The sequence below is a fragment of the Flavobacterium omnivorum genome (assembly GCF_900099915.1).
Taxonomy (GTDB): domain Bacteria; phylum Bacteroidota; class Bacteroidia; order Flavobacteriales; family Flavobacteriaceae; genus Flavobacterium; species Flavobacterium omnivorum.
This window is the reverse complement of the sequence record NZ_FNDB01000018.1, coordinates 1-57,671: the sequence shown is the minus strand read 5'-3', so window position 1 is coordinate 57,671 and position 57,671 is coordinate 1. Positions and strand designations below refer to the sequence as shown.

Sequence of the window (57,671 nt, the reverse complement as noted above, 5' to 3'; positions counted from 1 at the left end):
AATTCCTCTTTCAAAACGGAAAGAAGCATCTGTATTTAATTGATGTCTTTTTGCAGTTTTACGAATACTTACCGGATTGAAATAAGCACTTTCTAAAAATATAGAATTTGTACTTTCAGAAACTCCAGATTTTTTACCACCAAAAACACCGGCAATGCATAATGGACCTTTTTCGTCACAAATCATTAAATCTTCTTCGTGTAAAGTTCTTTCAACATCATCAAGGGTAATGAATTTTGTGCCTGCAGGAAGCGTTTGCACTATTATTTTACCATTAATTTTTGCTGCATCAAAAGCATGGAGTGGTTGTCCTAATTCATGTAAAACATAATTAGTAACATCTACAATATTATTTTTTGGATTTAATCCAATAGCTTTCAATCTGTTTTGCAACCAGGCAGGAGATGGTTTTACTTCGATTCCAGAAATAGTTACACCGCAATAACGAGGGGCAAGTTTAGGTTCTTTTACATCGATGTCAATTTTCAAAGTTCTTTTATCTACTCTAAAATTACTAACTGATGGGGTAATTAATTCTACGTTTACACCACTTTGTAAAAGTCCGGCTCTTAAATCTCTAGCTGTTCCTAAGTGGCTCATGGCATCAGCACGGTTAGGAGTAAGTCCGATTTCAAAAACTTCATCATCTTCAATTTTAAAGACGGTTGCAGCAGGTGTTCCTGGTACTAATGCATCGTCTAAAATCATAATGCCATCATGGCTTTCGCCAAGACCAATTTCATCTTCTGCACAAATCATTCCATGACTTTCCTGTCCGCGTATTTTTCCTTTTTTTATCGAAAAAGCAACTCCTGCTGCATCATATAATGTAGTTCCGATGGTAGCGACCGGTACTTTTTGACCAGCAGCAACATTATTGGCACCACATACAATTTGTACAGGAATACCATTGCCTAAATCTACGGTGGTTATTTTTAGTCTGTCAGCATCAGGATGTTGGATGCAGGTAAGTACATGCCCTACAACAATACCTTCTAATCCGCCTTTTACGGATTGGTATTTTTCTACTATTTCCACTTCCAAACCTAAGTCCGTAAGTAATGCAGCAGTTTCATCGGATTTCCAGTCTATTTTGATGAATTGTTTTAACCAGTTGTAAGATATTTTCATTTTATGTTTTTTTCAAGATTGCAAATATAAGGATTGCAGGTTGGAGAAAGAAACAATTTTTTTTGTTTTTTATAATTGATTTGCAGTAGTAAGCACGTGTAAGAAATGTTAATTTGGCATCATTAATTATAAATAAATGTGAAATAAATAATAAAATTAGGTTAAAAAAACAGATAGTAAAATTTAATGCTATTAGTTGGATGATTAATGCTATTCTAAAGATAAATAAGAAGCTAACTTTGAGTAAATCTAAAAATAAAACCAAATGGATAACGTAGTGCAAAGACCTGAATTTAAGGCAAAATATGATAATTATATCGGCGGGAAATTTGTAGCACCAATAAATGGTGACTATTTTGACGTCGTTTCTCCTATAGATGGAAAAGTTTTTACGCAAGCTGCTCACTCTAGTAAGGAAGATGTAGCTTTTGCTGTAGACAAAGCTTATGATGCTTTTCAAACTTGGGGAAAAACCTCTGCTACGGAACGCAGTAACTTATTGAATAAAATTGCTCAAGTTATCGAAGATAATTTGGAATACATTGCCACAGTTGAAACTATAGATAATGGAAAAGCGATACGGGAAACTTTAGCTGCAGATATTCCTTTAGCCATTGACCATTTTCGCTATTTTGCTGGTGTAATAAGAGCCGAGGACAGTTCAATTGCCGAATTGGATTCGCAAACTGTTTCTATAGCTTTAAGTGAGCCTCTAGGAGTAATTGCCCAAATTATTCCTTGGAATTTTCCAATTTTAATGGCAGTTTGGAAACTGGCTCCAGCTTTGGCGGCAGGAAATACGGTGGTACTAAAACCCGCAGAAAGTACTCCAATTTCTATTTTAGTATTAATGGAATTGATTGGGGATATTCTTCCTCCGGGAGTTATAAATATTGTGAATGGTTTTGGGGCCGAGTTAGGTAGGGCTTTGGTAACTAATAAAAAAGTGTCAAAAGCAGCATTTACTGGTTCGACTCCTACAGGTCGTCTAGTTATGCAATATGCTACTGAAAATATTATTCCAGTTACATTAGAATTAGGCGGAAAATCACCTAATATTTTCATGGAATCTGTTGGTGATGCTGATGATGATTTCTTTGACAAAGCAGTTGAAGGTGCTGTGATGTTTGCTCTAAACCAAGGTGAAATATGTACTTGTCCTTCCAGATTATTAGTACACGAAGCAATATATGATAAATTTATTGCCAAAGTTATCGAGAGAACTGCTGCTATTAAAATGGGAAATCCGTTGGATAGAACGACGATGATGGGTGCGCAAACCTCTTTGGTTCAAAAAGAAAAAATACTTTCCTATATTAAACTAGGAAAAGAAGAAGGAGCTGAATTATTAACAGGAGGGGAAGAAAATCGCATGGAAGGGGAATTAGCAGGAGGGTATTATATCAAGCCGACTCTTTTCAAAGGACACAGCAAAATGCGTATTTTTCAAGAAGAAATATTCGGACCTGTTTTAGCTGTTACCACTTTTAAAACCACCGAAGAAGCGATTGCTATTGCAAATGATTCAATGTACGGTTTGGGAGCTGGACTCTGGACACGAGATGCACACGAAATTTATCAGGTTCCAAGAGCCATTCAAGCGGGTCGTGTTTGGATAAACCAATACCACTCTTATCCTGCTGGAGCTCCTTTTGGAGGATATAAACAGTCTGGAATTGGCCGTGAGAATCATAAAATGATGCTAGCACATTATCAACAAACAAAAAACATGCTGATTTCTTACGATAAAAAGAAATTAGGTTTCTTTTAGAATGAATCATTAATTGAAAAAGGAAAGTGGAAGAGCTTTCCTTTTTTTTTAAAATCTGTAGATTATGTTACCAAAAACAATGAGAGCTGCAGTGATTAGGGAATTTGGGTCACTTTTAAAGATTGAAGAAGTAGAAGTTAATCGTCCTGGTCGAAATGAAATTTTGATTTGTCTATTTTTGATACGGTATTAAATAGAATTACAATTAGGGGTTCTATTGTAGGTACTCGAAAAGACTTAGAGGAAGCGATTCAATTTGCTGTAGAAGGAAAAGTCAAAGCAACCGTTACATCAGCAAAGTTAGAAGATGTAATTGATGTTTTTGAAAAAATGAAAAAAGGACAAATTGAAGGGCGTGTTGTACTTGAAATTGCCAAGCAATAATATAAATTAATAAAACAGAAAATTTGTGTTCGCATAAGTTTTCTGTTTTTATCAATACCTATAAAAAGATGATAAAGAGAATTGATGCCACCGAAAAGGCAATAGCATTAATAAAAATTTTGCAGGCAAAACATGGAGACTTAATGTTTTATCAAGCGGGCGGATGCTGTGAAGGAACACAACCACAATGTTTTGAAAAAGGAGGTTTTTATCAACGACTGGGCGATGTATGTATTGGTTTAGTCGAAAACACCGAGTTTTGGGTAGACAAAGATTTATTTGAATACTGGAAACATGCACATTTTACTTTAGATGTAATTGATGCTTTTGGAGTAGGAGGATTTTCACTAGAAACCCCGTTAAAAAAAACATTCCGAATTGAATATCGGATTTTTACTCCAGAGGAAGAACAATCGCTTGAACCTGTTACTTTTATTGAATAATTTAATTTACGCACAATAACTGGTATTGTTTGGGCGTAATACCTTCATGTTTCTTAAATAAGCGAATAAAGTAATTACAATCCTCAAAACCAGACATGTGACAGACTTCATTAATTTGTATTGTAGGATTTTGGAGTAATTGTTTAGCACATCTCATTTTTTCATTAATTACAAATTCAATTGGACTCATCCCTAATTCTTTTTTGAAAAAGCGATAAAAAGAAGTTGTGCTCATGCATGCTTTTTCACTCAAATGTTTCATGTTAAAGTTTTCTTTCAAATTCAAACGGATGAATGCTACAACATCGGTAATAGGATTCTTTGGATCTATAAAGAGTCCATCTTCAATTGCTTTGACAGTTTGAGTTTGAATAATGCGAATCAATAATTCCTGCAAAGTCAAGTCGGCCAAAACATCCTTGGTTATTGAGGTACTCATACATTCTTTTATCAGTTTAGTAATGGTTGTGGCTAATGCTGCATTGTTATAAAAGAAATAGTTTTGGTAATTCAATTGCCAGAATTGGTCATTTCCCTCTTTTGGATAGCGCTCATTCAAAAATTGTAATGTATCAGTTATTTTTTTTTGGTCTATCGCCAAAGCCAAACATTGGGTAGGATTGTTTTTAGAAGCCTCTGGAAAATCAATTTTCATTTCTACATTCGAAGGAATCACTACAGTTTCTCCTGGTAGATATACAAAGCTCGGATCGTCAAAAAGGTGCATTACTTTTTTGCCTCGCAACATGCTGGTTACTACTAAATCATTGAATTTTAAAGGAACTAATGTCGAAGATTCGTAGGTTTCAAAAAGATTGAGTTCACAATGGTTCAAGGAATAAACAGTTCTATTTTCTACTAATGTTTTTAACGATTTTTCGTTTGAGAGGTGCGGAGGTTGTATAAAAGCGCGGTTACTATTCATAGATTTAAACTTTAGAAAGTCAAAGTTTAAATTTAATGAAAATAATTAGAATGATAGGGGTGTTTAACAAAATTTAAATTAACTCCTCAATATGTTTTTTAATGTTTTCTGCCATTTTCCTAGTTGGTAAATCATTGGCATCAGTTCCAAACGGATCTTCGATTTCTTCAGCAATGAGCTCTAAACTCGCTAAAACATAAAAAATAAATACGACTACTGGAATTACATAATAACCAAGGCTAAAGACATATCCAAAAGGCAAAGTAAGAACATAAATAAAAATAAATTTTTTTATAAAAGCACTGTAAGAATAAGGTATAGGCGTGTTTTTTATTCGTTCACATGCCCCGCAAATATCTGTAAAAGATTGTATTTCAGTATTTAAAATAATCAATTGGTCTCCTGTAATTTTCTTGGAAACATATAAATCATTAATTTTTTGAAATAATATTTTGGCTACTTGATTGGGCTTGTGTTTGTGATGATCAATTTCTAAATCGACATCATCAAACAATTGTCTTCCCGTATCGCTATCATTTAGATGTTCATGTAAAATGGAGGCATAACTGGGAATCACTTTCCGAAAAAAATTACGATCTTTTTCATCCTGCAATATGATTGATAATTTGATCGCTAAATTCCGACTGTTGTTTACTAATCCGCCCCATAATTTCCGGCCTTCCCACCATCTGTCATAGGCAGTGTTAGTACGATAAGCTAATAATAAGGAGATTACGAAACCTAACATTCCGTGCATTATTGAAATATTTTTGACATGGCTACTATCTGGTAAATGCCAATATTCAATCTCTAAATAGCCAATTCCACCAGAATAAATTCCGATAATAACCATCATTGGTATTAGTTTTCGAAAGGTGTCCCCTTTGCTTAATTGGAAAATAAAACTGATCCAGTCTTTGGGATTATACGAAGTCATTCTAAATTTTTATTTACAAAAGTATATTAAAAAATTAAATTGCCAGCTAATTCACGAAGTGCAATTTCAGATAATTTACCTTGAAATTGAGCGTTGCTGTAGCGCACTTTGGCATTAACATAATTCAATTGTGCCGTTCTGAATTCTAACGTGGTAATGGTTCCAATTCGAAATTTATCTAAAGTAATATTTAAATTTTGTTTGGCAATTGACTCATTTTTTTCTTCTAAACCAATCAACTCTAAATTAGTCAAATACGTTTGGTAAGAGGTAGATAATTGTGAATTTAGTGCTAAATTTTGCTGATCTATGCTCATTTTAGAATTTTCAATAAGGATCTTGGCGATTTTTTCATTTCGATTTTGTGCAAAGCCATCGAATAGATTCAAAGAAGCACTAAAACCATAATTAAAACCTCTGGATTGGGATTGCGTTACAAAACCAAGACTAGATTGACTTTCTGAAAAATTGTAGGCAGTATTTACTCGAATTGTAGGATAACGAGCCGCTTTAATTTGCTTTAATTCTAATTCCGCCACTTTTTTATTAATAATCTGTGCTTCTAATTGAGGATTTTGGCTCTCCGCTAAAGCTTTGAGTTCTGGTAATAATAATAGGGAATCAACTTCTAGTACATCAATCACTTTAAAATCGGTGGAGACCTCTCTAGCCATTAACTGATTTAGTAAGATTTTGCTATTAGCATACAACTCTTTTTGTCTTAGCAAGGCTACCTGATCTGTATTCAAATCTACTTGTGCATTCAAAACTTCTAATTTAGATGCTTTTCCAATGGTAAATCTATTTTGAGCCAATGTCAAGCGCTGGTTGGAAATGACGATGGTTGTATCCAATGCCGCCAACTGTTGTTGTTGTTGTACTAAATCGTAATAGGCTGCGTTCACATCGCTAATTCTTGTTATTAAGGTCAGCTTTAATTGTGTTTCGCCTAACTTTTGTAATTCTTTCAGCTGATCCATTCTGGCAAACATTCTTAGTCCGTCAAAAATAGTCCAATTCAAGCCAACACCGTAGGTCAAATTATTATTTTTGGCATTATCTAACTCATTTTCAGTACCATCCTGACGTGTTTGAGAACTATTCTGAATACTGTTATTATCTAAAACATTTGCGGTAACAGTGGGTAGCATTCCAGCATTTCCTATGGCTACGTTTGTTTTTTGAATGGTCAAGTTGTTGGTAGCAATTTTTATTTCATAATTGTTTTCCAAGGCAATTTTTACCGCACTTTCTAGTGTTAAGACTTCTTGTGCATTGGTTTCACTTACACAAAAAAAGAATAAGATAAAGCTTTGCAATAGTATTTTATAGTGTGTCATATTTTTATTTTTTGACAGGGATTATTATTGTAAATGATTTATAATCCCATACATCAGGGTTCCATTCAAATTATTTAACTTCTTTCTCATATTCTTCAATATGGTCAAATTCAGGATAATGTTTACGAGCTTTCGACCACATTAAATACATGGCTGGTATGACAAATAAAGTTAAAACTAGCGAGAAAATAGTTCCCCCAACAATAACAACTCCCATTCCAATTCTACTAGTTGAGGCAGCTCCTAAGGATAAAGCAATAGGCAACGCCCCCAGCGAAATTGCTAAACTTGTCATTAAGATCGGTCTCAATCTCGCTTCTGAAGCTTCTAAAATGGCTTCTAATTTTGGTTTTCCTTGTTCTCGAAGTTGGTTTGCAAATTCGACTATTAGGATTCCATTTTTGGTTACCAATCCAATAAGCATTACAGTTCCAATTTGACTGAAAATATTCCACGTTTGGTCAAACAACCACAAGGAGAATAATGCTCCTGCAACTGCCATTGGTACTGTCAGAATAATAATGAAAGGGTCAATAAAACTCTCAAATTGTGCTGCCAAAATTAAAAATATTAGCAGTAAAGCCAATCCAAATGCAAAGGCAGTATTCGAACTACTTTCGACAAAATCCCTTGATTCTCCCCCTAAATCTGTTGTAAAAGTATCATCAAGAACTTTGGCTTTTATTTCGTTCATCGCATCAATTCCATCGCTGATACTTTTGCCTGGAGCAAGACCTGCAGAAACAGTTGCGGCCATATAACGGTTGTTGTGGTATAGTTGCGGCGGATTACTTTTTTCTTCGATGCTCACCACGTTATCCATTTGGATCAATTGTCCCATATTGTTTTTTACAAACATCGAGGTTAAATCCAGTGGTTTTGAACGGTCTTCTTGGTCAAATTGTCCAATGACCTGATACTGTTTTCCATTTCTCATAAAGTATCCAAAGCGTTGTCCACTCAAGGAAAGTTGTAAGGTTTGTGCAATGTCAATCACGGATATTCCCAGACTTTCGGCTTTTTCTCTATCAATGGTGACATTAACTTCAGGTTTGTTAAATTTTAAATTTACATCACTAACTGCAAAGGTTGGATTCTGAGCCACCTCATCCATAAAAAGAGGAATTTTTTCTTCTAGTTTTTTAAAGTTGGGTGCTTGTATAATGTACTGGATTGGTAACCCACCGCGTCGATTTACTGCGATGGTTGGTTGCTCAATAACAGAGGTTTTTGCATCGGGATATTGCTTAGTCCAATTGGTTAATTTCTCTGCAATTTCTTTTTGTGAATCGGTTCTTTCATTGGGTTGAACTAATGATACGCGTATAAAACCACTGTTTACAGAAGAGGATCCAAAACCAGGGGAGGTAATTACTAAAGCTACTTTTTTTCCGGGAATAGAGTCATCTACTAATTTTGATACCTCTTGCATGAAGCGATCCGTATATTCATAAGAAGATCCTTCTGGTGTGGTCATTCGCAATACAAAACCACTGCGATCATCATACGGTGCGGTTTCTTTTTGTAAAAGGTTAAAAAATAAATAGATTAACCCAAAACAAGCAATAAGAATAGGGAAACTCAACCATTTCTTTTTCATAAAACTGCTCAAGGAACTGGCATATCCGCTATTTAATTTTTGAAAATAAGGTTCTGTTCGAATGTAGAATTTGGATTTTTTTTGTTCGCCACCTTTCATGAGATAAGCATTTAACATTGGAGTTAAGGTCAACGATACAAAAGCCGAAATCAAAACGGCAGCACCAATGACGACTCCAAATTCCCTAAATAAGCGCCCGACAAATCCTTCCAGGAAAATCACAGGTAAAAATACCGCTGCTAAGGTGATTGAAATTGAAATTACGGCAAAAAATATTTCATTAGATCCTTTGATAGCTGCCTCGATGGGCGTCATACCTTCTTCCACTTTTTTGAAAATATTCTCGGTAACTACGATTCCATCATCAACCACTAATCCCGTTGCCAAAACAATAGCTAATAATGTCAATACATTGATGGAAAAACCAAAAAGCCACATGATGAAGAACGTAGCAATCAATGACACTGGAATATCAATTAAAGGTCTAAACGCAATAGCCCAATCCCTGAAGAATAAGTAGATAATCAAGATTACCAAAACAATAGAAATTCCTAATGTTTCCGCTACTTCAATTACTGATTTTTTTACAAAAATAGTATTATCAATAGCGATATTCAGCTTAATATCTTTTGGTAAATCCTTTTTTAATTTTTCAAATTCTTTATAAAAAGCGGTCGAAATATCTAAATAATTGGCTCCCGGAAGTGGCACAATGGCAACACCAACTAAAGGTGTTCCGGATTGCGTCATTTTAGTTTCTGTGTTTTCAGGTCCAAGGATTGCGGTTCCTACATCACTAAAACGCACCACTTTTTCATCTTCAGCACGAATTATAATATTATTAAATTCGGCAGCAGTAGAAAGATTCCCCACTGTTTTTACCGTTAATTCGGTATTATCACCAGTCAGTTTTCCGGACGGTAATTCAACATTTTGCTTGTTTAATGCATCTCGTACTTCAGAAACGGTACAACCATAAGAAGCCAGTTTTACTGGATCAATCCACAACCGCATTGCATATCTTTTTTGACCCCAAATTTGGACACCACTCACACCAGGTATGGTTTCAAGCCTTTGTGAAATGACATTTTCAGCATAATCACTAAGCTCTAATGCATTTCGTGTATCACTTTGAACAGTCATCGAAATAATGGCATCGCCATTGGCATCCGCTTTCGAAACTACTGGAGGAGAATCAATATCTTGAGGAAGGTTTCTAACGGCTTGTGATACTTTGTCGCGGACATCGTTGGCTGCATCCTCCAAATTTTTATCCAAATTAAATTCAATCGTAATGTTGCTGCTTCCTTGTGCGCTGGAAGAGGTCACATTTCTGATTCCGTCAATGGAATTGATCGCTTTCTCAAGAGGTTCTGTAATTTGGGATTCGATTATATCCGCATTTGCACCAGTATAATTGGTACGAATGGAAACCTGCGCAGGATCAATTGATGGAAACTCTCGAACGCCAAGAAAGGTGTATCCAATTAAACCAAACAAAACGATGGCTAAATTGATTACTATGGTAAATACAGGTCTTCTAATACTTGTTGTGGATAAACTCATTTAGATTTTAGATTTTTAATTGCTGATTATAGACTTTAAATTGCTTTGCAGGAACATAATATCTTAATCTATTTAATTGTAACAGTTACAGGAGTTTCGTTTTTTAACGACATGACACCACTGGTAATTACTGTATCTCCTGCCTTTAAACCAGAAAGAACCAAAATGGTAGCATCTGTTCTTGTTGCCGTTTCTATCATTATTTCTTTGGCTTGACCGTTAGAGGAAATGAAAACTTTTTTACCGTTTTGTATCGGGATAATGGCTTCAGTAGGAACTACAATAGCATCTTTTATAATGTCTAAAGGCAATTCGACATCTGCAAAAGTTCCTGGTAATAATTTACCTGTTTTATTATCTGCAATGGCACGAACTTGTAATGTTCTTGTTGCGATGGCTACTTCTGGTTCAATAGCGTACACTGTAGCGCTAAATTTTTCATCAGAACCTGCCACTTTAAAGGTGAGTGTCGTATTCGTTTTTACTTGGCTCGCATATTTTTCAGGTATCGAAAAAGTGATTTTTAGTTTTCCAGTATTTACTAATTTTGCTACCAATATCGCAGGTGTAATATAAGTTCCAGGTGAAATAGAACGCAATCCAATTCTACCAGAGAATGGTGCTCTAACAGATGTTTTTGCAATTTGCGCCTTTATCAATTGGCTTTGGGCTTGTGCCGATTTTAAGTCGGCTCTTGCTAAATCGTACTCTTCCTGACTGATGGCTTCTTTTTGCAAGAGCAGTTTGGCTCTTCTTGCGTTTTCCGAGGCTAGTCCCTCTCTGGTAGAAGTTTGTCTCAACTGCGCTCTTAACTCTAGGTCATTTACCTTAAAAAGTACTTGTCCTTTACTCACGTTACTTCCTTCCTTAAAATAAATACCTTCTACAATTCCAGAAACTTCACTTCGGATTTCAACTTGTTCATTCGCTTCAATAGAACCAGAAAGGGATAAATTATTATCAAAAGTTGCCGGTGTTGCCACAATTCCGTTTACGCTGATGGATTTGCCTTTTCCTTTGGAATCTTTAGCATCTCCTTCGCCACTTTTATTTTCTGTTATTCTGTAACCAATAAAGCCAATGATTCCAATAGTCAACAAGGCATAAACGAAGTATTTAATTTTCATAAGTGTAATATAAAGTAGGATTAGGTTTCAGTATATATAGTTAAAAACAAATTTAGGTTTTAGAAACGATATTTGTGATCATGTTGCTTTTTATTTAACGTTTGTACATACAAATATTTAATTTCGATAGGTGATTTGATGTAAAATAATAAAATCATTGACTATAGGACTCCAAAAAATAGCATTAGTTTAATCGACAATTGAAAAATAGTTTTTCCAAAAGGACTTATTGTAAAAATGAAACCAAATAAACGTATCAATTCATCTAAGCTAAACCTTATGTTTTTAAAAAATAGTTGCTAGACGAAAATTAACTAATGTAATTCCAAATGTTTTTCTTTTTAGTCATTTCGATAAAAATAGCTCTTAAAGCGGCATGTTCTGGTTTTTGCATTCCTGCATCTTCCTTAAGTAATTTTAGAGCATAGTTTCTGGCTAGAGCCAAAGTGTCTCTGTCTCGAACTAAATCTGCAATTTGAAGGTTTAGCACGCCGCTTTGTTGCGTTCCCATTAAATCACCTGGACCTCGAAGCTTCAAGTCGACTTCGGCAATTTCAAAACCATCATTGGTTTGTACCATGGTTTCCATTCGGGTTTTACTATCGGAACTCAATTTATGACTGGTCATTAAGATACAATAGCTTTGTTCTGCTCCACGACCCACGCGACCTCGAAGCTGATGCAGTTGCGATAATCCAAAACGTTCCGCACTTTCGATAATCATCACACTGGCGTTAGGAACATTCACACCAACTTCAATTACGGTTGTGGCTACCATAATATTGGTTTTTCCTTCCGAAAAGCGCTTCATTTCTGCATCTTTTTCTGCAGGTTTCATTTTTCCGTGAAGCATAGAAATCGAATAGTGTGGCAACGGAAAATCTCTGGAAACGCTTTCGTAACCGTCCATCAAATCTTTGAAATCCATTTTTTCCGATTCCTGAATTAAAGGATACACAATATAAATTTGGCGTCCCAAAGCGATTTCGTCCCGAAGGAATTTCCAAACCTTCAGTCGGTTGCTGTCAAAACGATGTACGGTCTGAATGGGTTTACGTCCCGGAGGCAATTCATCAATCACTGAAATATCTAAATCCCCGTACAAACTCATTGCTAATGTTCGGGGAATAGGCGTGGCGGTCATCACCAAAACATGTGGCGGAATCATATTTTTCTTCCATAATTTAGAGCGTTGTTCCACTCCAAAACGGTGTTGTTCATCAATTACGGCTAGCCCTAAATTCTTAAATTTTACTTTATCTTCCAATAAAGCATGTGTTCCAATGAGAATATGTAACGTACCGTTTTCCAGTTCTTCATGGATTATTCTGCGCTGTGCAATTTTAATAGAACCCGTTAGGATTCTGATATTTATATTTAGTGTTTGTGCTAATTCAGATAAGCCAATAAAATGTTGGTTTGCTAAGATCTCCGTAGGCGCCATCAAGCATGCTTGGAAACCATTATCAAGCGCCAAAAGCATACTCATAAAAGCTACAATAGTTTTTCCGGAACCTACGTCACCCTGCAGTAAACGGTTCATTTGGGCGTTGCTGCCCATGTCGGTTCGGATTTCTTTGATTACTCTTTTTTGAGCATTGGTCAACTGAAAAGGCAAATGATTTTGATAAAAGTCATTAAAATAGTTACCGACAATAGAAAATGGGTGTCCTTTTATTTTGTGTTTCCTAATGAGATTTTTTGTAATTAATTGCAATTGGATAAAAAACAATTCTTCAAATATTAATCTGAACTTAGCTTTCGCCAAAACTTCAGTGCTTTTTGGAAAATGAATACTGAATAAAGCAGCTTTTTTAGGAATCAGTTTCAATTCGTTGATTAAATAATCCGGTAATGTTTCCGCAAACAACGCTTGTGTTTCCAGAAACAATTGCTGCATCATTTTATTAATCACTCGATTTGAAATACCACGATTAGTCAAGGTTTCGGTCGAAGGATAAACGGGTTGCATGGCGGAACGCAAGCTTTTTTCATGCTCGCTCATCAACTCAATTTCCGGATGTGCCATATTGAATGTACTTCCAAAAGAAGTACATTTCCCAAAAATAACGCAGATTTCATTAAGCTTTAAGCTCTCCCGAATCCATTTGTGGCCTTGAAACCAAACAAGTTCCATTTGACCTGTATCATCCACAAAAGTTGCTACCAATCGTTTTTGGTTTCTGCCAAATTCTACGGTTTTAATATTAATAATTTTACCTATGATTTGAACCTCAGCGATATTATTTTGCAGTTCGTTAATCTTATAATACCGCGTTCGGTCAATGTATCGGTTGGGGAAAAAATTAACCAAATCCACATACTTATAAATTCCCAATTCTTTACGTAGCAATTCGCCCCGGTTGGGACCAACGCCTTTTAAATATTCTATAGGAGTAAGGAGGAGGTTGTTAACAGACATTTTAAATTATTTGGAAAACTGCACAAAGAACTACACTTTTAAGTCAAAATTATTCTTTCTTGCAAAATACGAAGATAGTTTTTTGTTTGCAAAATAGAAAATCACAATGGATCAAAAAATAAGGTATTGGCAGTAACAATAGAGTCAAAATAACGTAAATCAATTCAATTACCGTAAAGTACTTTTTTCTTAGTAGCAATTCTCGCTATCCGTTTCAAGCTTTGAAGTATCAAACCTTTTTTCTAGGTTAGGGCAGGAGCTTCCTACGGTCGCTCTACCACAACCAGAAAAAAATGGTTTTCACCTCGCAAAGGCTTTCCACTGCTATCAAGGCTAAAAAGGTGAAAAACTAGAAAGAACTTTTGGATCTAAGGAATCTATTTTTTAGGGTCTATACTACCAGCGATTCCCCCGGAATGTCAAACGTTGCTTCGTTTGTTCCCTCATAACTTATATGTACTGATATGCTTATCTATCTAAAAAACAGATTTATAAATCTTATTTCTATCTCTCTGAGACTTTCCGAAAGAAAAACTTAGATGTCTTATATGTTTAAAAGAAACCAAACTCAATTAGTAGCGATTCCTTTGGAAAGACAACCGTTGCTGTATTTGTCTGAGTTTAAAACTTAGATGCACTAATATGCCTTATATATTTAAAAAACAGCTTAGTGAATCTTATTTTTTCTCAGTGAATCTTTGTGAAAGAAAAGCTTGCATCTGTTATATCTTGAAAAAATAATAAACCTAATTAGTAGCGATTCCTTTGGAAAGACAATCGTTGCTGTATTTGTCTGAGTTTAAAACTTACACGCACTTACATGCCTTATATGTTTAAAAAACCAGCTTTAAGTATCTTCTTTTTTTTTCTCTTAGACTTTCCGAAAGAAAAAGTTACATATTTTATATCTTGAAAAAAGACCATGAGACAAAAACCACCACGAGTTAAATTTATATTAATTGTAATCAATTAAATTGCACACAATACAATTAAAACTATCTTTGTACCATAATAAACAAACCATGAAAGATCAACTACACATCAGCGAGCAAGTTTGTTTTCCTGTTTACGCCTTGGCAAAGGAAATCATCAATCAGTACCGTCCTTTGTTAGAGGCGCTAGAGTTGACTTATCCGCAGTATTTAGTCATGCTCGTTTTATGGGAACACGAAGCGCAAACTGTTAATCAGCTTGGTGATAAACTAAAATTAGACAGCGGAACGCTTACTCCATTATTAAAACGAATGGAAACGAAGGCATTTGTAACCCGAATCAGAAGCACGATTGATGAAAGAATCGTCAACATCTCGTTGACTGAAAAAGGGGTAGCACTAAAAGAAAAAGCAGCTTGCATTCCGAAACAGTTAATGGAAGCTATGAATGTTTCTGCGGAGGATTTATTAATCTTAAAAAACATAATTACTAAAATAACAAAAAAATAAAGATGAAAACATTGTATACCACACAAGCTACTGCAACAGGCGGTAGAAACGGAGAAGTAAAAAGCGAAAACGGAATTGTAGCACTAGAAGTACGATATCCAAAAGCGTTAGGCGGAGCCAATGATGATTATGCCAATCCAGAAATGCTTTTCGCCGCAGGTTATTCGGCTTGTTTTGATAGCGCCTTGAATTTGGTAATCAAAAAAGAAAACATTCAAACCGGTGAAACAACCGTAACCGCAAGTGTAAGCATTGGACAAAATGACGCAGGAGGTTTTGGTTTGGAAGCCACTTTGCACGCTACTATTCCCGGAGTAACACTAGCAGTAGCGCAAGAGTTAATAGAAAAAGCGCATCAAGTGTGTCCTTATTCTAATGCGACGAGAGGAAATATGTTAGTTACACTTACTGTTTCAAACGACTAATTTACTTATTAAAAAAATAAAAATACACAATGGCTTTACTAGAAGATTTAAACTGGAGACACGCTGTAAAAGCATATGATGCTACCAAAAAAGTAAGCAAAGAAGCTATTGATAAAATTGTAGAAGCGGCGCGTTTGGCACCTACTTCTTCAGGATTACAACCTTTTCAAGTGCTTGTTGTTGAAAACCAAGATCTAAAAGAAAAACTGGTTAAAGGAGCACTAAATCCAGAATGCATGAGAGATTGTTCTCATGTTTTGATTTTTGCAGGATGGGACCGTTACACGGCTGAGCGCATTGATAAAGTGTACGATTACACTACAGCAGAGCGCGGTTTACCACAAGGGCGTTTTAATAGCTATACGGATATGCTTAAGAAAATGTATCTCGCACAACCTGCCGAAGAAAACTTCGTGCACATTGCCAGACAAACTTACATTGCTCTTGGTCTTTCTTTGGCGCAAGCTGCTGAACTAAAAGTAGACAGCACCCCAGTGGAAGGATTTGATAACAGTGTGGTTGACGAAATCTTAGCACTAGATAAATTAGGTTTAAAAAGTGTTTCGCTAATGTATGTTGGCTACGCCGATACACCAAACGATTGGATTGCTCCAATGAAAAAAGTGAGAATACCTAAAGCGGAATTTGTAGTAGAGTTTAAATAATATTTGTAACTACTGCAGTTTGTTGCTAAGTTAAGTTGCATTTTAGTAGTTAAAGCCTCCACCAAAACAATGTTTTGGTGGAGGCTTTCTTTTTAACCGATTACAGGAAACTATAGAGATTAAGGTAATTTTTTTTTCTACAATTCAGATTCTAAATTTTTTTAGAATTTATTTTAATGTAAAGTGTTAATAAGACTAAAATTGCCTCAAAACGCAATACCTTCGCAAAAATAAAAAGCTTAAAAATGACAACTCATCTCGCATTACTTCGTGGCATCAACGTTTCTGGGCACAGTATGATAAAAATGGAAGCGCTTAAAACGATTTTGGAAGCCATTGGCTTTCAAAATGTGCAAACGTATATTCAATCCGGGAATGTTTTTGTGGATACCGAAGAAGAAAATGGAGCTGCCGTCGGATTCAAAATAAAACAGGAAATTTTTAAAGCTTTTGGCCATGAAGTACCTGTTGTGGTAATTGGTTCCGCAGATTTAGAAGCGTGTTTCAAGAACAATCCTTTCTTAAAGGAAAAAGATAGTGATACTAAGAAGTTGTATGTTGCTTTTATTTCAACCATGTTGCAAAGTACGAGTATGAATGATTTGAAAATTAGCCAATTCAAACCAGATGAAGCAAGTATTGACGGCAATAAAATCTTTATAAAATATGCTGTTGGCGCTGGAAAAACTCGATTTGATCAAAAATACATCGAGAAAAAACTGAATGTTATTGCAACAATCCGAAATTGGAATACAGTGACACAATTGCTGAAAATTTACGAGGAAAGATAATAAGACTTCTAGTCTGGTTCAACCGCTAATTCGCAAATTATAAATGGTATAATCCATCTTAAATTTGCGAATTAGCGGTATTTTTTTAGAGTCTAACAAAGATTTTTCAGACTCTATTTTAGCTTTAGAAAAAATATTTATAATTTGACGCAACCTTTTGCAAGAAGTAGCATCTATAATATATATATAATCGAAGTCAAATACTGTTTTACAATTTTAGTTAAAAAGTAAATTATAAGTGCTAGTTAAAACATTTTCATAAGGTTTAGTTTTGGTTAATTTTAGGATTATGAAGCACTTTTGCCAAAGAGTATTCAGAAGTTGTAAAAACTTCTGGTGCTCTTTTTCTATTTTTAATCGAATAGTAGAATCAGTCTTTCAATAAAAAAATAGTTAGTACGCACAAAAAAATTATATTTACGTACTAATTAATGCTATCAAAATCTTTTATTTATTTTGCAAAACCCTAAAATGTAGCGCCATGAATTTAAAACTTTCTTTTGTTTTTACCATCTTTTTTAGTTGTGTTTCCATAGCGCAAAACGGAAATCCAAACGATTATTTGTCTGCTCAATTCCATAAAGAACGCAGAGAAGCCTTGCGTGCCAAAATGCCTCAGAATAGTGTAGCGGTATTTTTTGGAAATCCTATTCGGAATCGAGCCAATGATGTGGATTTTATCTACCATCAAGATCCGGATTTTTATTATTTAACAGGATACAAAGAACCTAATTCAGTACTAATTGTTTTTTCGAACAATCAAACCAATAAAGGCGGAAAGTCATTCAATGAATTGCTCTATGTTCAGGAAAAAAATCCAAGGGCAGAGCAATGGACAGGAGTCCGCTTAGGAACGGAGGGCGCCATAAAAGAGTTGGGTTTTGATACTGCTTTGAATGGAGCAGCGTTTTTAAATTCGGGTATTGATTATGCAAATTTTGATACTGTTTTCTTTAAGGAATTTGAAGAAGACACTCGAAATTCGAAAAATGAAAAAGCCGATTTATATAAATTAATTAGTGCTTTTAAGTCACAAATTGGCTACAGCGAAAAAGAGAGACCACAAATGGATTCGAATGTTCAAAACGAAATGAATACAAAAAAAAGTGTCACTTCAAAAAAGGCTACACTAAATACCAAATCGATTTTGACCTTTATGGCGAGTTTGCGTGAGAAAAAATCTAAAGAAGAGTTGGTTTTATTGACTAAAGCGGTTCGGATTTCGGCAATGGGACAGCGTGAAATCATGAAAGCGATGCATCCCGGAATGTCGGAAACGGAAATACAGGGAATTCATGAATTTGTCTACAAAAAGTACGGCAGTGAGTTTGAGGGTTATCCATCAATTGTGGGCGCAGGAAATAATGGTTGCGTATTGCATTATATTGAAAACAGCAAAACGAAAGTCGGAAATGAGTTGGTTTTAATGGATTTAGGTGCTGAATATCATGGGTATACTGCTGATGTAACCCGAACCATTCCAGCTAACGGAAAATTTTCTACGGAGCAAAAACTAATTTATGATTTGGTTTATGAAGCGCAAGAAGCTGGTATTGCTGTTGCAAAAGTGGGGAATAGTTTTAATGCGCCGGATGTTGCTGCACGCAAAATAATCAGTGCTGGCTTAGTGAGACTAGGAATTGTTAAAACGGAACAAGAATCCAGAAAATATTTTCCTCACGGAACTTCGCATCACATTGGGTTAGATGTTCACGATCCCGGTTTGTATACTGTTTTTGAAGCAGATATGGTCGTGACCGTAGAGCCTGGAATTTACATTCCAATAGGTAGTGATTGTGATAAAAAATGGTGGGGAATTGCGGTGCGAATTGAAGATGATATTTTAATTACAACAAATGGACCGGTAAATTTATCATCGGAAGCACCAAGAAAATCAAATGAAATTGAAGCACTTATGAGTGAAAAAAGTGTTTTAGATACTTTTTCTGTGCCAAGTTTAGAATAGTATATTTTACTATTCCATACAAATAGAACTCCGTTGTCTTATTGATTTCGGAGTATTTTGTTTAAATTATTTACCAACCAAATCACAATACCAAAACCCAAAATTAAACACATCGGATGCACTTGTATCGCAAGCAGTATCGGATGAATCTTCTTTTTCTGGTTTTTCGTATTTTCGATAGACAACTTCTCCAATTTCAAATTTGATGGGTTTGGAAAAAATGGGACCGTCAAAAGTGAAGGTGTGGAATTCGCCATTTTCACCACAAACATCTACATCGTCTGGTAAATCATTTATGAAATCCTGATCAATGATGCGACCAACAAAGCTTTTATCTAAATGACGTTCGTTGACACAAACCACAATTGTTTTAAAACCTAAACTTAAAAATTCCTGAATGATTTCGTGAGTTGGGATTTTCCAAAGCGGGAAAATGCCTTCGAAACCTATTTCGGATAATTTATCTTCACGGTATTTACGCAAATCTTCCAGAAAAATATCTCCAAAAATAGAATGGGTGACACCATGATTTTTTAATTTTGCCAATGTTTTTCGCATTACATCTTCGTAGGCCTCCATAGTTGGCATTTCAGGAATTTGCATGATTTCAAGTGGTAATCCAATGCTTTGGGCTTGTTGTTGTAATAATTCAACTCTAACTCCATGCATAGAAACACGTTGATGCTGTTGGTTTACACTGGTTAATAAACAAGAAATTTCAATTTCTGGATTTTGTAGGCTTTTATATAAGGCTAGTGCAGAATCTTTTCCGCTGCTCCAATTAAATAGGGCTTTCTTTTTCAATGTAATTTACTTATAGTTTTCTGGAGGTAAACTTACAAAATTTGCCGGATTAGTTGGGAAAACCTTTGTAACTTTGGAAATCGCATTATTAAATATGCTACTAATGAAATACCTATTTCTTTTTATTTCCACATTCACATTTGCACAACAAACCCAATTTGTTGATTTTAAATCGGTTTTGGGTAGAATTGCTATAAATCCAATTGAAAAAACTGTTTCTGGAGTTGTCGATTATGATTTTAATATTTTGAAACCCATTGATACCATTAAAATTGATGCGCAAAATATGGAATTTTTTGCTGTTCAGCTGAACGGAAAACCAATTGATTTTTGCAACACACAAAAAGAACTACAAATCATATATCGTTTTAAAAAAGGAAAAAACAGCCTTACTTTTCAATATTTGGCAAAGCCAAAGCAAACAATGTATTTCATTGGTTCAGAAGCAAATGATAATGTACAAATTTGGTCACAAGGACAAGGGAAATATACGAGTCATTGGTTTCCAAGTTTTGATGATGTGAATGAAAAAGTAGTTTTCAATATGAACATCACATTTAATAAAGACTATCAAGTAATTTCAAATGGTAGGTTGCAATTTAAGTCGGAATTGAATGGACTGTCCGTTTGGAACTTCCGTATGCAAAAACCAATGAGTTCTTATTTGCTGATGGTTGCCATTGGAAAATTTGATAAACAAACTCAAGTATCAAATTCGGGGATTCCATTAGAGATGTATTATGAATATAAAGATAAAGCTAATTTTGAACCAACTTATCGTGATTCAAAAAGAATGTTTGATTTTTTAGAAGAGGAAATAGGAGTGAAGTATCCTTGGGAAATTTATAAACAAGCACCTGTTCGTGATTTTCTATATGCTGGAATGGAAAATACATCAGCAACGCTTTTCAACACACGTTTTGTAGTCGATTCTATAGGTGTTGAGGACAGAGGTTACACCAATGTCAATGCGCATGAATTAGCACATCAGTGGTTTGGGAATTTAGTCACTGCCGAAAGCGGAAAGCACCATTGGTTGCAGGAGGGCTTTGCAACATATTATGCACTGCTTGCTGAAAAAGAAATCTATGGTGAAGATTATTTTTATTCCAAATTATATGAGTCGGCACAACAATTAAAATTTGCCTCTCGTACGGATACGATTCCTGTTCTGAATGCAAAAGCAAGTTCATTGACATTTTATCAAAAAGGTGCTTGGGCTTTATTTATTTTGCACGAGGAAATAGGCGATAAGGCATTTAAAAAAGCGGTCAAAAACTATTTGAAAAAACAGGCGTTTCAGAGTGTGAATACAAATGATTTTTTTACTGAAATTAAGAAAGTATCAAATTATGATTTGGATAATTTTAGTAAAGTATGGCTTGAAACAACCACTTTTAATACCCAGCAAGCTAATGTTTTATTGCTGAGAAATAAATCAATTCAGGTCTTGTTTGAGGTAGAGAAATTAAAAAATAAATCGTTGTTAGACAAAATCGGTTTTTTTCAAAAAATAATGGAGTCTGACGTTCATTTTTCGGTGAAAGAAGCGATTCTAAATCAATTAATAAATGAAAAATGGGAGGATAAAGAGAGTCTTTTTATTTTAGCTTTAGAAACTAAAAATGTGCAATTACGTCAAATAATTGCGGGAACATTAAATGAAATTCCTGAAAGTTTCAGAGTGCATTATGAAACTTTATTAGAGGACAAATCGTATCAAACAAAAGAATTGGCGTTATATAATTTATGGAATAATTTTCCAGAAAAGCGTTTTAAATATTTAGATCAATCCAAAACTTGGATGGGTTTCAATGATTATAATTTAAGGACTTTGTGGTTGACACTCGCTTTATCAACACCTAATTATACTAGAGAAAGAGAAACATTGATCAATGAATTAATACAGTATTCATCTATAAATTACGAGGCGAATATTAGACAAAATGCTTTAGAGAAACTATTGGCTTTCAAAATTATAAATGATGAGGTTTTGGTAAATTTGGTAAATGCCACTACCCATCATATGTGGCAATTTTCAAAATTTGGGAGGGATAACATCCGAAAATTGCTAAAAAATTCAGCAATAAGGGTTTCTTTGGAAAAAATAATTCCTGACTTAAATGAAGCAGAACAATTTCAGTTACAGCGTTTGCTAAAAGAATAGCTATGTTTTAAATTGATTTTTTTAGATTTGAGCTATGTTTTTTGAAGCTATTTCCTCGCAGTGGTGAATACAATTTAAAGCAGCGTTGCTAAAAATTAAAATAACGGATAGAAAGAATATAAAGAGGTTTAAATAGTATTTAAAAATAGTAATGGAGTTCCTCTTTTTAAGGTAAAAGTTTTTAATTCAGCAACCAATAGCACCCAAAATCTGATTTATAGCGCAAGCATATCATTCAAATAAGAAAAATAAGATGGTAATAAAAAATTATATTTTTGCTTTTTTAGTGCTATCGACTTTTAGTTGTAGTACGCAAAATGATCTGTTAAAAAAGACATTGGACTCCGATAATCCTAACATAAAAAGGGTGATGGAAAATTCAAAGCAATATGAGCTTCAAATTATCTATACTCAGATTGTAAGAGATAAAAAGGGAAAAATTTCATTTAAGGATTACACATATCATTTAGACGCTAAAACTTACTTTTATCCAGCGAGCACAGTAAAATTTCCTATTGCAGTTTTGGCTTTGGAAAAATTGAATACAATCCCTAATACTTCTATTAATTCAACGTATACCATAGAAGGGAACACAAATAAAATAAAATTTTCGGAAGAAATTTCAAAAGTTTTTGCTGTGAGCGATAATGTAGCCAGTACAAATTTACTTGAGTTCATTGGTTTTGATTATGTGAACCAAAAGATGAAAGAAAAAGGGCTGTTTTCTTTTAGATTAAGCCACCGTCTTTCAACTCCAGACTTGAGAAACCCTTTAGTAAAATCGACGACAATCTACAAAGATGACAAAACGGTTGAAGTTTTTCCTTCAAAACTGAATGAAAGTCCCGTTCCTTTAGTGCTTTCAGGTATCAAAAAAGGAGTGGGTTATCGGGATATGGAGGATAAATTAGTAAATATACCTTTCGACTTTTCTAAAAATAATTACTACCCACTAGAAACCTTACACAATACACTAAAACGAATTGTATTTCCTCAAGCTTTCAAAGAAGAAGAACGTTTTAAAATAACAGAGAAAGACAGAGAATTTATTCTTTTTTCAATGCAAAATCTACCTAAAAATGCAGGCTTTGATCCGATTACATATTATGATGGTTATTGTAAATTTTTTATGTTTGGAGATACAACAGCAAATATTCCGTCGAATATAAAAATTTACAATAAAGTAGGCACTGCGTATGGCACCATGATTGACTGTGCTTATATTCTTGACCAAGAAAATAAGGTTGAATTTATGCTGTCTGCGACTATTTTAGCAAATAAAGATGGTGTTTTTAATGATGACAATTATGAATATGAAAGTATAAGTCTTCCTTTTTTAGCTGAATTAGGGCGTCAATTGTATGATAAAAGTAAACATTAATTAAGTTTGTCTATTCGTAAATTTATTTTTTGGACAGGTAGGAAGATCCCAACTGTGGAAAATAAAAATGCAAGGCAGAATTGATCTCTTCTCCAGAATTATAAAGGTATTACATTCTTTAAAGTACAATGATTTTAAGAATGAGTAACAAATGCTTTAATAAATCTCAATTTGCAGAATGGATTGTTTACCACAATTGTCCCACTTCGTTTTTGATATAAGCCAAAGCTGCATTACTTGGAGATTGTTTGTCCATTAAATCATTTAATAAAACTTCACGTAACTTATCAGCAGAATCCACACGGTCACTCCTGTTTGCGGCACGTATCATTTGGATTGTCGCATTTTTTGCAGTTACAATTATGGTCCAACATTCATCTGACATATAAATTTGTTGTGTCGAATTATGTTCAAATTCTTGCTCTATTTGCGCCATTACAAGATTTTCATAATCATTCTTATCTTGGGAAAGAGGAGTAATGCGGATCAGTAATTTGGTAAGATTGATGCGTTCTAAAAACAAAGCCATGCGCTCGTATGCTTGCAAACGCAGCGGTAAAGCCTCTTTCTGAACTTCCTTTTGTAATAACCAGCGTCTGGTATTTTGCTGATCTTTAAAATAAGAGTCAAATAAAAAATAGGCAACGCTACCGGTTATTAGCGAAGGTATTGTGTAAGCTAGAATTTCTATGATTTTTGTTGAGTCCATTTTGCTGTAAAAATTTTGAACAAAAATATACTTTTTTGATTAAAAATCACTTTCTATTTAATAGCAATTAATCAAACCGAATAGTATTTTTGTCGCCAGTAACGCTACTTTTTAAAATAAAATGCCGGAATGGATACCTATGTACTTGTTTTACTTTGTTTAGCCGCCTTTGCTGCAGGATTTATTGATGCAATTGTTGGCGGTGGTGGGTTGATACAAACTCCTATGGGATTAATTTTGATGCCAAATCTTCCTGTTTCAACAGTCATTGGAACCTTGAAAGTTCCTGCTTTTAGTGGCACTTCTTTTGCAGCATATCAATATTTAAAAAAGGTAGATATGAACTGGAAACTATTATCAATTATGATGCTTTTGGCCTTTCCATCAGCATTTTTGGGTTCTACTTTATTGACGTATGTGAGTAATAATTTCATGAAACCATTATTATTAGTAGTGCTATCTTTTTTGGTGATTTATACCTATGCGAAGAAAAATTTCGGGCAACACATTGAGAAGAATCACTCTCCAAGAACTCAAATTTTTAATGCCATTGGGATCAGTTTCATAGTAGGGTTGTATGATGGATTTATAGGTCCTGGAACAGGCAGTTTTTTAGTGGTTGCATTTATCGCTATCATGGGATTTGATTTTTTACATGCTTCCGCAAATGCTAAAATGGTCAATCTTGCCACAAATTTTGGTTCTATTTGTTTGTTTATTTTAAAAGGAAAAATTATTTGGGCAATTGCAATACCGATGGCTGTCAGTAATGCGATGGGCGGATGGATAGGTGCAAAATTAGCCATTAATAAAGGAAATAGTTTTATACGAGTCTTCTTTCTGGTGGTAGTAATTGGTACTTTAGTCCGTTTTGCCTACGATGTGTTTTTTAAATAATAAATTCAGAATCTCTTATAATAATTAGCAGCAAAATGAAATCGCGGATTGTTCTTTTTTGGTACTTAAAACCTCATTCAAAATCGCTATTTTTGCATAATATAATTTAAAAATTTCCATGCATAAATATATCGATCAACTTAACGAAGCGCAACGCGAACCCGTTTTACAAAAAGACGGTCCTATGATAATTATTGCAGGAGCAGGTTCTGGTAAAACGCGGGTGTTGACTATAAGAATTGCTTATTTGATGCATCAAGGAATCGATGCATTCAGTATATTATCTTTGACTTTTACCAACAAAGCAGCCCGAGAAATGAAAAAGAGGATCTCTGACATTGTAGGTGCAGGTGAGGCTAAAAACCTTTGGATGGGAACTTTTCACTCTGTTTTTGCACGAATTCTACGTTCCGAAGCAGACCATTTAGGGTATCCTTCTAACTTTACCATATACGATTCTCAGGATTCACTCCGTGCCATCTCTGGAATTATCAAAGAGATGCAATTGGATAGAGATGTGTATAAACCCAAACAGGTTTTAAGTAGGATTTCTAACTTTAAGAATAGTTTGATTACTGTAAAAGCCTACTTTAATGATCCGGATTTACAAGAAGCGGATGCGATGTCTAAAAAACCTCGAATGGGAGAAATTTATCAAAATTATGTCGACCGATGTTTCAAAGCAGGAGCAATGGATTTTGATGATTTGCTACTGAAAACAAATGAACTATTGACTCGTTTTCCTGAAGTTTTGGCCAAATATCAAAACCGTTTTCGCTATATTTTAGTAGATGAGTACCAAGATACCAATCACTCGCAGTATTTAATCGTTCGAGCATTATCAGATAAATTTCAAAATATTTGTGTGGTAGGTGATGACGCGCAAAGTATTTATGCTTTTCGTGGAGCCAATATTAATAATATTTTGAATTTCCAAAAAGATTATGAAGGCGTAAAAACCTTTAGATTGGAACAGAATTACCGTTCCACAAAAAATATTGTGGAAGCAGCAAACACCATTATTGATAAAAATAAAGTTAAACTCGATAAAATCGTTTGGACGGCTAATGATTTTGGTCCAAAGATAAAAGTGCATCGCAGTTTAACGGATAATGAAGAAGGCCGTTTTGTGGCGAGTACCATTTGGGAACAAAAAATGCAAAATCAGTTGCCTAATGGCGCTTTTGCTATTTTGTACCGTACCAATGCCCAATCTCGTGCTATGGAAGATGCTTTGAGAAAAAGAGATATTCCGTACCGTATATATGGAGGACTTTCCTTTTATCAAAGAAAAGAAGTGAAAGATGTTTTGTGTTATCTTCGATTAGTGATTAATCCAAAAGATGAGGAAGCTTTAGTGCGGGTAATCAATTATCCAGCCCGTGGAATTGGGAATACTACTATCGAAAAATTAACCATTGCCGCCAATCATTACAAACGTTCCATTTTTGAAGTAATGCAAAATATAGAACGTATTGATTTAAAATTAAATTCTGGAACAAAGCAAAAACTACTCGATTTTGTTACGATGATTCAAAGTTTTCAGGCTATTAATGAAAATCAAGATGCATTTTATCTGGCTGATCATGTTGCTAAAAAAACGGGATTGATCCAAGAATTAAAGAAAGATGCAACTCCGGAAGGAATGGCTAAAATTCAAAATATTGAGGAGTTATTAAATGGGATAAAAGATTTCACCGATGGCCAAAAAGAAATAGATGGTGCTCGTGGCGCTTTGTCTGAATTTATGGAGGATGTAGCTCTAGCAACTGATTTAGACAAAGATACTAGCGATGAAGATCGTGTGGCTTTAATGACTATTCACTTGGCAAAAGGATTAGAGTTTCCTCATGTTTTTGTCGTTGGAATGGAAGAGGATTTGTTTCCAAGTGCCATGAGTATGAGTACCAGAAGTGAACTTGAGGAAGAACGTCGCTTGTTTTATGTGGCTTTGACCCGCGCAGAACATCAGGCATATTTGACTTATGCACAATCACGATACCGTTGGGGAAAGTTGACGGATAGCGAACCTTCTCGTTTTATCGAGGAAATCGATAGTCAATATCTAGAATATATGACGCCTCCTGAAAACAATTACCGCTACAAACCGATGATTGATAGTGATATTTTTGGTGATGTAGATAAATCTAAATTGCGTCTGGCAAAACCAATAGGAGGAACACCACCTAAATACAACACGGATAATGAACCTAAATCAGATATAAATATTCGAAAATTAAAGCCGGTTTCAAATAATTTGGCTTCAGGAGCGGCAAATTTATTCGATAATAAACTGACTTCAGGAAATATTGTCATGCACGAACGCTTTGGAAAAGGGGAAGTTATAAACCTAGAAGGAATAGGCGCGGATAAAAAAGCTGAAATCAAATTTGATGTAGGCGGTATAAAAAAATTACTATTGCGATTTGCAAAACTAGATATTATTGGATAAAAACTTATTTTAGGGTGTAGGTTTATGTTTCTATCATGAATTCATTAAACTTCAAACCCTTAATTTTAAACTAAATAAAATGGCTCAATTTATAAAAATATACCCTGATAAACCCAACGAAGCGGCAATTGCAAAAGTAGTTAAGGTTTTACAGGATGGAGGACTAGTGATTTACCCCACAGATACCGTTTACGGCTTGGGTTGTGATATTACGAATACCAAAGCTTTGGAGCGCATTGCAAAGATAAAAGGAGTAAAGCTTGATAAAGCAAATTTCTCTTTTATTTGTCATGACTTGAGCAATATTTCAGATTACGTTCGGCAAATAGACACAGCCACTTTTAAAATATTGAAAAGGGCTTTGCCAGGACCGTACACTTTTATTTTACCAGGAAATAATAATTTACCTAAGGAATTCAAAAAGAAAACCACGGTGGGAATCAGGGTACCTAATAATTCAATTGCATTAGAAATTGTTAAGTTGCTCGGGAATCCTATTGTATCGACTTCCATCCATGATGATGATGATGTGATTGAATATACCACTGATCCGGAACTGATTTTTGAGAAGTGGCAAAACCTTGTAGACCTAGTTATTGATGGCGGTTATGGTGATAATGTAGGGTCTACAATTATCGATTTGTCCGGCGAGGAACCTACTGTAATAAGAGAAGGAAAAGGAAGTTTAGATATTTTGTAAAAATGTAAAAAATTGGCAAAATATTTGCTACTTTATTATAAATTTTTATATTTGCGAATAGTTTTCATTTTTTAATTACAAAATAATAGCATGTTATTCTTAATTATATTTAATTGGTTGTTAAAGAAAAATTGAGGATACATAAAGGCAGGCCAATTGGCCTGCTTTTTTTGTTTCAATCTAAAATTAATTTTGGTAAAATTTTCAGAATAAAAGCAAAAAAAAACGCCTCTAATTTGAGGCGCTTGTTTTTTGATATTGGAATGAAATTATGGTCTTTGTTTTTTCATTTCTTTTTCGATCATTTCGTAAAATTGATCAATTTTTGGTAAAACTACAATACGAGTTCTTCTGTTGCGAGATCTGTTTTCAGCAGAATCATTGGCAACTAAAGGAATGTAAGAACTTCTTCCTGCAGCAATTAATTGCTCTGGTTTAACGCCTAGTTGATTTGTTAAAACACGGATAATAGAAGTAGACCGTTTCACGCTTAAATCCCAATTGTCTAACAATACACCTGTTCCATTGTAAGGAACATTATCCGTATGACCTTCAACCATACATTCAAAATCAGGTTTGTCGTTAACCACTTTGGCAACTTTAGCCAAAACCATTTTAGCTCTATCTGTTACTTCGTAACTTCCGCTTTTAAATAATAATTTGTCAGCAATAGAGATAAAAACAACTCCTTTTTCAACATTTATTTCAATATCCGGATCAGAAATTCCTACTGAACTTTTTAGACTTGTCACTAATGCTAAAGTTACGCTATCTTTTTTAGTTAACGCATCTTGCATTCTGCTTATCTTCAAATCTTTCTCTTTAATAGATTCTAAAGCTTTTTCAATATTTTGAGCACCCTTAGTTGACAAAACAGTCATGTCTTTGGAAACACTGATTAAACCTTGATTTTGTTCTTTTAAAGTAGCGGCAGTTGCTGCAAGACCTGCTTTTTCTTCTAAGCAAGAATTTAATTTTACAGTCGCAGTATTTAATAAATCTTGTGTCTCTTTGTTTCTAGCTTCTAAGTCCGTGTATTTCTTTTTAGAAACACAAGAAGTTAAAAGGGCCATTACTGATAAGGCAATTACGATTTTTTTCATAAATTGTTAAAATTTAGTTTATATTGTTGAAGACAAATTTAGCCTTTTATATTTTATTTAATTCTAAATAAATCGTTAAAAACTATAATTTTTCTAATAAAATAGAGGTAAACGATGCTTTTTACATTATAGTATTCTGTATGTTGAAATTTATTTCGTTTTTTATAGTATGCCATAAAAAGGCGATAAAAGGACCAATGAGCCTTCAATACTGCAAAAAAATGCTTGGGTTTTCCTTGTGCTAAAAATTGAATTCCTGCAATTCCGTCCAAAAGCATTCGACCCAAAAGAATTTTATACAATTGTTCTTTAGGAAGGTTTTTTGTCAACATCAACAAGGAGTTTCTAAAATTTAAAAATGTTTTTTTTGGATTACCCTGTTGTAAAGTTGCTCCACCTATATGATAGACCACGGAATCCGAATTGTATTTTATTTTATTTCCTTTATTAAAGGCACGCCAGCACAAATCAATCTCTTCTTGATGCGCAAAAAATTCTCCATCAAAACCATTTAGGTCTTTGTACACTTGGCTTCTAATAAAAAAACAAGCTCCTGAAGCCCAAAATATCTGGCAATGATCATCATACTGTCCACTATCTTTCTCTAAGGCATCAAAAATACGACCACGGCAATACGGATAGCCGTATTGATCTATGAATCCTCCTGCAGCTCCTGCATATTCAAAATATTCTTTGCGTTTAAAATCTAATATTTTAGGCTGAATTATCGCCGTATTTGGTTCATTTTCAAACGTTTTAATAATGGGTTGTAACCAATTCTTGGTTACTTCAACATCAGAGTTGACTAAAGCATATATTTCCGCGTCGATATATTTTAAAGCTTTATTGTAGCCATCTGCAAATCCTAAATTGCTATCATTTTTTACTATTTGTACCGCAGGAAAAAATGCTTTGACAAAGGAAATAGAATCATCTGTCGATGCATTATCAGCGACATAAATTGTGGCTTCAGCAGAATATTTCAATAGGGAAGGCAAAAATTTTTCTAACAATAAAATTCCATTCCAATTCAGTATGACAACAGCTATTTTCATTTTTAAATTTTGATTACCGGATTTGATATAGGGGCAATTCAGTTAGAAATTGATATTTCTCATTTTCGAAATCCATTTGGCAAAAGTAATGATTCAATCCGTTAGTCACCATCAAATATTGGGCTTTCATTGTCATATTATAACGTGCAATTTGATCGAAAGTCGCTTGCGCAATTTTAATTTCGGGCGCTTTACATTCGATTAAAATGAAAATAGAGCCATCAGAATTAAAAACGACAACATCGTATCTTTTGCGTAAGCCATTCACTTTTAAAACCTTTTCTACATTAATTAATGATTTTGGATATTTTTTTTCTTCCAATAAAAACTGAACTACGTGCTGGCGAACCCATTCTTCGGGTGTAAGAATGATAAATTTTTTCCTGATTTCATCAAAAATAGAGACTTTATTTTCGCTATTTTTGAAACGAAAATGATAAGTAGAAAAATTTAATTGCTGCATGAAGCAAAAATAGTTATTTAGTTGAAAGTTTCAAGTTTAAAGTCTCATGCGATTCAACAAACTTTAAACGGCTAACTTCACACAAAATATAAAAATGGACGAAGTACTAAAAATTGTAAATGATATAAAAGGGGGCATTATTAAACCGCTTTATTTTTTGATGGGTGAAGAGCCGTATTACATCGATAAATTATCGGACTATATTGAAGGAAAAGTGCTCACGGAAGAGGAAAAAGGATTTAATCAAACGGTTTTGTACGGCAGAGATGTTACAATCGAAGATATTATTTCTACAGCCAAACGGTATCCAATGATGGCAGAACGGCAGGTTGTAATTGTTAAGGAAGCACAGGATCTAATTCGTACTATTGACAAACTCGAAAGCTATGCTGAAAACCCAATGGCGACAACGGTTTTGGTTTTTTGTTATAAATACAAGACGTTGGACAAGCGAAAAAAATTGACCAAACTATTGGCTAAGTCAGGCGTGCTGTATGAAAGCAAAAAATTATATGAAAATCAAGTTGGGGACTGGATTAAACGTGTCCTAGCCGGTAAAAAATATGCTATTGAACCCAAAGCTACAGCCATGTTAGTAGAATTCTTGGGAACAGACTTGAGCAAAATAAATAATGAACTCGAAAAATTACAAATTATTTTGCCAGTTGGAAGTACGATAAGTCCAAAGGATATTGAGGAAAATATAGGATTCAGCAAAGATTTCAATGTATTTGAATTGCGAAAAGCACTTGGTGAACGCAACCAATTAAAAGCCTATACCATTGCTGAAAATTTTGCCCAGAATCCAAAAGATAATCCAATGGTGGTGACAACTAGTTTAATTTTTGGTTTTTTTATCCAATTGTTGAAGTATCACGGTTTGAAGGACAGAAATCCAAAAAATGTGGCAGCGGTAATAGGCGTAAATCCGTTCTTTTTAAAAGAATATGATGTGGCTTTGAAGAATTATCCAATGAAAAAAGTAAGTCAAATTGTAACAGCCCTGCGTGATATTGATGTCAAAAGTAAAGGTGTTGGTGCCAATGCATTGTCGCAATCCGACTTATTAAGAGAAATGCTTTATAAAATATTTAATTAAAGGGTAAAAAATCCCGATATTTGCATTCCCAGTAGGAGGTTTCAAAATGGGAATTAAAAACGAAATTCCATAAATATGGCAATGAATAAAAATACGATCTTAGGTTGGGCCACGCTTATAATGATTATCATGGGTTTATTACTTATTGGCTTAGGTGCTTTTAGATACGATGACGTTGCAGGTTGGGGCTTTGCTGCCGTAGGAGTTGGTTTTTTGGCTAACGCATGGGTTTTCAGTTCGCTCAAGGGCAGACTATAATAGTTATTTCAAATGTTGAATTTTAAATTTTAAATTAAAAAAAAATGGCAGACGATAAAAAAGTAATTTTCTCAATGTCCAAATTGAGTAAAACTTATCAAGGAGCAGATAAACCAGTACTTAAAAATATTTATTTGAGTTTCTTTTATGGAGCTAAAATTGGTATTTTGGGTTTAAATGGATCTGGGAAATCTTCTTTATTGAAGATTATCGCAGGTGTTGATAAAAATTATCAAGGTGATGTAGTTTTTGCACCGGGATATACCGTAGGCTATTTAGAACAAGAGCCTATTTTAGATGATAGTAAAACGGTGATTGAAATTGTAAGAGAAGGAGTAGCTGAGACAATGGCTGTTTTAGACGAATTCAATAAAATCAATGATAGTTTTGGTTTGCCGGAAGTCTATGAAAATGCCGATAAAATGGAGCAGTTGATGGATCGTCAAGCGCTTTTGCAAGATAAGATTGATGCATTAGGTGCGTGGGAGATTGACACTAAATTAGAAATTGCCATGGATGCCCTGCGTACTCCTGAAGGTGATACTCCAATTAAGAATTTATCAGGAGGGGAGCGTCGTCGCGTGGCTTTATGTCGTTTGTTATTGCAACAACCGGATGTTTTGCTTCTAGATGAACCTACCAATCACTTGGATGCGGAAAGTGTACTTTGGTTAGAGCAACATTTAGCACAATATGCCGGAACTGTAATTGCAGTAACACACGATAGGTATTTCTTGGACAATGTTGCGGGTTGGATTTTAGAACTAGATAGAGGAGAAGGAATTCCTTGGAAAGGGAATTATTCTTCTTGGTTGGACCAAAAATCAAGCCGTATGGCATTAGAAGAAAAAACTGCTTCCAAACGCAGAAAAAATTTAGAGCGTGAATTGGATTGGGTTCGTCAAGGCGCCAAAGGTCGTCAGACGAAACAAAAAGCGCGTTTACAGAACTACGATAAATTATTGAATGAAGACCAAAAACAATTGGATGAAAATCTGGAAATTTATATTCCAAATGGTCCACGTTTAGGAACGAATGTAATTGAAGCTAAAAATGTTGCTAAAGCTTTTGGAGATAAATTACTGTATGATAATTTAAATTTCACGTTGCCACAAGCAGGAATTGTTGGGATTATAGGACCAAACGGGGCCGGTAAATCAACTATTTTTAAAATGATAATGGGTGAAGAAAAGCCAGATTCAGGAGAGTTCTCAATAGGAGATACTGTAAAAATCGCTTACGTAGATCAAGCACACTCTAACATAGATCCTAATAAATCTATTTGGGAAAACTTTGCTGACGGTCAGGAATTGATTATGATGGGCGGAAAGCAAGTAAATTCAAGAGCCTACTTGTCACGATTTAATTTTGGCGGAGGAGAACAAAACAAGAAAGTTTCTATGCTTTCTGGAGGGGAACGTAACCGTTTGCACCTTGCTATGACTTTAAAAGAGGAAGGAAACGTTTTGTTACTCGATGAGCCCACGAATGATTTGGATATCAATACACTTCGTGCATTAGAAGAAGGTTTGGAGAGTTTTGCAGGTTGTGCGGTAGTTATTTCTCACGACAGATGGTTCTTAGACAGAATTTGTACGCACATTCTAGCTTTTGAAGGAAACTCTGAAGTGTATTGTTTTGAAGGTGGTTTTTCTGAATATGAAGAAAATAAAAAGAAACGTTTAGGTGGTGATTTAACTCCAAAACGACTGAAATATAGAAAACTAATTAGAAGTTAATTTCTTCTTTTTTAAAGTACTAATAGCAAGAGGATGTCCAAAATTGGTCATCCTCTTTTTTTGCTGTTATTTTTTTCTGTCGGAATTCATCATAATGAAAACGGCCGAAATAATTCCTACGATTACTAAACCGAATACGACAACCATTATAAAAGTTCCGTTATCCCAAGAAAAAAGTGTAGTGTCTTTCATGATCCATTTATTTTTTAAGATTGTTCAAATATATTATTCTTGCAAAATAAAAGGTATGATAATTATCATGATTGGTCGTTTAATCTAAAAATTTGGCTTGCAACTCCTTGGTAGGAATCATGCAATGGTCCTTTTTACCATACCATTTGTAGCGGTTTTTTGCAATGTAATCATAAATATAGTTACTGAAAGAAGTGGGTAATATTGAAAATAGTGAAGCAAAATAAAATATTCCACCTAAATTTTTAGCAATTTCTAAGGCAGCTTCGGATTTATAGTAGTAAGCAAAACCTGGCTGATACAGAATAATACTGTCTGTTTTATGCGTGTCAATTCCTAATTGTTTGATGATTTTTTGACCTAAATCAGATTGCAAAGCAACGAATCGGAAAATATCTTTAGTGTCATGTTTAATAATCATTTGTACTGCCGAATCACACAGATTGCAAACGCCATCAAAGAGGATAATTTTTTTGTCTTTAGGAATATGGAGCATTTTCTTATTTTGTTTTGTTATTGCGAGGAACGAAGCAATCGCATTAGTTTGCTCAACTTGTATCTTGTTAGTACGATTGCTTCGTTCCTCGCAATGACTTATGTTCATCTATGTAAGATTCATTCCGTCATTATATCTTTAATTTCTTCAAATAAATCGTTCCAAGTTGGGTTTAAAGTCCGAATTAATTCGTTTTTTGCTTCTCTTGAACCCGCTTTTATTTGCTTTTCTCTCGCTATAGCATCACCAATACACTGAAATTGTTCATAGTAAACTAATAAATTCGCATTATAACGAGCTGAAAACGAAGCAGGATATCTTTTTTCTTTGTGTTCCAAAATTCTTTGTGGAAGGTTTGATGTTACACCTGTGTAAACTACTGTTTGGTATTTATTCGTTATAATATAGATAAATCCAGGCTTCATAGTTTTATTCGTATTTGTCATTGGAAGGAACGAAGCAATCGCATTTCGTATATCTGTTTCAATGATTAGCAAAAGTTACTCTTGTTAGTGGGTTTGCTTCGTTCCTCGCAATGACTTGCATAAATGGTATACAGTTTACTTTTTCCCGGCTTCCACGAATTCAAGTGCTTCCAGACTGACTTTTGAAGTAAATACGCCATAGTTTACCGTTGCTTTATTTTTTTCTATCGCATCAAGGGTTCCTACTGCTTTACCATCAAACATTCGCACGCGATCACCTACTTTTAGAATTGGTTTTGGTTTTTCAATCACGACTTTCAATTTCTTTTCCTTCTTCTCTTGTCTAATTTCTTCAACTTGAATAGTCACTTCTTGAATGACTTCTTTCTTCTTTTCTATTAATGCTTTGTTTTCTTTAGTTGTAGCTTTCTTGCGTTTTGAATTTTCTATTTCAATTATTTTTAAAAATTCGCCAAGCAATTCTTTCTTATTTTTATTATTAAAATATTTCTCCGAAATATCTTCAATTTTTTGTCCAATGTAAATGGTTTTCTGATTGCTGTCGTACAATTCTTGATAGCTTTCCAGTTTTTGTTTGATTTTTACATTAATGGTTTCCATTTTCTTACCTTCTTCACGCGCTTTTGTTTCTTCTTCTTTAAGCGTTTGCGAAGTTTTCTCCATTTTAGAACGTTCTTTCTGAAGTGTTGCAATCGTTTTATCAAAACGTACTTTTCCAACTTCAATTTTCTTTTTCGCTCGATTGATTAAGCTGAAAGGAATTCCGTTTTTCAAAGCTACTTCAAACGTAAATGAACTTCCTGCTTGTCCCAAAGCTAATTTGTACATAGGTTCTAATGACTTTTCATCAAAGAGCATGTTGGCATTGGTGGCAAAAGGCAGTTCATTAGCTAATATTTTTAAATTTGAATAATGCGTTGTAATAATCCCGAAAGCTTCTCTATGATAGAATTCTTCTAAGAAAATTTCGGCCAATGCACCACCTAATTCAGGATCAGAACCGGTTCCAAACTCATCAATTAGAAACATGGTTTTTTTATTACACTTCTTTAAAAAGTAGTTCATGTTCTTTAATCGGTAACTGTATGTACTTAAATGATTTTCAATAGATTGATTGTCTCCAATATCTGTTAAAATTCGATCGAATAAAAACGTTTCACTGCGTTCGTGTACTGGAATCAACATTCCGGATTGCAGCATTAATTGCAGTAGTCCTACGGTTTTTAACGAAATAGTTTTCCCTCCGGCATTAGGCCCTGAAATCACTATGATTCTACTTTCCTGACTTAATTCAATAGTTTGCGGATGCGTAATTTCGTTTTTCTGTTTGTTGTTTAAAAACAGAATTGGATGGAAAGCATCTCTAAAATAAAGGCGGCGTTCTTCTGTAATTGTTGGTAAAATTCCATTGATTTTATTGGCATATTTTGCTTTCGCAGCAATTACATCAATATCACTAAGAAAATCCTGGTATTTGATTAAGAGCGGTAAATATGGGCGAATATAATTGGATAACTGTTTTAATATTCGGGTGATTTCTTCTTTCTCTTCGTATTCAAGATTACTCAATTCACGGGAATATTGTAAAGTAGCTTCGGGTTCAATATAAGCAATACTTCCTGTTTTGGAACTGCCCAAAATGGATCCTTTTACCTTACGGCGATACATCGCTAAAACTGCTAAAACTCGCCTGTTTTGCACAAAACTTTCTTTGATATCGTCTAAATATCCTAAAGCATTGTATTGTGTCAATGCTGTACCAAAACTTTGATTGACTTTTCCGCGAACAGCATTCATACTGCGACGGATGTTCAATAAATCCGGGGATGCATTGTCTTTAATTTCACCATATTTATCGACTACTTCATCCACCATCGTGATGATTTCTTTGGTAAGTTCGACTTGGTTTGCTCTTGCGTTTACATTAGGATAATAATCCTCGAATTTTCTCAAAAAATTCAACAAGAAATTGACCGTTGAAGAAATCGTGGCGATTTTTCTAAAACTGCCCACTTCTAAGAAACTGTCTTCGATGGCTAGAAATTTTATCTCATGCGTGATCGCTTCAAATCCATGATTTGGGATGGCATTGTTATTTTGGAAAGACGAAACATATTCGGATGTTTGCAGTAGTGCTTGCATCAAGGTTTCCTTGTCTTTAAAAGGGGTAATTTCTAATGCTTTTTGTTTTCCAATGTCAGTATTACAAATGGTCGAAATGGTTTCGAGAACAGTTGGAAATTGTAAATCTTGTAATGTTTTTTCAGTGATGGATATCATTTATCGTATAATTCTTTTCAACACAAAAATAGCTAATAGTTAAGACTATTTAACAGACTTTCACAAAGAATTAATGAATGTTTAGTATCGTTTTTTAGGAATTAAAAAATCTAATTACAACGCCTCCCTTTTATTACTCTGTGTATCTTTGTAAAATAATAATTTTTTATGCAAATCAATCTTAATCCCGAATGGCAAAGTATTTTATCAGATGAAATCCAGCAGCCTTATTTTCATGATTTAATGAAATCTGTGGGCGAAGAATATAAAAGTTATACCTGTTATCCTCCTCAAGATTTGATTTTTGCTGCTTTTAACTATTGTAATTTTAATGATTTGAAAGTGGTTATCATTGGTCAGGATCCTTATCATGGAAAAGGGGAAGCCAATGGTTTGTGTTTTTCGGTAAATAATGATGTCCGAATTCCACCTTCTTTACGTAATATTTTTAGAGAGCTAAGCGATGATTATGAAACGATTTTCCTGCCCAGTTCTGGAAATTTGGAATCTTGGGCAAAACAAGGTGTCTTATTATTAAATGCCTCGTTAACAGTTAGGGAAGACACAGCAAACAGTCATAAACATTTAAAATGGAATCTTTTTACTGACGCTGTTATTCAGAAAATTTCTGAGGAAACCGGACAAGTTGTTTTCTTATTATGGGGGAATTTTGCCCATAAAAAAGGACTTAAAATAGACCGAAATAAACATTTAGTTTTGGAGTCTGGACATCCATCGCCATTGAGTGCAAATCAAGGAAAATGGTTTGGCAATAAGCATTTTAGTAAAACAAATGCATATTTAAAGCAGAATAATAAAGCGTTAATTGATTGGATTTCAGCAGGATAATTTACTGTATTTCAACACTAGAGCCTAAAACTTTGTGTTTTTAGTTCCTGCTGCTTTATCGGCTAAAAAAGACATTTTGCCGCAAATTGCATCAATTTTCAAGACCTATTTAGAGGTACGACTTTAATGATACAGATTTTAGTCTGAAAACCAAATCTGAGAACCCTTTGCCTCTAAATATTTAGTTTTAAAAATTACGTCTAGTTGTGTATTGTTTTGCGTGAGTGATGGGAGTGGAGCTCTTTTTTGAGAAGCTTTTTTGCCTCTCAAAAAAAGCGCGAACGGACAGCAGGACCCGAAGTTTTTACGCAGGGGCACGCCCAAATACAGCATCGAATAGTAGAAAAATCAGCTTTTAGTTAGGACCAATTTCTGGATTTACTTTTTAATGATTTCTTCTAAAATGGCTTTGTCAGCATAATTAATCACTTTTAAAGTCACCTCTTGATTCTTAATTGTTTTACCTTCAATGACGTACAGTTTTCCTTTTTTTAGGACAACGTTACTTTTATCAAAATCGATATCTCCAAATTGTAATGTATTCTTTATATCGGCGGTGTCAATCCATTTTTCAGCTAAAATCAAAGAAGCTTGATCGGAATAGTAAAAGGGTTTATTCCTCAAATCATTTAGTACTCTAGCGTTTGGAAAATAATTACAGCGGGTATCTTTGCCACTAAAAACCAAAGCAACAAAGAAAAGTCCTATTACTAAACCTACCAAATAATAGGCAAAACGGTGTATAAACTTCATGAATTATATTTTTGGCAAAGGTAGCTGAAAGTTTTCTTAAAAAACAATTAAATTGATGTCGTTATACTGTAAATCGAACCAATCACCGATGGCACTATTTGTCAGGATTCCGTGGTACATATAGACCCCATTTTTTAATCCTTTATCACAACGGATGGCACTTTCTATACCGCCATCTTCTGCAATTTTCATTAAGTAAGGGGAAATAATATTGCTAATGGATAATGATGCCGTTTTAGAATATCGGGAAGGGATATTGGGCACGCAATAATGCAACACATTGTTCTTGATGAAGGTTGGTTTTTCATGCGAGGTAACTTCTGAAGTTTCAAAACAACCTCCTGTATCAATACTAACATCTACAATTACGGCTCCATTTTTCATGTGCTCGACCATCGTTTCCGTTACTATTACAGGACAGCGGTCCTTGCCTCGCATTGCACCAATAGCTACATCACACCTTCTGAGTGCTTTTAGTAATGCTTTGGGTTGAATGGTTGAAGTAAAAATTCTTTGGTTTAAATTGTTTTGTAGTCTGCGCAATTTAGTGATGGAGTTATCAAAAACTTTAACAGAAGCACCTAATCCAATCGCCGTTTTGGCAGCAAATTCGCCTACAGTTCCCGCTCCTATAATTACTACATCCGTAGGAGGTACACCGGTGATATTACCAAACAATAATCCTTTTCCAAATTCATTGGTAATCATTAGCTCGGCTGCAATTAGTATTGAAGCAGTGCCGGCAATCTCGCTCAACGATTTAACCGCAGGATAGGTTCCGTCCTCGTCTTTAATGTATTCAAAAGCTAATGCAGTAATTTTCTTTTTGCTTAAAGCCTCGAAATATGTTTTTTTCCGGGTTTTTAACTGAATGGCTGACAAAAGAATCGTCTGTGGATTCATCATAGCAATTTCTGCAAGTGTTGCAGGTTCCACTTTCAAAATCATTGGACAACTGAATACTTTTTTAGTGTCATTAGTCATTTCGGCACCCGCATCAGAATATTCTTTGTCAGTGTAACTCGAACTTAATCCAGCCCCCGCTTCAATCATTACGCGATGTCCGTGATAAGTCAGCGAGTTTACTGCATCAGGAGTAAGGCAAATGCGACGTTCTTGGTGACTCGTTTCTTTTGGAATACCAATAAAAAGGTCGCTTTTTTGTCTTGCAATCTCCAATTTTTCCTCTTGCGGTAATAATTGTTGTTTAGTAAATGGCGTTATAGTTATTGACATTGATGTTGTTAAATTAAGGGTACAATTTACGCAAAATGTTTTATAAAAAATACTAATGCATTTTGATAAACGTATTACGACCTTATTAAATTAGTAGTGTATGGTGCGTTCCATCTTTATGTCCGCTCTTTCATAAACACCATCTTCCAATGGCACCTCCAAAAAACCATATTTCTCGTATAAATGAATGGCAGGTAATAATTTCCTATTCGAATATAAAATTAGTTTCTCCATCCCATTTTCTTTAGCAACAGCTAGGCAGTGTAGTATTAATTTTTTACCGATACCCAGGCCTTGTAAGCCATCTAGAACCGCCATTTTGCTCAATTCAAAAGTCGTATTGTCAATTTTTATCAAAGAAACAGTGCCTACAATAATCTCATTATATTGCGCATAAAAAATCATTCCACCTTTGTCTATAATTTGGCCTTGAGGATCTGAGAGTACAATTTCATCTTTGGGTTCGACCCTGAAATATTTTTTCAGCCATTCCAGATTTAATGTTTTTATAGCTTCTTTATAAATAGGTGAAAAGGGTATAATTGCAACAGTATCGACTAAACTCATAATTACTTTTAACTTAAGGTTAAACAACGTTTTCCATCAGGAAGCTGTGAAATAGTTATAACGGAATGGGTTTCAGGAATCAAATTTGGAATCTTTTCTGCCCATTCAATAAAACACCAATTATCGGAATACAAATAATCATCAATACCCATGTCTAAAGCCTCCTCTTCTTTGTTTAATCTGTAAAAATCAAAATGATAGATGACCTGATTTGCATCGGCTTCGTACTCATTAACTAAAGAAAAGGTGGGGCTACTTGTTGCTCCAATTACCCCAAGTGTTTTACATAATTGTTTAATTAAAGTCGTTTTTCCAACACCCATTTCTCCATGAAAAAGAATTACTTTTTTGGGATTTTCGGATATTATTTTTTGTGCAACTTCCTCGAGTTGGTCGATAGAAAAAATGATATTCATTCTTATAAAATTGTTTAAAGTTTAAGGTTCTTGCCAAACACCTAAAACTGAGACTGACTACTTTTTTATTTTGGATTAAAAACTAAAAACGGAATAATCATTTCTTCCAATGAAATTCCTCCGTGCTGATACGTGTTTTTGTAATAACTCACATAATGATTGTAATTGTTGACATACGCCAAGAACAAATCATTTTTTGCAAAAATATAAGAACTACTCATATTTATGGTAGGTAAACCAATATTTTTTGGCTCTTTAACCGCATAAACATCTTTGTGTTCATACGTCAAACTACGTCCAGTTTTATAACGTAAATTCAAGCTCGTGTTTTTATCACCTACCACTTTCGATGGGTTTTTCACATTGATAGTTCCATGATCGGTAGTCAAAATCAATTTGAAACCCATTTTTTGTGCCTGTTGAATGATTTCTAACAGTGGGGAATTCTTAAACCAACTCAACGTTAGCGAGCGATACGCTTTGTCATCTGAGGCCAACTCTTTTACCACATCCATTTCTGTTTTGGCGTGAGAAAGCATATCTACAAAGTTGTATACTACGGTCACTAAATCATTATCTTTTAGGGCTTTGAAGTTTTCGGATAATTTTTTTCCGCCGGCAAGACTGGTTATTTTAAAATAATCTTCCTTGATATTTAAGCCCAATCGTTTCAATTGCGCTGTCAAAAATTCCGCTTCAAACAGATTTTTCCCTCCTTCTTCGGGGTCATTTTTCCAATATTGAGGAAACTGTTTCTCCATCTCTAATGGTGTTAAACCAGAAAAAATAGCGTTTCTAGCATATTGTGTCGCTGTAGGAAGAATAGAGTAGTAAGGCACTTCTTTTTCTAGTTTATAGTAATTTCCAACTACACTTTCAAAGGTTTTCCATTGGTCGTAGCGCAGGTTGTCAATCACGACAAACAAAATAGGCTTGTCCTTTTTCTTGAGTTCAGGAAGGACTAATTCTTTGAATAATGTGTTCGATTGAACCGGTTTATCCGCTTTTGGTGCAAACCAATCCTCATAATTGCGCTCAATGAATTTTCCAAATTGGGAATTGGCTTCTGTTTTCTGGGATTCCAAAATTTCAACCATACTTTGATCATTGATATTCTCCAATTCCAGTTCCCAAAAAATCAATTTCTTGTATAACTCAATCCAGTCTGCATAGGAATTCACCATCGCCATTTCCATGGTGATTTTTCTAAATTCCTTTTGATAATCCAGCGTTGTTTTTTGAGAAATTAATCGGGAATGGTCTAGATTTTTCTTCAAACTCAACAAAATTTGATTCGGGTTCACGGGTTTGATCAAATAATCAGCAATTTTAGAACCTATGGCTTCCTCCATAATATATTCTTCCTCGCTTTTCGTAATCATTATCATAGGAACCGAAGATTTTTTCTCTTTCATCTCTGATAACGTTTCTAAACCGCTCATTCCAGGCATATTTTCGTCTAAGAAAACAATATCAAAATTGTTTTCTTCAAAAATAGTAATGGCATCAAGCCCGTTATTACAAGTGGTTACCTCGTAATTTTTTTTCTCCAAAAACAATATATGTGGTTTCAAAAGGTCGATTTCATCATCCACCCAAAGTATTTTTATTTTATCCATAAGTTCTATAAACAAGTGTTGTAATGCCGTAATTCAAAGTGCCAAATTACATTTTTTTGCAACTCCTATCTACTAATATTATGATAATTTTTAAAGATTCTATTATTTCAAATTATAAATCACAAAGTAGTATTTGCTCACTTAGCGTTTACTTTTTGGCGTGCCCCATCCTCTGTAAACTCCGTCTGGGTCGTGCTGTACGCTGTATCTTTCCTTTTTTAAAGAAAAAAGGAAAGGATGCCGCTTCCATCACTCACGCAATCGGAAGCATACTTGGACTTTAGCAGTACAAAATAAAAATAAATATAGAACTTAGCTATGAGAAAAGAGAAACCTTCCCTGTTTGATACTTAATAGGGCACTAAATAGTAGTTAAACTAGAAAAAAAAGGATAATTGATTGCTTAAGGTACTTTATAACAATGATTCATGTTGCAAAAGCAGATTGATAGTAGTTACAGTTGTGAAAAGAGGAAAGGCTAAATAGTTGTGTCTATTTTTAAAAATTAGCACTTAATTGCATTTTGGTATAAATCCAATTAAGTGCACTAATTTTATAAAAAGCTATTGTAACTCCTTTTTCAAAAACTGAGCGGTATAACTTTTTTTGTTTTTTATTATTTCTTCGGGAGTTCCTTTGGCAACCAGTTGACCACCGCCTTTTCCTCCCTCAGGACCAATGTCAATAATATAATCCGCTAGTTTAATAACATCCATATTGTGTTCGATAATTAAAATCGTATTTCCTTTATCCACCAGTTTATTAATCACTTCCATCAACACTCTGATATCTTCAAAATGCAAGCCAGTAGTGGGTTCGTCGAGAATGTAAAAAGTATTTCCGGTATCTTTTTTAGATAATTCTCCCGCCAGTTTGATGCGTTGCGCTTCACCACCGGAAAGCGTCGTACTTTGCTGTCCAAGTGTTATATAACCTAAACCTACATCTTGGATCGTTTTTACTTTTCGATAAATTTTTGGAATCATTTCAAAAAATGGAACTGCTTCGTCAACCGTCATATTCAGTACATCCGAAATGGATTTTCCTTTGTATCGAATTTCCAATGTTTCTCTGTTAAAGCGCTTACCCTGGCAGGTTTCACATTCTACATAAACATCCGGTAGGAAGTTCATTTCAATAGTTCGCACACCAGAACCTTCACAGGTTTCACAACGACCTCCTTTTACATTAAAACTAAAACGTCCCGCTTTATATCCCCGAATCATACTTTCAGAAGTCATCGTAAACAGATTTCTGATTTCGGTAAAAACTTCGGTATACGTTGCCGGGTTGGAACGTGGTGTTCTTCCAATTGGGCTTTGGTCGATATCAATTACTTTATCGATATGTTCCAAGCCTTCTATTTTTTTATAGGGTTTTGGCTTTTTGACACCATTAAAATAGTAAGCGTTTAATATAGGATATAGCGTTTCATTAATCAAAGTTGATTTTCCACTTCCAGAAACTCCAGTAACGCAAATCATTTTACCCAACGGCAATTCTATTGAAACATTTTTCAAGTTGTTTCCAGTTGCTCCGGTCAATTTCAGGAATTTTCCATTTCCTTCTCTACGTTTTTTTGGAACTTCAATTTTCAACTCACCATTCATGTACATTGCGGTAATAGTATGATGTTTCAAGATTTCGGCAGGCGTCCCTTTACTGATGATTTCTCCGCCATATTTTCCTGCTTTAGGTCCAATATCAATCACATAATCGGCACGTTCAATCATGTCTTTATCGTGTTCTACCACAATTACCGAGTTTCCAATATCGCGTAATTGTTCCAGCGAATGAATTAGTTTTTCATTGTCTCTTTGGTGTAAACCAATACTTGGCTCATCTAAAATATACAAAACTCCAACCAACTGCGAACCAATTTGTGTAGCCAAACGAATTCGTTGCGCTTCACCACCGGAAAGAGATTTGGAGCTTCGGCTTAAAGCCAAATAATCCAAACCTACATTCATCAAAAAGTTTAATCGGTCCTTAATCTCTTTGATTACTTCAGTAGCGATACGCTTCTGTTTATCAGATAAATGGCTGTCTAAATCATTAAACCAAGTGGTCAAATCCGAAATGTCCATATCGCACAATTCGGTACTATTTTTTCCATTAATTTTAAAGAATTGTGCTTCTTTTTTCAACCGGGAACCTTCACAAACTGGACATTTTATTTCGTCCATGAATTCTTTAGCCCAACGTTTTATACTTGTTGAACCGCTTTCATCGTGCTGATTTTTTATGAAATGTGAAATCCCTTCAAAATCAATTTTATAGTCTCGGGCAACACCTAAGTCTTTAGAGTTGATGGTGAATTTTTCCTTTCCGCCATTCAAAATCATTTCCATCGCTTCCGCAGGAATTGTTGCTACGGCATCCGTCAATTTAAAGCCATATTTTTCGCCTATAATTTCCAATTGCTTGAAAATCCACGAAGATTTATATTCTCCCAGCGGCGCAAAACCACCTGCTTTTATCGATAATTTTGGGTTTGGAATAATCTTTTTAGTATTAATTTCGTTTACCGTTCCTAAGCCGTTACAATGCTCACAAGCCCCTTTTGGTGAGTTGAAAGAGAATAAATTTGGTTCTGGATTCTGGTAAGAGATTCCGGTGGTTGGACACATCAAATTCCGACTAAAAAAACGAACTTCTTTAGAATCTTGATCTAATACCATTAATACATTTTCGCCCTGATTCATGGCTGTGTTAATGCTTTCTGTCAAGCGTTTTTCATTGTCAGCAGTGTCTTCAATCACCATGCGATCCACAACAATTTCGATGTCATGGGTTTTATAACGGTCTAGTTTCATTCCCAAAGTAATATCCAACACATCGCCGTTTACGCGAACTTTAAGGAAACCTTGCTTGGCAATTTGTTGAAAAAGTTCTGCATAATGACCTTTTCTAGCGCGAATCACTGGGGCTAGAATATTGATACGTTTTCCAGTAAAATCCTGAATAATCAAATCTTTGATTTGCTCATCAGAATAAGAAACCATTTTTTCGCCGGTGTTATAACTATATGCATCAGCACCACGGGCGTATAACAAACGCAAGAAATCATAAATTTCAGTGATGGTTCCCACGGTAGAACGCGGACTTTTACTAGTCGTTTTTTGTTCAATAGCAATAACAGGCGAAAGTCCATCAATTTTATCGACATCAGGACGTTCTAAACCACCCAGAAACTGGCGCGCATAAGCAGAAAAAGTCTCTACATAACGGCGTTGCCCTTCTGCATAAATGGTATCAAAAGCTAAGGAGGATTTTCCGGAACCTGATAGGCCAGTAATTACGACCAGTTTTTCACGAGGAATAGAAACATCTATATTTTTTAAGTTGTGAACGCGAGCGCCTTGAACTTCAATGGTATTGTCTTTATCTAACATAATTTTTGAAAAACGCAAAGTTACCATTTTGATTTATTCTTTCGGTACAACAGTTTAGAAGTTTGTGTTAAAGATTTTGTACTTTTGATAAAATCTGAAACAGTAAAATAGGTATGCGAACAAGAATCGGAATTTTAGGAATAGGTGGTGTGGGAGGCTATTTTGGTGGTTTACTAGCAAAAGCTTATTTTGAATCAGATACAATCGAAATTGTATTTATTGCAAGGGGTGAAACTCAAAAAATAATTGCGAAGAACGGACTCAAAATTACTACTGAAGAAAAGGAGTCAATCGTTTTTCCAACTGTCGTTTCTATTGACCCAGCAATAATTGGAAAACTTGATTTTCTTATTTGCGCAACCAAAACCTATGATATTGAAGAAAGTCTTCTTGTTATCAAAAAATGTATTACTAAAAACACCTTAATTCTACCGTTGTATAATGGTGTTGATGCGCCAGAGCGCATTAGTGCTTTATTTCCTGAGAATGAAGTTTTACAAGGCTGCGTTTACATTGTGTCGATGATCGTATCGCCAGGAGTAATCAGAAAAGTGGGTCCTTTTGAAAAACTATTTTTTGGATCTAAAACTGCTCCCCTTGCTGTATTAAATAAATTACAAACTATTTTTAAGAATGCGAAAATGGAAAGTTATTTGGTGGAAAACATCGAAGAAACCGTTTGGGAGAAATTCATTTTTATCTCGGCATTGGCTTCAGCTACTTCGTATTTGAATCAAAATATTGGCGAAATTTTAGAAAGTCAATCGAGTCGGTCTATGTATGTTGCCTTATTAAACGAAATTACGATGATTGCTGCCGTAAAAGGGTTGAGTTTACCACCTGACATAGTTATGCAAACCATTCTAAAATTAGAAAAAACACCTCATGACGCGACCTCCTCCATGCATCGGGATTTGATGGGAGGACGAGAAATTGAATTAGCTTCTTTGACTAAATTTGTGGTGAATGAAGGGGCTAAATATGAAATTGAAACACCAACATATCAAATGGTTTTGGATAAATTGTCAAGTGTTTCAACTTCCTAATTAGATAAAATGGGGTTATTCCTCTTCGCTGTCGTTATCTATTGATTCCTCAGCTTCTTCTTCGTCTTTTCCTATTTCGAAAAAACTAAAAATGGAACCTCCGTAACTTTTCTGGAACGAAAAGTGAATCATGTGCTCTAGTTTAGTGTATTTCGAATGTTCGATTACCATCATTCCATCTTCATTAAGCAATTCTTTTTCGAAAACTAATAAGATAATTCTCTCAAAAGTTTTTTGGTCCAATGCATACGGTGGATCTGCAAAAATAATATCGTAGGACGTTTTGCATCTTTCTAAATAGGTAAAAACATCACTTTTTGTAGCGGCAATATTAAAATCATATTCAGCTGCAACTTGCTTGATGAATTTTACACAACCAAAATCACCATCAACAGAAGTAATTGGTGTACAGCCTCTTGATGCAAATTCGTAACTGATATTTCCTGTTCCTGCAAATAAATCTAATATTTTAAGTCCTTCAAAACTGAAATGGTTGTTCAAAACATTGAATAATGCTTCCTTAGACATATCGGTTGTAGGACGAACGGGCAATCCTTTTGGTGGAAAAATGCGTCTTCCTTTGTATTTTCCTGAAATGATTCTCATGAGTTGAAAAGTATAAAATGATTTCTGTTTTCGGCCTCAGAAAAATAATTGTTCCATCGCAAATCTTCCACATCTATTAGGGAAACGTTGCGAATGTATTTGAAAGCCATTTTGAAATAATGGCTTTCGGTATCAATATTTCCGATTAATTCCAATGGAAAATTTTCGGGATTTAAGTTCAATTGTTCAGCAGTAAATAAAATGTAATATATAAAATCTTCTGGAGTAGTGTAATCGAAAGAATTAAAAAGTAATAATTTTTGGTTCTGAACCACAATAATTTCAAAATGACCTTTATTAATATGTACAAACATTTTTTTGTCCTCCTTGTTTTTGGAGGCCACTAAAAGCTTGGAAACTAGAATACTATTGGCGTGTTTGTAGTCGAATGCACCAAATTGGTCAATAAAAAAATTGTTAATATTCACATACGGAATATACACCGCATTCATTTGATAGTTTGGAATTTCATCAAAAGCGAAAAAATCAGTTTCAAAAACCTTTGTATTGTACTGTAAATAACTGCCTAAAAAGTTCTCGTCAAATAATGGTTCCGGAACAAACGTCGATAGATTATTATTGTGAATTACCAAAATTTCATCATACGAATCCTTCAATTCCGGATGATCTCTAAAAGCATCGGCAAACAAATCTTCAATTTTTGTGGCTTTTTGAAAAGTCTCAAAATGCACTTCATTGAACGAAATTACGGTATTGTTTAGCGTATCAAAACAACAAAAAGAAAGTCCTGTCAAGGAAACTTGAATGGAAAGTTTTTTATATTTTTTTTCGGCTATGTTTATCATACTATCGCTTTTTTCAACAACGCAAACTTACAAATTTAAAAATCAATTTCATTATCAATATCTATCGCAGTGGCAAAAAAACAATAGCAGTATTTGAAAATTGAAATTGCTATTGTCATTGAAATTGAAAAAACATTCTTTACTTTGCATTCAAATAATACGAAATGAATTCCTCCCTGTTTTATAGTCTTTTACAAAAAAAATTTCCTTTTCAACCCACGTATAAACAGGATATTTTTTTTCAAAAAATTGCTATTTTTTTGACTGAAACCGATAATAGAACCATTTTTGTTTTAAAAGGATATGCGGGAACGGGAAAAACGACCGTGATTTCTACCATAGTAAACAGCTTATTAGACATTAATAAAAAATATGTGTTGCTTGCGCCAACAGGTCGTGCAGCAAAAGTAATTGCCAATTATTCGAATAAACCGGCTTTTACAATTCATAAAAAAATATACTTTCCCAAGAAATCTTCCGGTGGCGGCGTTTCGTTTACTTTGCAACAAAATAAACATAAGAATACTATTTTCATAGTCGATGAAGCTTCGATGATTTCGGATACTAATTCTGATTCGAAGTTGTATGAAAATGGTTCGTTACTTGACGATTTGATTTCATACGTTTATTCGGGAACCAATTGCAAAATGATTTTATTGGGAGATACCGCCCAGTTGCCCCCGGTGAATTTGGATATCAGTCCCGCTTTAGATATTCAAACTTTGGGAATGAATTACGATAAAGAAGTGGAACATATAGAGCTTGATGAAGTAATGCGTCAGGAAGAAAATTCCGGGATTTTGCATAACGCAACGGAACTTCGGGAATTATTGAAAGATTCTTTTATTGATGAATTCAAATTTGATCTCAAAAAGTTCAAAGATATAGTTCGGTTGACTGACGGTTATGATATTCAGGATGCCATCAATTCTGCTTACAGTAATTACAGTATTGAAGATACCGCTTTTATTGTTCGTTCCAATAAAAGGGCGAATCAATATAATGAGCAAATCAGAACCAAAATCCTCGATAAAGAAAGCGAACTTTCCACAGGGGATTTTTTGATGGTTGTTAAGAACAATTATTTTTGGTTGAAAGATTCGGATGAAGCTGGTTTTATTGCTAATGGAGATATTATCGAAATATTAGAAATTTTCAACATCAAAGAATTATACGGTTTTAAGTTTGCCAACGTAAAAATACGAATGGTCGATTATCCGAATCAGATTCCGTTTGAAACCGTTTTATTATTGGATACGATAAAAAGCGAATCACCATCTTTAACTTTCGACGAATCCAACCGATTATATCAGGAAGTGTTGAAAGATTATGAAGGCGAAACTAAATTCCAAAAATTCCAAAAAGTAAAAGCTAACGAATATTTTAATGGACTGCAAGTTAAATTTTCGTATGCAATAACCTGTCATAAGTCACAAGGTGGTCAATGGAATACGGTTTTTATAGAACAACCGTATTTGCCTGATGGAATCAATCGTGATTACATTAGGTGGTTGTATACGGCTATGACCCGAGCAAAAAATAAATTATATTTGATAGGTTTTAAGGATGAGAATTTTGTGGAGTAAATTTGATAAACATATAAGTCATATAAGCTAAAATCAAAGAAAAACTTCAATGACCTTTCATGACTTATATGGTTTAATAATTTTAAATAGTTTGGTAATGGGCACTTTAAACGACTTACATAAAATTTCAGGTTCTTTTTCGAATACCGAAAAAATGCCGGTGTTGTTTTTGGGACACGGCAGCCCGATGAACGCAATTGAAGAAAATCAGTTTGTGACGGGTTTTCGAAATTTGGCAAAAACGTTACCACAACCAAATGCTATTTTGTGTATTTCGGCGCATTGGTTTACCAAAGGAACAAAAGTTACCGCCATGGAAATGCCCCGAACGATTCATGATTTTGGCGGTTTTCCGCAAGCATTGTTTGACGTGCAATATCCAGCAAAAGGAAGTCAGGAATTAGCATTAGAAACCAAACAATTGTTGACTCCTGTAGAAGTGGAGCTGGACGAACATTGGGGTTTAGACCATGGTTCTTGGAGCGTTATAAAGCATTTATATCCGGAAGCGAATGTTCCTGTGATTCAGCTGAGTATTGATTATACAAAATCCGGTCAATACCATTTTGACTTGGCTCAAAAACTAAGTGCATTGCGTACCAAAGGAATCTTGATTGTAGGCAGCGGTAATATTGTACATAATTTGAGATTGGTCGATTTTCAAAATTTCGATAAAGACAATTACGGTTATGATTGGGCAATTGAGGCTAGGGAAACGATAAACAAATATTTATTAGACGGGAATTTTCAACCATTGATTGATTTTGATAAACAAAGCAAGGCGTTTCAATTAGCGATTCCTACGCCAGAACATTATTTACCTTTAATTTATACTTTGGGATTAAAAGGAAAATCCGAAGAACTCAGTTTATTTAATGATAAGTTATTGGCGGGTTCGTTGAGTATGACCTCGGTGAAGATTGTGTAGATTTACCTATTTATTTTTTTCGAGTACAAATTCCAAAGTATCTATAAAAGCACCATCAATACCATTATCGATTTCAAAATTTTGGGCGGAGGGTGCTGCCATCATCTGTAAATTTTCTAATTGGTGTGAATCTATTTTTGCAGAATATTTCCCTGATTTTAAACCTAAAAAACTAAAATAACCATCTGGTTCCGATAGAATATCGGTGATTAATATATCCTTTAAATCATAAATTACAACTTTTAAGCCTCCAATTCCTAGGAGTTGATCATTTACTTTTTGATACACCATACCAGAGACTTCTCCCACAACTATAACAGGAATTTCAATTATTTTCAATTCATTGGGATTTAGTGTACAATTTAAAGTTTTGTTTTTGATGCGCCAGGCAATGGAGTTGATTTTGCTGGTATTGAGCTCTACATAATTATTACTATAGGGTTCTAGACCGGTTATGATAGTAGTACCATCAGCATTGACGATATGTCGATCACCGCCCATTAATACAATTTTAACTCCTGTTACCAGAGGTTCTTTGACCTCTTTTTTTCCGTTTCCATTGCTGTCTAAAAACGGAACAAATTTTACACTTGCTCGGCCCACACTTATCCGATTATTAAAACTCACAAAATCAGCTTGCGGTTCAAACATCAAACTTCCGATGGCATACTGTGAAAAAGAAGCGCTATTGTTATTAAAAATACTTAAAAATCCGGTATTGATTTTATCGAAATTATGAGTAAAACCAATCTGAAAACTACTGTTTTTATTTTTAAAATTATAATCAAATGAAGCTTGAATAAATCCCTTTTTAAAAATTGGTTTTCTCAATTGTGTTTGCAATGTCGTCATGATACTAGCATCATATCCATAGCGCAATTGGGGAACAAGGACAAATCTTTTAGGAAGTTGGAATGAGGTTGAAATAGTGCTAAATACCAATGGTTTTTGGTTTTTGATAAAAAAGGCATTGGTCGTAAAATTAAAATTAAAACCATGAGAACTTCCGGAGAGCAAAAATTCAGAAGTAGTAAATTTGGAGGTGTTAAATCGATTATGTTGAATGTTAAATCGGGAAGTTCCCGAAAAAAAAGAACTGCGAATTGGCATGGAAATACTTGCTTTCCGCATTTCGGAATAATTGAATCGAACGGCTTCTTGATTCTTGTCATATTTGATGTAATCAAAGTCAAAACGAAGGTTTTTGGGTGTTGTATAGTTCAAATTGAGATCATACAGCACTTTTGAATAATAGCTTGCCGTAAGAAATAATTGGGACGAGAGTCGAAAGGAAGAATTCAGAAACGGAATGCTTTTATTCGATTCTAATGAGGATATATATTCCAGTCCGCCGCCCAAAGTAATATAATTGGATAGTCCATAATTTACTTTTGCATTGGTAAAAATACTGCCTCTGCCATCTTCAATAATCCCAGAACTGATTGTGTATTCTATTTCCTTTTTTGGAAGAAAAAGAGCCGGAACTACAAATTGATTACTAAAAAATTGCTCTTCGCCCCAAGGACCATAATACCGCAATGTAACTTCAGTTCGACCGTACATTAGGGGAACGTTGAACGAAAAGAAACCGTTGGTATCTGCTTGGAGATAATCGATTAATACATTGTTGATGTATAGTTCCACCGTCCAATTGGCTTGGGTATGATCGCTCAAAATATAGGTGCCAAAAGATTTTCGGATTCGAGTAGAAGCATTCGTGATCTGTGCTCCGACAAAGGGAAACAAAATAGTTGCTTTAGAGGGAGCTGAAATTTTTCCTAGGGTGAGCTGCTTAATATATTTATTGTCATTGTTCACATACCGCCATCGATAAAACTGATTTTTGGCCGCTATGGGTTGGTTGTTGGTGTAATTTAGCGATGTGGTCAATTCGCCTCCAGCTACAATGCCGCCTAAATTGAGGAGTATTCTTTCTGAATGACCTCCTTCGGATTGTTGTATTGTGTTAACAGCCCAATTGGCTGTGCCAAAATGAAATAGCGGTTTCTCACGTACAATAGTCGTATCGGCTATAAATTCCTGTTTTATTTTATTAAGATTATCTCGCATCGCTTGCAATCGAGCTTCTTTAATGGCGGGGAGTTCTAGTTTTGAGGTCATTTCAACGGATAAACTCCTAAAGCTAAAACTATTTTCGAGTCCAAATATTTGATTGAAATAAGAAGCTTTCAAGAATAAATTAGTACTAGTTCGAATAAAATCAGATGGTTTCAGGGTAAAAACTTCCTCTTTGTAAAAAATGGTGTTGGTGTTTTGGTCAATTTTGAAGGTATTATTCTGATTGATGAAAAAACCATTAATAACAGTAAAATTCGAATTAGGCGTATTTCTTATTTTTATAAAATCCAAAACTTCGGGTATCGAAAGATAAACATCTGATCCACAAATTACAGAGGAAATCTCTCTGCTACCAATGTATTTTACCTGAAGCAATACTAAAACTTCATCACAATTTTCCTCTTGCGCAGTAGCAGAAAAGGCTATCATGGAGAACAGAAATAGGTACAGTATTGAACACAATTTGGACATAAAAAGAGGATATAGAACAAATTATTTCCTGAATAAAAAGACTTTTTAAGAAAGAATTATGTGGTATCTATAAATAATAATTAGAATTTGTTGACTTGTAAGTAATTTGTATTCGGATTTTTTCTAAACTATGTGTTAAATTTCTTGTGAAGATGTCAAGTTCAGTAACAGAATCTTTTAAATAAATACTTATACTTTCTAACTCTTCTTTTGATATAGTTTTAGAGTCAATATGATTTGTTAAACCTTGGATTGTACATAGAGGACTTCTAACTTCATGGGAAACTTGAAAAAGCATTTTAGTAACAGACTTAAGGTAGTTCTGTTTTTCTATATCTTTTTGTAACAAGATTTCTTTGTATCGTAGAATAATAAAGTAGGATACCCAAATAGCGATAATTGATAATAATCTGTTAATAAAAATATTATAATACAATTCAATATAGTAATAATCGGTAGAGTCAATTAGCGTTAAAATAGTACATATTATTGCAAGCATTTTTATTTTATCTTTGTCTAAAGCATATGAAAGAACTAAAGGAATTATGTACAAAACAGCTATCGCAACTCCAAGAGGTACCATTAAATCTATGATGAATAATATTAAAATGATGCTTGATGTAAATAATTTGGGCATTATTAATTTTTCCGTTGCTGTAAGTAATATATAAATCATATGTTTTCTATGGGGTGCATTTTTTGGTGATTATAACTATATTATTACCAAGCTTTCATATAGAGAATAACGGAATCTTTCACAGCATGATTTATCTGGAAATATTTTGATGTTTTGATATGGTATTTTTTATTGTAAAGTTTTTCAGAAAAAAAATAAATAGATGATTGTTATTTATTATTATCAATTCCCGTTTCAAGAGAATATTCTTGGTTGTCTGCTAGATTAAGGAAGGCTTCAGCATAAATAGTTTCTTGATTTGGGGTGGAATAAACTACCTGCAGTTTTCCTTTGCTGTAATCTACCGATGAAATAGTATTTAGTTTAATTTTAGTTCGACGCAAATTACCCGGCGTGTACACGGCAAAACCTTTTATTAGTCCTACATTCCTGCTAACTCCCTCTGGAGAAATATGATTGACATGGAGTTCCCCATAAGTCGATTGATTGCCTGTGCGGTTTATGTCCATAGACAAAACGTGCGAAGGCAGTAATGCTAAATTAGAGAAGCTCACCGTTGTAGTGGGTGCTCCTATCGTAATAATGTTTACAATTGAAATTCCATAAATAGGTGTTATCTGAATGTCAATATCTTTTGGTTGGAGCGTATCGGTTGTAATTACTTTATTTTCTAAAAGTTTTATTTTAGGAACCCCCCTGAAGTAAAGATGGGAGCGGTATTCACCTTCTTTTAATTCGCTGGTTTTGATGAGTTGAATTTTTACAATCTGAGATTCATCGGGAGCTAAAGTTATGGTGCGGGGAAAGTAACGAAGATACGGAGAGGCGAAATTTTGATTTTCTTCTGGTTCTTCAATCATATTAAATTTACCGTCTTCATCCATTTGAATCTGATTGAAGGATAATCTATAGGTTGTAGTATCCTTCCCGGTATTAGATAAATTAACATTTTGCACCCGGCTTTGAATTCCGTCAAAGACAAGTCGTTTTGGGAATACCATTAAATCTCCTTGGGCCAGTAATGGAAGATAACAATTTAATAATAGTACTAGAATTATAATACTTTTTTTAATCATGAGAATATTTAATGTATAGTATTTTGCTTTTCTATTCAATGAATTGAATTCTTTAAAATGATATTAAAAAGGGTGCTTAGAAATAAGCACCCTTTTTCGTTAATTTAGTTGTAATTAACAGTGACAGTAAAACCTGAAGCATTTAAGTAAGTACCAACAACTTGTCCAGATCCAACCGTTAATAAAGCTCCAACAGTGAAGTTTTGAGTTCCACTAGATAGAGTTCCACCCGTTCCGATTGAACTTACAAAAGAACTAACTGCCATTGTTTTTGTACCTGTAGCGGTAGCAGTACTGGTAAGAGTAAGTGCATCAGGGAGTGTAATAGAGTAAGCGTAAGCTCCTTCTCCTGTTACTGTAAATGCAGCAGCAGTAGGAGATCCAGTAGCTGTAGTCAATTTAACTCCGCCAGTAGCTGTTCTTACACTTAGAGGACTCAAAGCAAGTGTACCACCAGTAGATAAAGTTGCAAAAGAACCGAAATTTAATGCGGTTGAAGCACTAATAGCAATTGGAGCTACAATTGTTGTGGTTGTGTTGGCGGAAGTTGCAGAAGCAGGAGCGTTTTGTGCCAATGCGCTTGTGCTGAAAACAGCAGTCAAGGCAATAATCGATAAAATTGAAGTAATTTTCTTCATAATAAATATTTTGAGAGTTACGATTAAGAAGCAGGTACAGGTTTTGTACAGATGCTTAATCAGTTTTAAAAATTGGTGTTTGTAATAGCATAAAAGCCAATTACAGCACAAATGTATCTACTATTCGTACACAAGTAATACAAGATGTAACAACTGGTGTCTACTAAGTCACAAGTGAAAAAGAACCCAAGGAAAATTATTTAATAATAAATAATAAAATCGCAATTTTATTATTTTAGTGTTTTTTTATTACTTTAAAAAAACATTAAAAAGTTAAAATTAACTAAAAATACTTAAATTATTCATAATTTTAGTTTTTGTAAAAAAATGTTAAAACAAGAGTCGTTCTTCTTTCATATTTTGCAAAAAGTTCTAAAAATTAATTTAAGAACAAACCTAAGTAGTTTCGATAATGAAAAAGAATGAATTTCTGAATTAAAACAAGTTGTTTTTATAGATTTAAAAAACTAGCGTCATTTGAGCATAATTCGATCTAAAAATTCTTTTGTAAGTGGTTTTTGTTGAAAGGAAACTACATTTGGATCCCTGCATACCCGCGTGATATCGAGATCGTCAATTGTGTTTGAGATAATAAAGACCTTAACTCTGTTTTTTAATGAAAGCGGCAGTTTATCATAAGCTTCCAAGAATTGAAAACCTGAAAAATGAGGCATGTATAAATCTATAAAAATCACCTCTGGCAGCTGGCATTCTTTTTCTTGATTTTCTTCTAAATAGGCCAGTGCTTCGCTTGCATGTGAAAATTCAACAACATTTTTGCCAAATTTATTATGGAGGATTATCCGAGAACAAATGTAGCGTTCGATTGGATTATCATCAATTACTATTACTTTTTCGAATTTAGGTTCTAAATCATTTTTCATGGTTTTATTATTTAGGTGCAGTCGCAAAGGATATTTTGATTAGTCTATAACTAAAAGCAGCGCCAATTAATTTGTGTAAAATTGTTATTCTTTAAGTTTAATAAATTTGTTAAAGTCCTCTTGTCTTCTTTTGGCAACAGCCAAAAGTGCTCCATTTGGAAATTCGCAGAAATAACCTTCTTTTTTAGAAATTTTAACAATGTGACGCAAATTTATTATAAACGAGTGGTGAATTCTAAAAAAATAATTGGGATCCAGGATCGTATTGTATTCGCCTAAATTTTTGCTAGAAATAATTTTATTTCCGTTCAAAAGGAAAAAAGTAGTGTATCGTCCTTCAGCCTGACAATAAATAATTTCCGCAGTAGGAATAAGTTCAATTTTGTCCAAGGAGGAAACTGCAACATAATCATTTGGCTGATTAAAAGAGTTTAAAAGCTGAATAGCATTGATCTTCTGATTTTGATAGGAACGTTCCATTTTAGTCCATTTGATTACTTTATAAACGGCTAAAATAAGAGTATTAAAATCGACTGGTTTTATAATGCTGGATTCAAGTTACTAATGCAACTTTTTGGTTAAACATATAATTTGGTGTTTCAAAATTAAATCTTTTTCTCGGACGGTTATTTAATTTTTCTTGTATTTCTATAATTCTTTCGATGGTTATTTCTTCAAAAGAGGTCGATTTGGGTATATACTGCCTTATAAGTCCATTTAGATTTTCATTTGCCCCACGTTCCCAAGGACTGTAAGGATTTGCAAAATAGAAGTCGATTTCTAATGCTGTTGCGATTTCTTGATGCATTGCAAACTCTTTTCCATTGTCGGATGTTAATGTAAACAAATACGGCTTCCAGTTCTGGAGTAATTCAATTGTCGCTTGTTTAACCAATTCGCTTT

General features: G+C 34.3%; 51 protein-coding genes (1 of these 51 running past the window's edge). 20 read left to right on the top strand and 31 right to left on the bottom strand.

Annotated elements, in window-relative coordinates; translation table 11 throughout:
• Window positions 1-1,131, bottom strand: the start of a protein-coding gene (pheT, locus tag BLS90_RS14055; RefSeq protein WP_091258736.1) for a phenylalanine--tRNA ligase subunit beta. The gene continues 1,290 nt to the left of window position 1, outside the view; only the first 1,131 of its 2,421 coding nucleotides appear in the window; the start codon lies at window positions 1,129-1,131; its stop codon lies off the left edge, out of view.
• 265 nt (window positions 1,132-1,396) lie between these two features.
• Here pheT and BLS90_RS14050 point away from each other — a divergent pair, with 265 nt between their 5' ends.
• From BLS90_RS14050 to BLS90_RS14040, 3 genes are all read left to right on the top strand, one after another.
• Window positions 1,397-2,902 carry an aldehyde dehydrogenase family protein gene (locus BLS90_RS14050; protein ID WP_091258734.1) on the top strand — a complete coding sequence of 502 codons (1,506 nt, stop codon included), beginning with the start codon at window positions 1,397-1,399 and terminating at the stop codon, window positions 2,900-2,902.
• A 168-nt stretch (window positions 2,903-3,070) separates the two neighbouring features.
• Window positions 3,071-3,286 (top strand): hypothetical protein, encoded by a 216-nt coding sequence (locus BLS90_RS14045; RefSeq protein WP_245705118.1) that lies wholly within the window; start codon window positions 3,071-3,073, stop codon window positions 3,284-3,286.
• 68 nt (window positions 3,287-3,354) lie between these two features.
• Window positions 3,355-3,729, top strand: coding sequence for a DUF779 domain-containing protein (locus BLS90_RS14040; protein ID WP_091258732.1), 375 nt, complete (start codon window positions 3,355-3,357; stop codon window positions 3,727-3,729).
• A 1-nt stretch (window position 3,730) separates the two neighbouring features.
• On the opposite strand, the gene BLS90_RS14035 is transcribed toward BLS90_RS14040, so the two are convergent.
• The 6 genes from BLS90_RS14035 to recG form a co-directional block, all read right to left on the bottom strand.
• Entirely contained in the window at window positions 3,731-4,654 is a 924-nt protein-coding gene (locus tag BLS90_RS14035) for an AraC family transcriptional regulator (protein WP_073353206.1), read from the bottom strand.
• 73 nt (window positions 4,655-4,727) lie between these two features.
• Window positions 4,728-5,591: a bestrophin family protein gene (locus BLS90_RS14030; protein ID WP_091258729.1), complete on the bottom strand. Its 864-nt coding sequence runs from the start codon at window positions 5,589-5,591 to the stop codon at window positions 4,728-4,730.
• Window positions 5,592-5,617: 26 nt separating this feature from the next.
• The gene (locus BLS90_RS14025; protein WP_091258727.1) at window positions 5,618-6,931 is read right to left on the bottom strand and encodes a TolC family protein; all 1,314 of its coding nucleotides are present in this window, start codon (window positions 6,929-6,931) and stop codon (window positions 5,618-5,620) included.
• Window positions 6,932-7,001: 70 nt separating this feature from the next.
• Window positions 7,002-10,097 carry an efflux RND transporter permease subunit gene (locus BLS90_RS14020; protein ID WP_091258726.1) on the bottom strand — a complete coding sequence of 1,032 codons (3,096 nt, stop codon included), beginning with the start codon at window positions 10,095-10,097 and terminating at the stop codon, window positions 7,002-7,004.
• A 68-nt stretch (window positions 10,098-10,165) separates the two neighbouring features.
• Window positions 10,166-11,224, bottom strand: a complete 1,059-nt coding sequence (locus BLS90_RS14015; RefSeq protein ID WP_091258724.1) for an efflux RND transporter periplasmic adaptor subunit — start codon at window positions 11,222-11,224, stop codon at window positions 10,166-10,168.
• Between the two features lie 310 nt (window positions 11,225-11,534).
• On the bottom strand, window positions 11,535-13,646 hold the full coding sequence (recG, locus tag BLS90_RS14010; RefSeq protein ID WP_091258722.1) for an ATP-dependent DNA helicase RecG: 2,112 nt from the start codon (window positions 13,644-13,646) through the stop codon (window positions 11,535-11,537).
• A gap of 1,022 nt (window positions 13,647-14,668) precedes the next feature.
• Between recG and BLS90_RS14005 the strand changes: the two genes are divergently transcribed.
• The 5 genes from BLS90_RS14005 (at window position 14,669) to BLS90_RS13985 (ending at window position 18,935) form a co-directional block, all read left to right on the top strand.
• Window positions 14,669-15,088, top strand: coding sequence for a MarR family winged helix-turn-helix transcriptional regulator (locus BLS90_RS14005; protein WP_091258720.1), 420 nt, complete (start codon window positions 14,669-14,671; stop codon window positions 15,086-15,088).
• Between the two features lie 2 nt (window positions 15,089-15,090).
• On the top strand, window positions 15,091-15,513 hold the full coding sequence (locus BLS90_RS14000) for an organic hydroperoxide resistance protein (protein ID WP_091258718.1): 423 nt from the start codon (window positions 15,091-15,093) through the stop codon (window positions 15,511-15,513).
• Between the two features lie 29 nt (window positions 15,514-15,542).
• Window positions 15,543-16,178, top strand: a complete 636-nt coding sequence (locus BLS90_RS13995) for a nitroreductase family protein (RefSeq protein ID WP_091258716.1) — start codon at window positions 15,543-15,545, stop codon at window positions 16,176-16,178.
• 245 nt (window positions 16,179-16,423) lie between these two features.
• Window positions 16,424-16,969, top strand: a complete 546-nt coding sequence (locus BLS90_RS13990) for a DUF1697 domain-containing protein (RefSeq protein WP_091258714.1) — start codon at window positions 16,424-16,426, stop codon at window positions 16,967-16,969.
• 481 nt (window positions 16,970-17,450) lie between these two features.
• Entirely contained in the window at window positions 17,451-18,935 is a 1,485-nt protein-coding gene (locus BLS90_RS13985; protein ID WP_091258711.1) for an aminopeptidase P N-terminal domain-containing protein, read from the top strand.
• Window positions 18,936-19,001: 66 nt separating this feature from the next.
• Here the strand turns inward: BLS90_RS13985 and BLS90_RS13980 are convergent, their stop codons facing one another.
• Window positions 19,002-19,739: a Dph6-related ATP pyrophosphatase gene (locus BLS90_RS13980; protein WP_091258709.1), complete on the bottom strand. Its 738-nt coding sequence runs from the start codon at window positions 19,737-19,739 to the stop codon at window positions 19,002-19,004.
• Window positions 19,740-19,842: 103 nt separating this feature from the next.
• Here BLS90_RS13980 and BLS90_RS13975 point away from each other — a divergent pair, with 103 nt between their 5' ends.
• Together BLS90_RS13975 and BLS90_RS13970 are read left to right on the top strand one after the other, a co-directional pair.
• Window positions 19,843-21,906 (top strand): M1 family metallopeptidase, encoded by a 2,064-nt coding sequence (locus BLS90_RS13975; RefSeq protein WP_091258707.1) that lies wholly within the window; start codon window positions 19,843-19,845, stop codon window positions 21,904-21,906.
• A 370-nt stretch (window positions 21,907-22,276) separates the two neighbouring features.
• Window positions 22,277-23,287: a serine hydrolase gene (locus BLS90_RS13970; RefSeq protein ID WP_245705117.1), complete on the top strand. Its 1,011-nt coding sequence runs from the start codon at window positions 22,277-22,279 to the stop codon at window positions 23,285-23,287.
• Window positions 23,288-23,474: 187 nt separating this feature from the next.
• Here the strand turns inward: BLS90_RS13970 and BLS90_RS13965 are convergent, their stop codons facing one another.
• Window positions 23,475-23,996 (bottom strand): DUF7935 family protein, encoded by a 522-nt coding sequence (locus BLS90_RS13965; protein WP_091258703.1) that lies wholly within the window; start codon window positions 23,994-23,996, stop codon window positions 23,475-23,477.
• Between the two features lie 129 nt (window positions 23,997-24,125).
• On the opposite strand from BLS90_RS13965, the gene BLS90_RS13960 reads away from it, so the two are divergent.
• The 3 genes from BLS90_RS13960 to BLS90_RS13950 all read left to right on the top strand — a co-directional run bounded on the left by BLS90_RS13960 (window position 24,126) and on the right by BLS90_RS13950 (window position 28,045).
• Window positions 24,126-24,893 carry a sulfite exporter TauE/SafE family protein gene (locus tag BLS90_RS13960; RefSeq protein WP_091258701.1) on the top strand — a complete coding sequence of 256 codons (768 nt, stop codon included), beginning with the start codon at window positions 24,126-24,128 and terminating at the stop codon, window positions 24,891-24,893.
• Between the two features lie 118 nt (window positions 24,894-25,011).
• Window positions 25,012-27,345 carry an ATP-dependent helicase gene (locus BLS90_RS13955; RefSeq protein WP_091258698.1) on the top strand — a complete coding sequence of 778 codons (2,334 nt, stop codon included), beginning with the start codon at window positions 25,012-25,014 and terminating at the stop codon, window positions 27,343-27,345.
• Window positions 27,346-27,424: 79 nt separating this feature from the next.
• Window positions 27,425-28,045: an L-threonylcarbamoyladenylate synthase gene (locus BLS90_RS13950; RefSeq protein WP_091258695.1), complete on the top strand. Its 621-nt coding sequence runs from the start codon at window positions 27,425-27,427 to the stop codon at window positions 28,043-28,045.
• Between the two features lie 269 nt (window positions 28,046-28,314).
• On the opposite strand, the gene BLS90_RS13945 is transcribed toward BLS90_RS13950, so the two are convergent.
• From BLS90_RS13945 to BLS90_RS13935, 3 genes are read right to left on the bottom strand one after another with little or no spacing between them, the layout of a single operon-like run.
• The gene (locus BLS90_RS13945) at window positions 28,315-29,148 is read right to left on the bottom strand and encodes an OmpA/MotB family protein (RefSeq protein WP_073353173.1); all 834 of its coding nucleotides are present in this window, start codon (window positions 29,146-29,148) and stop codon (window positions 28,315-28,317) included.
• Between the two features lie 53 nt (window positions 29,149-29,201).
• Window positions 29,202-30,203 (bottom strand): glycosyltransferase family 2 protein, encoded by a 1,002-nt coding sequence (locus tag BLS90_RS13940; RefSeq protein WP_091258693.1) that lies wholly within the window; start codon window positions 30,201-30,203, stop codon window positions 29,202-29,204.
• A gap of 13 nt (window positions 30,204-30,216) precedes the next feature.
• Window positions 30,217-30,666, bottom strand: coding sequence for a type I restriction enzyme HsdR N-terminal domain-containing protein (locus BLS90_RS13935; protein WP_091258691.1), 450 nt, complete (start codon window positions 30,664-30,666; stop codon window positions 30,217-30,219).
• A 94-nt stretch (window positions 30,667-30,760) separates the two neighbouring features.
• Between BLS90_RS13935 and holA the strand changes: the two genes are divergently transcribed.
• From holA to ettA, 3 genes are all read left to right on the top strand, one after another.
• Window positions 30,761-31,765, top strand: coding sequence for a DNA polymerase III subunit delta (holA, locus tag BLS90_RS13930; RefSeq protein WP_091258689.1), 1,005 nt, complete (start codon window positions 30,761-30,763; stop codon window positions 31,763-31,765).
• 75 nt (window positions 31,766-31,840) lie between these two features.
• Window positions 31,841-32,023 (top strand): CAL67264 family membrane protein, encoded by a 183-nt coding sequence (locus BLS90_RS13925; protein ID WP_073353166.1) that lies wholly within the window; start codon window positions 31,841-31,843, stop codon window positions 32,021-32,023.
• A 44-nt stretch (window positions 32,024-32,067) separates the two neighbouring features.
• Complete coding sequence (gene ettA, locus BLS90_RS13920) at window positions 32,068-33,762, top strand: energy-dependent translational throttle protein EttA (protein ID WP_091258687.1); 1,695 nt, start codon at window positions 32,068-32,070, stop codon at window positions 33,760-33,762.
• 66 nt (window positions 33,763-33,828) lie between these two features.
• Here the strand turns inward: ettA and BLS90_RS17255 are convergent, their stop codons facing one another.
• The 4 genes from BLS90_RS17255 to BLS90_RS13905 all read right to left on the bottom strand — a co-directional run bounded on the left by BLS90_RS17255 (window position 33,829) and on the right by BLS90_RS13905 (window position 37,176).
• Window positions 33,829-33,954 (bottom strand): hypothetical protein, encoded by a 126-nt coding sequence (locus tag BLS90_RS17255; protein WP_256371164.1) that lies wholly within the window; start codon window positions 33,952-33,954, stop codon window positions 33,829-33,831.
• Between the two features lie 79 nt (window positions 33,955-34,033).
• Window positions 34,034-34,450: a thiol-disulfide oxidoreductase DCC family protein gene (locus BLS90_RS13915; protein WP_091258759.1), complete on the bottom strand. Its 417-nt coding sequence runs from the start codon at window positions 34,448-34,450 to the stop codon at window positions 34,034-34,036.
• 119 nt (window positions 34,451-34,569) lie between these two features.
• Complete coding sequence (locus tag BLS90_RS13910) at window positions 34,570-34,947, bottom strand: GIY-YIG nuclease family protein (RefSeq protein WP_394331033.1); 378 nt, start codon at window positions 34,945-34,947, stop codon at window positions 34,570-34,572.
• A gap of 63 nt (window positions 34,948-35,010) precedes the next feature.
• Window positions 35,011-37,176, bottom strand: a complete 2,166-nt coding sequence (locus BLS90_RS13905; RefSeq protein ID WP_091258686.1) for an endonuclease MutS2 — start codon at window positions 37,174-37,176, stop codon at window positions 35,011-35,013.
• A gap of 168 nt (window positions 37,177-37,344) precedes the next feature.
• Between BLS90_RS13905 and ung the strand changes: the two genes are divergently transcribed.
• Window positions 37,345-38,025, top strand: coding sequence for a uracil-DNA glycosylase (gene ung / locus BLS90_RS13900; RefSeq protein WP_091258685.1), 681 nt, complete (start codon window positions 37,345-37,347; stop codon window positions 38,023-38,025).
• Window positions 38,026-38,403: 378 nt separating this feature from the next.
• Here ung and BLS90_RS13895 read toward each other — a convergent pair whose 3' ends face one another.
• From BLS90_RS13895 to uvrA, 6 genes are all read right to left on the bottom strand, one after another.
• Window positions 38,404-38,778: a DUF4258 domain-containing protein gene (locus BLS90_RS13895; RefSeq protein ID WP_073353158.1), complete on the bottom strand. Its 375-nt coding sequence runs from the start codon at window positions 38,776-38,778 to the stop codon at window positions 38,404-38,406.
• 36 nt (window positions 38,779-38,814) lie between these two features.
• Complete coding sequence (locus BLS90_RS13890) at window positions 38,815-40,014, bottom strand: alanine dehydrogenase (protein WP_175455491.1); 1,200 nt, start codon at window positions 40,012-40,014, stop codon at window positions 38,815-38,817.
• Window positions 40,015-40,104: 90 nt separating this feature from the next.
• Entirely contained in the window at window positions 40,105-40,581 is a 477-nt protein-coding gene (locus BLS90_RS13885; protein WP_091258753.1) for a GNAT family N-acetyltransferase, read from the bottom strand.
• A gap of 8 nt (window positions 40,582-40,589) precedes the next feature.
• Complete coding sequence (tsaE, locus tag BLS90_RS13880; RefSeq protein WP_091258684.1) at window positions 40,590-40,997, bottom strand: tRNA (adenosine(37)-N6)-threonylcarbamoyltransferase complex ATPase subunit type 1 TsaE; 408 nt, start codon at window positions 40,995-40,997, stop codon at window positions 40,590-40,592.
• Window positions 40,998-41,062: 65 nt separating this feature from the next.
• Window positions 41,063-42,616 carry a T9SS response regulator signal transducer PorX gene (gene porX / locus BLS90_RS13875; protein WP_091258682.1) on the bottom strand — a complete coding sequence of 518 codons (1,554 nt, stop codon included), beginning with the start codon at window positions 42,614-42,616 and terminating at the stop codon, window positions 41,063-41,065.
• Between the two features lie 563 nt (window positions 42,617-43,179).
• Window positions 43,180-46,011: an excinuclease ABC subunit UvrA gene (uvrA, locus tag BLS90_RS13870; RefSeq protein WP_091258751.1), complete on the bottom strand. Its 2,832-nt coding sequence runs from the start codon at window positions 46,009-46,011 to the stop codon at window positions 43,180-43,182.
• A 113-nt stretch (window positions 46,012-46,124) separates the two neighbouring features.
• Here uvrA and BLS90_RS13865 point away from each other — a divergent pair, with 113 nt between their 5' ends.
• Entirely contained in the window at window positions 46,125-47,057 is a 933-nt protein-coding gene (locus BLS90_RS13865) for a ketopantoate reductase family protein (RefSeq protein ID WP_091258680.1), read from the top strand.
• Between the two features lie 15 nt (window positions 47,058-47,072).
• Here BLS90_RS13865 and BLS90_RS13860 read toward each other — a convergent pair whose 3' ends face one another.
• The gene (locus tag BLS90_RS13860) at window positions 47,073-47,663 is read right to left on the bottom strand and encodes an RsmD family RNA methyltransferase (protein WP_091258679.1); all 591 of its coding nucleotides are present in this window, start codon (window positions 47,661-47,663) and stop codon (window positions 47,073-47,075) included.
• The gene (locus tag BLS90_RS13855; RefSeq protein WP_091258677.1) at window positions 47,660-48,469 is read right to left on the bottom strand and encodes a DUF3822 family protein; all 810 of its coding nucleotides are present in this window, start codon (window positions 48,467-48,469) and stop codon (window positions 47,660-47,662) included. The genes BLS90_RS13860 and BLS90_RS13855 overlap by 4 nt, the downstream gene beginning before the upstream one ends.
• Before the next feature lie 164 nt (window positions 48,470-48,633).
• Here BLS90_RS13855 and BLS90_RS13850 point away from each other — a divergent pair, with 164 nt between their 5' ends.
• Both BLS90_RS13850 and ygiD read left to right on the top strand, forming a co-directional pair.
• Window positions 48,634-50,055, top strand: coding sequence for an ATP-dependent DNA helicase (locus BLS90_RS13850; RefSeq protein WP_091258675.1), 1,422 nt, complete (start codon window positions 48,634-48,636; stop codon window positions 50,053-50,055).
• Between the two features lie 97 nt (window positions 50,056-50,152).
• Window positions 50,153-50,983, top strand: coding sequence for a 4,5-DOPA-extradiol-dioxygenase (gene ygiD, locus BLS90_RS13845; protein WP_091258673.1), 831 nt, complete (start codon window positions 50,153-50,155; stop codon window positions 50,981-50,983).
• Window positions 50,984-50,989: 6 nt separating this feature from the next.
• Here ygiD and BLS90_RS13840 read toward each other — a convergent pair whose 3' ends face one another.
• The 7 genes from BLS90_RS13840 to BLS90_RS13810 all read right to left on the bottom strand — a co-directional run.
• Window positions 50,990-53,491, bottom strand: a complete 2,502-nt coding sequence (locus BLS90_RS13840) for a hypothetical protein (protein ID WP_091258671.1) — start codon at window positions 53,489-53,491, stop codon at window positions 50,990-50,992.
• Between the two features lie 109 nt (window positions 53,492-53,600).
• Window positions 53,601-54,209 (bottom strand): hypothetical protein, encoded by a 609-nt coding sequence (locus tag BLS90_RS13835; protein WP_139171436.1) that lies wholly within the window; start codon window positions 54,207-54,209, stop codon window positions 53,601-53,603.
• A gap of 170 nt (window positions 54,210-54,379) precedes the next feature.
• The gene (locus BLS90_RS13830; RefSeq protein ID WP_091258666.1) at window positions 54,380-55,246 is read right to left on the bottom strand and encodes a fimbrial biogenesis chaperone; all 867 of its coding nucleotides are present in this window, start codon (window positions 55,244-55,246) and stop codon (window positions 54,380-54,382) included.
• 104 nt (window positions 55,247-55,350) lie between these two features.
• Window positions 55,351-55,884 carry a DUF4402 domain-containing protein gene (locus tag BLS90_RS13825; RefSeq protein ID WP_091258664.1) on the bottom strand — a complete coding sequence of 178 codons (534 nt, stop codon included), beginning with the start codon at window positions 55,882-55,884 and terminating at the stop codon, window positions 55,351-55,353.
• A gap of 473 nt (window positions 55,885-56,357) precedes the next feature.
• The gene (locus BLS90_RS13820) at window positions 56,358-56,768 is read right to left on the bottom strand and encodes a response regulator (protein ID WP_091258663.1); all 411 of its coding nucleotides are present in this window, start codon (window positions 56,766-56,768) and stop codon (window positions 56,358-56,360) included.
• An 84-nt stretch (window positions 56,769-56,852) separates the two neighbouring features.
• Entirely contained in the window at window positions 56,853-57,248 is a 396-nt protein-coding gene (locus tag BLS90_RS13815; protein ID WP_091258661.1) for a LytR/AlgR family response regulator transcription factor, read from the bottom strand.
• 73 nt (window positions 57,249-57,321) lie between these two features.
• The coding region (locus BLS90_RS13810; protein ID WP_139171435.1) for an IS30 family transposase at window positions 57,322-57,671 on the bottom strand (350 nt) is incomplete at its 5' end.

Bases quoted from the DNA above. Each gene is read 5' to 3' on its own strand.
- uvrA (WP_091258751.1), bottom strand. From the start codon at position 46,011: ATGTTAGATAAAGACAATACCATTGAAGTTCAAGGCGCTCGCGTTCAC.
- BLS90_RS13940 (WP_091258693.1), bottom strand. From the start codon at position 30,203: ATGAAAATAGCTGTTGTCATACTGAATTGGAATGGAATTTTATTGTTA.
- BLS90_RS13905 (WP_091258686.1), bottom strand. From the start codon at position 37,176: ATGATATCCATCACTGAAAAAACATTACAAGATTTACAATTTCCAACT.
- BLS90_RS13815 (WP_091258661.1), bottom strand. From the start codon at position 57,248: ATGGAACGTTCCTATCAAAATCAGAAGATCAATGCTATTCAGCTTTTA.
- BLS90_RS13945 (WP_073353173.1), bottom strand. From the start codon at position 29,148: ATGAAAAAAATCGTAATTGCCTTATCAGTAATGGCCCTTTTAACTTCT.
- BLS90_RS13915 (WP_091258759.1), bottom strand. From the start codon at position 34,450: ATGCTCCATATTCCTAAAGACAAAAAAATTATCCTCTTTGATGGCGTT.
- ung (WP_091258685.1), top strand. From the start codon at position 37,345: ATGCAAATCAATCTTAATCCCGAATGGCAAAGTATTTTATCAGATGAA.
- BLS90_RS14035 (WP_073353206.1), bottom strand. From the start codon at position 4,654: ATGAATAGTAACCGCGCTTTTATACAACCTCCGCACCTCTCAAACGAA.
- BLS90_RS13830 (WP_091258666.1), bottom strand. From the start codon at position 55,246: ATGATTAAAAAAAGTATTATAATTCTAGTACTATTATTAAATTGTTAT.
- BLS90_RS13860 (WP_091258679.1), bottom strand. From the start codon at position 47,663: ATGAGAATCATTTCAGGAAAATACAAAGGAAGACGCATTTTTCCACCA.
- BLS90_RS13935 (WP_091258691.1), bottom strand. From the start codon at position 30,666: ATGCAGCAATTAAATTTTTCTACTTATCATTTTCGTTTCAAAAATAGC.
- BLS90_RS13955 (WP_091258698.1), top strand. From the start codon at position 25,012: ATGCATAAATATATCGATCAACTTAACGAAGCGCAACGCGAACCCGTT.
- holA (WP_091258689.1), top strand. From the start codon at position 30,761: ATGGACGAAGTACTAAAAATTGTAAATGATATAAAAGGGGGCATTATT.
- recG (WP_091258722.1), bottom strand. From the start codon at position 13,646: ATGTCTGTTAACAACCTCCTCCTTACTCCTATAGAATATTTAAAAGGC.
- BLS90_RS14025 (WP_091258727.1), bottom strand. From the start codon at position 6,931: ATGACACACTATAAAATACTATTGCAAAGCTTTATCTTATTCTTTTTT.
- BLS90_RS13895 (WP_073353158.1), bottom strand. From the start codon at position 38,778: ATGAAGTTTATACACCGTTTTGCCTATTATTTGGTAGGTTTAGTAATA.
- BLS90_RS13960 (WP_091258701.1), top strand. From the start codon at position 24,126: ATGGATACCTATGTACTTGTTTTACTTTGTTTAGCCGCCTTTGCTGCA.
- BLS90_RS14020 (WP_091258726.1), bottom strand. From the start codon at position 10,097: ATGAGTTTATCCACAACAAGTATTAGAAGACCTGTATTTACCATAGTA.
- BLS90_RS13890 (WP_175455491.1), bottom strand. From the start codon at position 40,014: ATGTCAATAACTATAACGCCATTTACTAAACAACAATTATTACCGCAA.
- BLS90_RS13850 (WP_091258675.1), top strand. From the start codon at position 48,634: ATGAATTCCTCCCTGTTTTATAGTCTTTTACAAAAAAAATTTCCTTTT.
- porX (WP_091258682.1), bottom strand. From the start codon at position 42,616: ATGGATAAAATAAAAATACTTTGGGTGGATGATGAAATCGACCTTTTG.
- BLS90_RS13835 (WP_139171436.1), bottom strand. From the start codon at position 54,209: ATGATTTATATATTACTTACAGCAACGGAAAAATTAATAATGCCCAAA.
- BLS90_RS14005 (WP_091258720.1), top strand. From the start codon at position 14,669: ATGAAAGATCAACTACACATCAGCGAGCAAGTTTGTTTTCCTGTTTAC.
- BLS90_RS14040 (WP_091258732.1), top strand. From the start codon at position 3,355: ATGATAAAGAGAATTGATGCCACCGAAAAGGCAATAGCATTAATAAAA.
- BLS90_RS13885 (WP_091258753.1), bottom strand. From the start codon at position 40,581: ATGAGTTTAGTCGATACTGTTGCAATTATACCCTTTTCACCTATTTAT.
- BLS90_RS14030 (WP_091258729.1), bottom strand. From the start codon at position 5,591: ATGACTTCGTATAATCCCAAAGACTGGATCAGTTTTATTTTCCAATTA.
- BLS90_RS17255 (WP_256371164.1), bottom strand. From the start codon at position 33,954: ATGAAAGACACTACACTTTTTTCTTGGGATAACGGAACTTTTATAATG.
- BLS90_RS13995 (WP_091258716.1), top strand. From the start codon at position 15,543: ATGGCTTTACTAGAAGATTTAAACTGGAGACACGCTGTAAAAGCATAT.
- BLS90_RS13985 (WP_091258711.1), top strand. From the start codon at position 17,451: ATGAATTTAAAACTTTCTTTTGTTTTTACCATCTTTTTTAGTTGTGTT.
- BLS90_RS13990 (WP_091258714.1), top strand. From the start codon at position 16,424: ATGACAACTCATCTCGCATTACTTCGTGGCATCAACGTTTCTGGGCAC.
- BLS90_RS13855 (WP_091258677.1), bottom strand. From the start codon at position 48,469: ATGATAAACATAGCCGAAAAAAAATATAAAAAACTTTCCATTCAAGTT.
- tsaE (WP_091258684.1), bottom strand. From the start codon at position 40,997: ATGAATATCATTTTTTCTATCGACCAACTCGAGGAAGTTGCACAAAAA.
- BLS90_RS13975 (WP_091258707.1), top strand. From the start codon at position 19,843: ATGAAATACCTATTTCTTTTTATTTCCACATTCACATTTGCACAACAA.
- ettA (WP_091258687.1), top strand. From the start codon at position 32,068: ATGGCAGACGATAAAAAAGTAATTTTCTCAATGTCCAAATTGAGTAAA.
- BLS90_RS13825 (WP_091258664.1), bottom strand. From the start codon at position 55,884: ATGAAGAAAATTACTTCAATTTTATCGATTATTGCCTTGACTGCTGTT.
- BLS90_RS14015 (WP_091258724.1), bottom strand. From the start codon at position 11,224: ATGAAAATTAAATACTTCGTTTATGCCTTGTTGACTATTGGAATCATT.
- BLS90_RS13950 (WP_091258695.1), top strand. From the start codon at position 27,425: ATGGCTCAATTTATAAAAATATACCCTGATAAACCCAACGAAGCGGCA.
- BLS90_RS13970 (WP_245705117.1), top strand. From the start codon at position 22,277: ATGGAAAATTCAAAGCAATATGAGCTTCAAATTATCTATACTCAGATT.
- BLS90_RS13965 (WP_091258703.1), bottom strand. From the start codon at position 23,996: ATGGACTCAACAAAAATCATAGAAATTCTAGCTTACACAATACCTTCG.
- BLS90_RS13865 (WP_091258680.1), top strand. From the start codon at position 46,125: ATGCGAACAAGAATCGGAATTTTAGGAATAGGTGGTGTGGGAGGCTAT.
- BLS90_RS14000 (WP_091258718.1), top strand. From the start codon at position 15,091: ATGAAAACATTGTATACCACACAAGCTACTGCAACAGGCGGTAGAAAC.
- BLS90_RS13820 (WP_091258663.1), bottom strand. From the start codon at position 56,768: ATGAAAAATGATTTAGAACCTAAATTCGAAAAAGTAATAGTAATTGAT.
- BLS90_RS13840 (WP_091258671.1), bottom strand. From the start codon at position 53,491: ATGATAGCCTTTTCTGCTACTGCGCAAGAGGAAAATTGTGATGAAGTT.
- BLS90_RS13925 (WP_073353166.1), top strand. From the start codon at position 31,841: ATGGCAATGAATAAAAATACGATCTTAGGTTGGGCCACGCTTATAATG.
- ygiD (WP_091258673.1), top strand. From the start codon at position 50,153: ATGGGCACTTTAAACGACTTACATAAAATTTCAGGTTCTTTTTCGAAT.
- BLS90_RS14050 (WP_091258734.1), top strand. From the start codon at position 1,397: ATGGATAACGTAGTGCAAAGACCTGAATTTAAGGCAAAATATGATAAT.